This is a genomic window from Metabacillus sediminilitoris (assembly GCF_009720625.1).
GTDB lineage: Bacteria > Bacillota > Bacilli > Bacillales > Bacillaceae > Metabacillus > Metabacillus sediminilitoris.
Genome location: NZ_CP046266.1, coordinates 3,854,774 through 3,912,444, shown reverse-complemented (window position 1 = coordinate 3,912,444; position 57,671 = coordinate 3,854,774). Strand labels below are relative to the sequence as shown.

Below are 57,671 nucleotides of genomic sequence, written 5' to 3'. Positions count from 1 at the left end.
TTAGATCTCTATTAGCATTGAAGCTAGCGGTACCTGTTTCCGATAAATCTAATGCAGCTGGAATTAAGTCCCGATTTTTTCGGTTAAGGAATCGTAATAGCACAGCATGATATGGGGAAACAAGTCCAGTATCTTTCATAGATCCTGAGAAAATTTTAGCTTCAGCCTCAAGTTCCTCATCATAAGCATCTTCTACTCGTAGTCTGTATTCCCTTTGATTCGATACGTCTCTGCTCAGCGGTGTTGGTGCATTGGCAGCACGAGAGTACTTAACAAGAGCTTCAGCAGTTTTTTCATCAATTCCACTTTCGATTAATTGTTCAGACATGCTAATCATGTTTAAAATCCGCCCGATCATAATCGGACGTTGAACTGTAAGACGGTCTAATTCTTGAACAATTTTATCGGCAATCGCCTTAAAGGATAGCTCTTGACCAAGGTAACGGAACAAGCGTTGAGCCCGGTTTATATGTTCTTCAGATTGGATACGGCCTTCCTCGGTTTCTGGTGGAAACAGAAGATCGAGATTTAGGGCCAAGACCTCATTTAAAAATGCTTCTGCCTCTTTTTTACTCAAGCCTTTATGTTTGTAATCTCCTTTAGCAATCGCAAGCATTCGCATTTCACTTAATAATTCAATAATTGAGTTAACTCCTTTAAGTTTAAGCGAACCTCCGACAAGAGGCGGCTGCATTTTTGTAGGATCTTCCCACGGGCCGCCATTAAATACACCAGCATTATCAAAACGAGGGGCATTTTCATATATGATAGTCAAACCATCATCAGAACCTGCAAGCTCGATTGCCAGCTGGAAGATGTCTGTTTGGTACATGCTTTTAGCAAACGGTTTTGCTTGCTCAAGTCTTTCTAGTGCCATATTCAATCTATCTTTTAAAACTAATGTTTGATTACTCATCTTTCGCTTCTCTCCTTATAGGTAGAAATCATATTTTTCGTATTCTTTCATTAGGGATCTCATTTTTTCACTGTCTTCCCCAAAGAAGAAAATCGTCCCGTAATGATTTCCAAATCCTACACGTTCTGCCACTTTAGATGTAGTAGGGATAAACATATCATGTCTTTCAAAATAAGGATCATTTTTTAAATCTTCAGGTATATTTAGCTTTTCGATGATTTTAACGTTTGGATATACCATTAAGCTGCCAGCGTGTCCTTTAGCTGATACTACTTCTTCAGGGAAGAAAGCTTCTAGCTCTTCCTCAGTTGTATCCGGATCACTGCAAAGCACTTGAGCCTGAAAAGCGCTGAAGCCGTAAGCTTTTTCAATTAACTCGAAAATATGACCTCCAGGAACACGTGCAGCAACTTCACCAAAATTCAATGTTCCATCTGGAGCAATGAAATATTCAGGATGAATGACACCATATTTGATTTCAAAGGCATCCACAAGCTGTTCAATTGCAGCCCTGATTTGGGGACGCCACTCTTCAAGTGAAGGTGAAGCAGGCACGAAGTTAGAATGACCTAACTTAACGTATTCAGTAATATTTAGGAATCTAATTTTGCCATTATGTATAAAAGCCTCACAAGAGAATTCCTGACCATCCAAGTGACTTTCCATTAAAAGTGGAAATTCTGAATCAGAGATAAGTTCAATCTCGTGTGGATCACGAATCATTCTATGGCCGACTGTACCAGCCTTACTTAACGGCTTAACATGGATAGGATCATTAATATCGCCATCCAATTTAATCAAAGCCTCATTTACTCTTTTTAAAAAGCGATAGATATCCTCCTTGTTATGTGCTTCCTCAAAAACTCCTACTCGGATACCGGCCATTTGTGCTTTACGCTTCATCAAGCCTTTATCTCTCAATAGTAGGGATCGATTGAAAATTCTCGGGTTATCCCTAAGTTTTGCATTCAGACTGCCAGCCCATTCAACTGTTTCTTCATATATTGGAACAGTGATTTTTGTATTAAGATCCTTCAGTTTTTCATAAAGTTCATCTGACCGTTCATTTAATACGTCAAATTGCCATGGAATAAACTGAATACCATGCGTGTCAGCAAAACTTTGAAATTCTGGCGGACCAACAACCACATATGGACGATCCAATTTGTCTACAGCTTCGATTGCCGGCAGGCTCCAGCCTAGTAATGCAATTATTTCCCCATTTTTCTCTTTCATCTTCAAAACTCTCCCAACCTATTGTGATAAATAAAAGAATCATAACCTTCTTTATTTTAACAGGAAAATATTTTTCCAATAGTATAAATATTTCATATTATTTCGACAAAAACTGCTATTTCTATATTTTTAGTTGAAATTTTACTTTTACAAAAAATATAAAAACTTCGTACAATTTCGACAAAAAAACCCTGTTTGAAAGTATTGAATTTGGATATAGAATAGGTTGAGGGAAATTCTATCTCTTTTTTATAACTTTCAGACTATTTAGAAAGAAATAGCTTGAAAGTTTAGTACCAAAATATAGAATTAATGGTGTAATATACAAAATAGAACAAAGGGGAGCAAATTGATGAGCGACTGGTATACCAGATTGACTGATTATTTTCCAGAAAAAGAAATGAAATCGAAAAGGCATTTTGAATTACTTTTTCATGAAAAAGAAGGAATCTATCAATTAGAGGAAGGCCCAGATCACATAATTGTATATTTCGAAAAACCTCAATATATCTTTATTGACTATATTTTAGTAAAGGGAAACAGTCGCGGAAAAGGGACGGGCAGCATGGTCCTTGACAAGTTAAAAAGTAAGGGGAAAGCGATCATTTTGGAGGTTGAGCCAGTTAATCTTGTAGATCCAGACTCAGGCAAAAGAATACGATTTTATGAAAAGAATGATTTTTTGAAGATGGACGCCATTAGCTATGAACGAATCCATCAGGTGACAAAAGAATTAAATAAAATGGATGTTTTTTGTTGGTCACCAGTCCATAAAACGGAACAATGGGTGTTTGATCAAATGCAGGATATATATGAAGAGGTACATACATATAAAGTAAGAGAATTGTATGGGTGCGCTCCTCAGCCGGTATCAGAGGTTCTCTGGATGAAAACGGTAGCTTTAAGTAAACTTAGCTAGAATGGCTTTCTAAGGATTTATTATTTTGAATAGTCTTAAAGTCTAGGAGATATCCCATGAATTGTAAATACGGAAAGTTATGCGATTCCAATTGAAAAAAATATGTAGCGATGGATATGTAGTTATTAAATAACACATTTCAACGTGTGAAAAAACACCCTTTAACCATAAAGAAAAACGGGATCAAGTAGATCCCGTTTTTTCTTTATTGGATGAATGATTACTAGTCATTCCAATTTAGATAAAGTTCGTTGATAAGAGGTTAACGGTGCTGTTTATATTGATCAAGTTTCGCCAGGTGCTGGAGTTTGTCATATACTTGTTCAGTTAGAGGTTTCGCTAAACCAGCCGAAGTATTCTCGATTAATTGTTCGATTTTGCTTGCTCCAGGAATCACTGCAGCTACGACGTCCTGATGTAGACAATATTGCAATGCCAGTTCTGTCATAGTATGTGATGAATCTGCGTTTTCAAGTTCAGATAACAGTGCTTCAAGTTCATTTTCAGTATAAGATAAATAGCCTTTACTATGAAATTTATCTAGCTTTAATGAACGAGGTTTTTCTGTTAAAAGACCCTTAGCAAGAGGACCGCGGGCAATAACACTCACACCTTTTTCTCTTATAAGCGAAAATTGTTCTTCAGGTCGACGATCCAATAAGCTGTATTGCATCATAATCGAGACGATGTTTGATTTCTCTAGATATTCCTTGATGACATTTGGTCGTATCGAGGAAATTCCATAATGACGGATAATTCCTTCTTGTTTTAAATCTTCAAAAGCATCGATGGTTTCATCGATATGGTCTTCAATCGTCCCGCCATGTAGTTGGTAGAGGTCTATATAATCTGTTTGTAGTCGTTTTAAACTTTGTTTTACAGCTTCTTTTATATATGTCTTAGATGGATCCCACATCCAACCAGATTTGTCCTCTTTCCAACGATTTCCTACTTTGGTGGCTAAAATGATCTCATGTCGGCGATGTTTAATCGCTTTCCCAACAAGTGTTTCATTTTGACCAAAATCATATAAATCTGCAGTATCTAGGTAATTGATCCCCTGTTCAATTGCTTCATCAATCAGTGAAATAGCATGTTTCTCATCAGTACCAAGTGACATACAGCCTAGGCCTACCTCACTTATGTACAAATCTGATTGTCCAAGCTGTCTTTTTCGCATTATGATCACTCCTTAAAATCCATCTTAATGCCTTAGGTTAGTATAAGGAATGAGAAAAATCAACTCAAAACACTCAGTGTTTTTTAGGAGGAATCATCGGGTATTGCATTGTTTTTTCATCCTGCAGCCAATCCTTTACAGTACGAAATGATCGGTTATATTCTCTTAATTTCGCTCTTATTTCCCATGCTTTTCCGACAAGAACAATTCCTTTTTCAAGTCGATAGATTTTCAAGTTAGGAACCATTCCTTTCCAATAAGATATGATAGAATGTATGAGGATAGTAAAGCGAATAGAACAGGGGCTGATTGAATGGAACATTTAAAAGAGACAACCATTTCTTCTAAAGAAATCTTTAAAGGCAGAGTCATTGATCTTTTTGTAGAAGAGGTAAAACTTCCAAATGGGAAAACTAGTACACGGGAAATCGTGAAACATCCAGGTGCAGTAGCAGTTATAGCAATAACATCGGAAAATAAAATACTAATGGTAGAGCAATTTCGAAAACCCTTAGGAAGAACACTAGTTGAAATTCCTGCTGGAAAACTAGAAAAAGGTGAAGAGCCTGAGGCAACAGCAAAAAGAGAACTACAAGAAGAAACTGGTTATACATGTGGTGAGCTGCGTCCGCTTATCTCATTTTATACCTCACCTGGTTTTGCAGATGAGCTTGTTCATTTATTTATTGCAGAGAATTTGGAGAAGTTAACAGTAGCGGCGGAATTAGATGAAGATGAATTTTTAGATGTGATGGAGGTGACGTTAGACGAAGCGCTGGAAATGATTCAAAATAAGCGAATCTATGATGCAAAAACAGCTTATGCAGTGCAATATTTGCAACTGAAAAAAGCACTTCGTTAAAACATGAATCGTTATTTTGCTGATTTACATATACACATTGGCCAAACAACTTCAGGAAGGCCAGTAAAAATAACAGCTTCAAAATCGCTCACATTAGAAAATATTTTAGTTGAAGCAAGTGAACATAAGGGTATGGATATGATAGGTATCATTGATTGTCATGTACCTGAAATCTTACTTACACTAAAAAAACTGATTGAAAACGGTGTTTGTATGGAATTAAGTGATGGTGGTATTCGCTTCTATAACACAACCTTAATTCTTGGGAGTGAGTTGGAAATATATGATGATGCATGTAAAGGACCAATCCATGTATTGGCATTTTTGCCAACACTAGAAAAGATGCAGATGTTTTCAAACTGGCTTTCATCGCGATTAACAAATCTTACATTAAGTTCTCAAAGAATTTATGAAAATGGAAAAACACTTCAAAAAAAAGTAAAAGAACTAGGTGGTTTATTTATACCTGCTCATATTTTTACGCCGCATAAAAGTTTGTATGGCAGTGGTGTCATTTATTCCTTAGAAGAAGTATTTGATGGGAATTTAATTGATGCAGTGGAACTAGGATTAAGCTCTGATACAAAGATGGCCGATCAAATAGCAGAACTTCACCGTTACACATTTCTAACAAATTCAGATGCACATTCGCTACCGAAAATTGGTAGAGAGTATCAGCGGATCATCTTACAAGAACCTACTTTTTTAGAGCTTAAAATGGCTTTAGCTAGGGAAGATGGAAGAAGGATCGAAGCAAATTATGGATTAAATCCATATTTGGGAAAATATTATGAAACAACATGTGAAAAATGCGGAGTTAAACCATTATTGGATGAAAAGAAATGTAAAAATTGTGGGAGCACTCGCTTTACCAAAGGAGTATCAAACAGACTTAAAGAATTAGCGGGCGGAATTGAAAATAGCCATGAACGGCCGCCATATATACACCAAGTACCACTTCAATTTATCCCTGGTCTCGGTCCGAAAACATTGGAGAAATTGAAAAATATGTTTGGTACGGAAATGAATATCCTCCATGAAGTCCCAAGAGAGGCACTGGGAAAAGTCGTAAAAGAAAAAATTGTAGATTATATAGTAGCAGCTCGAGAGGGAAGTCTTAAAGTTAAAACTGGCGGCGGTGGAATATATGGAAAGATAACCGGGGTGTAATAAAATGAAATCAGGGGATGCACTTCATGTCCCCTTTTTTATTTATAAAAGGTAATCTATTAAAAGTAAAAGCACTCTTTTTTAAGTCATAGAATGGCAATCCTCTCATATACTCTAGTAAGTGAATGACGGGAGGAAATAATCATGCGAAGACAACTGCCAATCAATGCAATGATAAAGCAGCATCTTAAAGAGCATTCTTCAATATACTTGTTTGTCTGTGTATTATTCTTAATGGGTGTAATCTTTGGGGCAATTATCGTTAATAGTATGAATTTAAGCCAAAAAGAAGATTTATATTACTATTTAAATCGATTTTTTGGACAAGTGGCAGAAGGGAAAATAGCCAGTTCTACGGATATGTTCCAGCAAAGCTTTTTACATAATTTAAAATATTTAGGCTTAATGTGGATTTTAGGAGTTTCAATTATTGGACTTCCTGTTATATTAGTCATGCTGTTTATTAAGGGAATGGTCGTCGGTTTTACAGTTGGTTTCTTAGTTAATCAATTAGGGATTAAAGGGTTTTTGCTTTCATTTGTCACAGTGCTGCCGCAAAATATCTTGCTAATTCCTGCATTTATCATTATGTGTTCTGTTGCAATCGCATTTTCTCTAAAAATCATCCGACAGCTCTTCGTAAAGAAAACAAGCAATATGGATGCACCGTTCTCTTTATTTATGAGATATGTCACAGTTTTTCTATTTATTGGCGTACTTGCTATCGTTGCATCAGGTTTTGAGGCTTATGCGTCACCGCTATTAATGAAAAATGTTGTAGAATTGGTCAGTAAATAATAATTATTATTAAATAATATAAATTCTTTTTATTACTTTATAATCATTTTAGTTGGACACCTTCCTTACCTTGATATATAATAGTTTTGGGAACGCGGCGAGGGAGGAAGAATCGATATGGAAAACCGCATTGATCGGATCAAGAAGCAGCTGCATTCTGCTAGCTATAAACTAACACCCCAGCGTGAAGCAACTGTACGGGTATTACTAGAAAACGAAGAAGATCACTTAAGCGCAGAAGATGTGTACCTTCTAGTAAAAGAAAAAGCCCCAGAAATTGGCTTGGCAACTGTTTATCGAACATTAGAATTATTAACTGAATTAAAAGTTGTTGATAAGATTAACTTTGGTGATGGAGTATCTAGATATGATCTTCGAAAAGAAGGTGCGGCACATTTTCATCACCATTTAGTATGTATTGAATGTGGTTCTGTTGCTGAAATCCAAGATGATTTATTAGAAGATGTAGAAGAAATCGTTGAACGGGATTGGAAATTTAAAATTAAAGATCATCGCTTAACATTTCATGGGATTTGTGCAAAATGTCAAGAAAAAGAAGAAACTCAAAATAGTAAAGATTAACTAAGTCTAACTTATAATAGTTAGGCTTTTTTGTATGAAGAAAAGGGTATTGTAAAGATTAACTTGCAATAAAACTGGCTGCAAATCGACAGATGTAACGAGATTTTAAATAAGTAGAAAAGATTTCATACCGTTTCTAAATTTTATGTATAAAGTTTGTCCTCTTTGGCATATCTTCTAATATCACACAAAATATACCCTATTATGTTTGATCCTTCAAATGAAAAATTGTAAACAAATGATCTGCCTATAAAAGTAAGTAAAAGATATAATTCGGAGGTTTCTCATGATTCGATGGTTAAAAACAGTTGGAGATATGTTAAAAGTGTTTGTTTTATTTACTGGATTTACGATTTTATTCTATTATGCTATTATTTGGGTGAACTTAGAGTACCAAGATATGCATCGATATGATCAACCGGAAGGTGCAGCTTTGAAGGTAACAAACATGGTATCAAATGAAGAAGAAAGCTGGTTTAACAGATTAATTTTCTTTTATGATAATGGGGAGTAGAAAAATTTGAAGGATCAACTAAACGATTTTATCCATTTTTTACTAGTGGAGAGAGGCTTATCGAAAAACACACTTGTATCGTATGAAAGAGATCTAAAAAGTTACCATAAACATTTAGTGGAAAAACAACAAATCAACTCATATAACAATGTCACCCGTCTACATATCATCCAATTTTTGAAGTTTTTAAAGGAAGCAGGGAAATCCAGTAAAACGATTGCAAGACATACAGCTTCAATCCGCTCGTTTCATCAATTTTTATTAAGAGAAAAACAAGCTGACCAAGACCCGTCCGTTTTAATAGAGTCTCCACAATTAGAAAGAAGCCTGCCTAAAATCCTCTCATTGCAGGAGGTTGAAAAGCTGCTTGAAACACCAAAACTATCATCACCATTTGGCTATCGAGATAAAGCAATGCTTGAACTTTTATATGCAACAGGAATTCGTGTAAGTGAAATGATCAATTTAAATTTGACAGATGTCCATTTAACAATGGGTTTTATTCGTTGTTATGGTAAAGGAAATAAAGAACGCATTGTCCCAATTGGACGAACCGCAACAGAAGTTATCACAAATTACATCGAAAAAGGCAGACCAAAATTAATAAATGTAAAACAACCAACTGAAGCCCTGTTTGTCAACCATCATGGCAAGCGTATATCAAGGCAAGGCTTTTGGAAAAACCTAAAGAAAATTGCTATTGAAGCAAATGTAAATAAAGAATTAACTCCACATACATTAAGACATTCTTTTGCAACACATTTACTAGAAAATGGAGCAGATCTAAGAGCAGTTCAAGAAATGCTCGGGCACGCAGATATTTCAACAACACAAATTTATACACATGTAACAAAATCGAGATTAAAGGATGTTTACAACCAATTTCATCCGAGAGCCTAACAAGCATCACACAGTCGTGGGGTTGCTTGTTTCTTTTTATGTTCACACATCGACTCTGCTTTTACTTTTGCCTCTAGGATATAAGAAGAGATCACACTTTTTTTGCTTTTTGCCTTTAAAAAATTAGAATAGGGAATTAGCATAATATAAGTTGTCAATGGCGCTATAAGAGGATTATAATGAAGAGGACGCACGGTTGTCAGACTTCTGACAAGTTCATGTTTCGAATGGAAACTTGTGATACAAGGAACAGTAATATGTAAAAGGAGGATTTCCATGTCAAATTATACATATAAACGCATTTTTTTAATTGTGCTTGATTCTGTCGGAATTGGGGAAGCACCAGATGCAGCAAAGTTTAATGATTTAGGTTCTGATACACTGGGTCATATCGCTGAACATATGGGCGGACTTAAAATGCCGAACATGTCAAAACTAGGCCTGAGTAATATTCGAGAAATAAAAGGGATTCCTGTTCAAGCACAACCACATGCTTTTTTTACAAAAATGCAAGAGGCTTCAAATGGAAAAGATACAATGACAGGACACTGGGAGATAATGGGTTTAAACATCGAACAGCCATTTAAGGTATTTCCAGAAGGTTTCCCAGCTGAACTTCTTAATGCATTAGAAGAAAAAACAGGACGGAAAATAATCGGGAACAAACCTGCATCTGGAACGGAAATTTTAGATGAACTTGGCGAAGAACATATGAAAACAGGTGCATTGATTGTTTATACATCTGCGGATTCTGTCTTACAAATTGCCGCACATGAAGAAATTGTACCTTTAGATGAACTATATAAAATATGTGAATTAGCTCGTGAACTGACACTTGATGAAAAATATATGGTTGGTCGTGTCATCGCACGTCCATTTATAGGAAAACCAGGGGAATTCACGAGAACAGCAAATCGCCACGACTACGCATTAAAACCGTTTGATCGAACGGTGATGAATGAACTAAAAGATAGTGGACTAGATGTTATTGCTATTGGAAAGATTTCAGACATTTATGATGGGGAAGGAATCACAAAATCATTACGAACGAAATCGAATATGGATGGAATGGATAAGTTAAATGATACAATCGGGATGGATTTCACAGGTCTTAGCTTTGTGAATCTAGTAGATTTTGATGCCTTATTTGGTCACCGTCGTGATCCAGCTGGTTATGGAAAAGCGCTTGAGGAATTTGATGCTAGATTAACAGAAGTTCTTGAAAAATTAACAGAACAAGACTTATTGATAATCACAGCTGATCATGGAAATGACCCTGTTCACCACGGCACAGATCATACACGTGAATTCGTGCCGCTACTTGTATACAGTCCAAGAAATAAAATGGGTAAGGAAATGCCATTAAGAGATACATTTGCCGATGTTGGGGCTGCAATTGCCGATAATTTCAAGGTGAAAATGCCTGCGTATGGAAAAAGCTTTTTATCTAACCTGAACGGACAATAAATATCAACTTAACATTAACATAGACGAATTTAGTTAGTGGATGGCGCCCTATAAATTGTCTGATAAAGTTAACTAGCGATTATTCGCAAAAAAGCATATGATCAGAGTTAAAATAGGAGGAGACGGAATGAATTACGAAAATATAATGGAAGCAGCTAGTTATTTAAAAACGAAATTCACAGCAACCCCTAAAATTGGATTGATTTTAGGTTCCGGTTTAGGTGTATTAGCAGATGAAATTGAGAATCCAGTAAAAATACCTTACAATGAGATTCCAAATTTTCCTGTTTCAACAGTTGAAGGACATGCAGGACAGCTCGTTTTTGGTTTGCTTAAAGGAGCAAATGTAGTGGCGATGCAAGGCCGCTTTCACTTTTATGAAGGATACAGTCTAGACAAAGTTACAGCCCCTGTCCGAGTCATGAAAGAACTTGGAGTTGAAACATTAATTGTAACAAATGCCGCTGGTGGTATTAATGAGTCTTTTCAAGCTGGAGACTTAATGCTGCTTACAGACCATATTAATAATATGGGAACAAATCCATTAATTGGGCCAAATGATGATAAATTTGGTGTGCGTTTCCCTGATATGTCTGAAAGTTATGATATAAAGCTTAGAAATATGGCGAAAAAGTGTGCAAAAGAATTAAACATTAAACTTCAAGAAGGAGTTTATGTTGGGAATACTGGACCTTCATATGAAACGCCTGCCGAGGTACGTGCACTTCGTACATTAGGAGGAGATGCTGTTGGTATGTCAACCGTTCCTGAAGTAATCATAGCAAAACATGCCGGACTGAAAGTTTTAGGTATTTCCTGTATTTCTAATATGGCTGCAGGAATATTAGATCAGCCGTTATCACATGATGAAGTGATTGAAACAACAGATAGAGTACGTGCAAACTTTTTAAATCTTGTCAAAAATATCGTTGAAAATATCCAAAAATCAAACTAAAAATAAAGGTGAGATTATCTATGAGAATGGTTGATTTAATCGAAAAAAAGCGAGATGGTCAAGAATTAACAAAGGAAGAAATCCATTATATTATTGAGAATTATACAACTGGTGATATTCCTGACTACCAAATGAGTGCATTTACAATGGCTATTTATTTTCAAGGGATGACAGATAAGGAACGTGCTGAACTTACAATGGCAATGGTACATTCTGGTGATACGATTGATTTAAGCGAGATCGAAGGAATAAAAGTCGATAAACATAGTACAGGTGGAGTAGGTGATACGACGACACTTGTTTTAGGACCATTAGTAGCAGCTGTTGGTGTTCCTGTTGCAAAAATGTCCGGAAGAGGTTTAGGTCATACAGGTGGAACAATTGATAAACTAGAATCTGTTCCAGGTTTTCATGTCGAAATTGAAAATAAACAATTTATTGAACTCGTTAATAAAAATAAAATTGCTGTAATTGGACAGAGCGGAAATCTAACACCAGCTGACAAAAGTCTCTATGCATTACGTGATGTAACCGCAACTGTTAACAGTATCCCCCTTATCGCAAGTTCAATAATGAGTAAAAAAATTGCTGCAGGTGCTGATGCTATCGTACTAGATGTAAAAACGGGTGCAGGTGCGTTCATGAAAGATTTAAAGGAATCAAAAGAACTCGCAAAAGCAATGGTCGATATTGGGAATCTAGTTGGCCGCAGAACCATGGCTGTTATTTCAGACATGAGCCAGCCCCTAGGCTTCGCAATTGGAAATGCACTTGAAGTAAAAGAAGCAATTGATACTCTAAGTGGAAAAGGACCAAAAGACTTAGAAGAACTTTGTTTAACTTTAGGAAGTTACATGGTGCTTTTAGCTGGAAAAGCTGAGTCATTAGAAGAGGCTCGTACAATGCTTGTAGAAGTCATGAACAACGGGAAAGCGTTGCAAACATTAAAAATATTTCTAGAAGCTCAAGGTGGAGATGGATCAGTTGTCGATCAGCCAGAAACATTACCACAAGCTAAATATGTCATTGAGTTAGAAGCACAAGAAGATGGATATATTTCTGAAATTATCGCCGATGCAGTCGGTACAGCAGCCATGTTATTAGGGGCAGGCCGTGCAACAAAAGAATCACAAATTGATCTAGCTGTTGGACTTGTATTAAATAAAAAAATCGGTGACTCAGTTAAAAAGGGAGAGTCACTTGTTACGATTCATAGTAATTATGAAAATGTAGATGAAGTGAAACAGAAACTTTATAAAAGTATATCGATATCTGGCAGTGAGGTAAAAGCGCCAGAATTGATTTATGCTACGGTGGAATAAGGAATAAAGTTGAAAACCACAGTCGTAATGGCTGTGGTTTTCTTTTGAAAATGATGCCGGTTATATATCCCTCACGTTTCCCTAACAATCATCTCTCCAAAAAACTTTTCCCTGTTTACTTAGTATAATTTCCCTGCCATTGGAAAAAATGGAATGTATAAAGAATGGAGGGCTTATGAAATGAAACGGATACTCTCATGTTTTACGCTTATAGCAATGCTTATTTCTGTTACACCAGCGGCGTTTGCCGAAGAATCTACTACTAAAGTCGAACTTGCAGATAAAGCGAAGTCAGCTGTTTTAATCGAACGTGATACGGGAACGATCTTGTACGATAAAAATAGTGATGAAAAGCTGCCTCCAGCAAGTATGACAAAAATTATGACAATGCTTCTTATAATGGAAGCACTCGATAAAAATCAAATAAAAATGGATGAAATGGTTCGTACAAGCGAATATGCAGCATCAATGGGCGGATCACAGATTTTTTTAGAACCTGGTGAAGAAATGACAGTCGAGCAAATGTTAAAAGGTATTGCAATTGGGTCAGGTAATGATGCATCAGTTGCAATGGCAGAAAAAATTGCAGGTTCGACTGAAGAGTTTGTCAATATGATGAATAATAAAGTAAAAGAATTGGGCTTGAAAAATACTCATTTTAAAAATCCAACTGGCTTACCTGAGGATGGCCATTATAGCTCTGCTCATGACATGGCGTTAATGGCAAAAGAGTTATTGAAGTATGAAGGTATTACAAAGTTTACAGGTAAATATGAAGATTATTTACGAGAAGGTTCTGACAAAAAATTCTGGCTTGTCAATACAAATCGCCTTGTTAAATTTTATCCAGGTGTAGACGGTGTAAAGACTGGATTTACGAATGAAGCAAAATACTGTTTAACAGCCACTGCTAAAAAAGATAATATGCGCGTTATTGCCGTTGTTTTTGGAGCGGATACTCCGAAGGACCGTAATGCACAAGTTACAAAAATGCTTGATTATGCTTTTAGTCAGTATCAAACACATCCACTTTTTGAAAAAGATCATGTTTTAACAAAGATGAAAGTTAGTAAAGGCAGTGAAAATGAAGCTAACCTAATGACTTCTGAACCGATATCTGTTCTTACTAAAAAAGGTGAAAGTGTTGATAATGTAACACAGGAGATTGTGATGAAAAAAGATGTTCAAGCTCCAATTAAACAAGGTGAAGAGCTTGGTACACTTCAATTAAAAAAAGATGAAAAAATCATTGCGGAAAGTAGATTAGTTGCCGAGAAAGATATTAATGAAGCAAGTTGGTGGAAATTATTTAGACGTGTGATGGGTGATTTTACTAAGTCGGGCTAATAATGACGAATTATCACTAGTTTTGTCATGAAGCAGGAAAATAAAGTTCCAATCAAGAATGACTCTTTATCCAGAAATAAGGAGGGGTAATACCTTGAGTCTAGCGATTGAACTTGATGTGAAACAAACTGTTTTATGTATACGACTCTCAGGTGAGCTTGATCATCATACATCAGAAGAATTGCGTACAAAAGTAACTGAAACACTTGCAGCACACCCTATCAATCATATTTTATTAAATCTTGAAAATTTAGCATTTATGGACAGCTCTGGTTTGGGTGTGATTTTAGGAAGATATAAACAAATTAAAGCGATCGGTGGAGAAATGGTCGTTTGTGCGATTTCTCCAGCTGTAAAAAGATTATTTGATATGTCAGGTTTATTTAAAATTATTCGCTTAGAGGATGACGAGCAAAAAGCGCTGCAAACATTGGGGGTGGCATCATGAAAAATGAAATGAACCTTCAATTTTCAGCGTTAAGTCAAAATGAATCGTTTGCAAGGGTAACCGTTGCGGCATTTATTGCACAACTGGACCCAACGATGGATGAACTGACTGAAATAAAAACCGTAGTATCAGAAGCAGTAACAAATGCAATTATTCATGGGTATGAAAATGATCCTAACGGGATTGTTTACATATCAGTAACATTAGATGACGGCGTCGTTGAAATGACAATTCGTGACGAGGGTATTGGAATTGCTGATATTGATGAAGCTCGGCAACCACTTTATACAACAAAACCTGAACTTGAACGATCAGGAATGGGATTTACAATAATGGAAAATTTCATGGATGAAATAAATGTTGAGTCACTTGAAACAAAAGGGACAACAGTTAGGCTGAAAAAACATTTGGCGAAAAGTAAAGCTTTAAGCAATTAAAGGGAGACTTGCTATGGATGTGGAGGTCAAGAACGATAACTCAAAAGCGCAGTTAAAGGACCATGAAGTTAAGGAATTAATCCGTCGAAGCCAAGCAGGAGATCAAGATGCACGAGATTTGATTATCCAAAAAAATATGCGGCTTGTTTGGTCAGTTGTTCAACGGTTTTTGAATCGCGGGTATGAACCAGATGATTTATTTCAAATTGGAAGTATTGGCTTGTTGAAATCAGTTGATAAATTTGATTTATCATATGATGTAAGGTTTTCAACTTATGCTGTTCCGATGATCATTGGTGAAATTCAACGATTTATCCGAGATGATGGTACAGTTAAAGTTAGTCGATCACTTAAGGAATTAGGAAATAAAATTCGTCGAGCACGTGATGAACTTTCCAAAACAATGGGTAAGGTGCCCACTGTAGTAGAAATCGCAAACTACTTAGATATTTCTCCCGAAGATGTGGTTCTTGCTCAAGAGGCTGTTAGAGCACCTTCATCCATCCATGAAACCGTTTATGAAAATGATGGAGATCCAATTACATTACTAGATCAAATAGCAGATCATTCGGAAACGAAATGGTTTGATAAAATTATCTTAAAAGATGCAATTCGTGATCTTGATGAACGTGAAAGACTAATTGTTTACTTACGATATTATAAAGATCAAACCCAATCAGAAGTTGCTGATCGACTTGGAATTTCTCAAGTGCAGGTTTCAAGACTTGAGAAAAAGATATTACAACAAATGAAGGATAAAATGAATCAATAAGAAAAGCTGGCTCTTTTAAAGAGTCAGCTTTTTTTATTTTCCATGGTAATTAATGGTCATCATCTAAGCCTTGCATGATTAAAAATAAGCAAATGCATACTAAATATACAATATATAAATCATTAGGAAGTGAATTTTGATGGAAAAGACGGTGTATATAAGGCTTCGTCATCGAATTCAAGTCCAGCCTTACGACAATATTACAATCGATAAAATCGCACTTATCGTCGGCGATAAGGAATTATCAAGAAAGATAAGGCGTATTTTGATTCACAAAATTCAACCAAGTGATAAAAATATGGTGGTCATTGACGTCATGCACGTCATAAAAGAAATACATAAATTTGACGACCAAATTGATGTACAAACAATTGGGGCAGCACAAACAATTGTTGAGATTATGTATGAAAAGAAAAAGATTTCACCACTGTTATTTTGTACAGTATGGCTCCTGTTATTTATCGGTGCAGGTCTTGCGATCATGAACTTTCATGAAGATGTTAGCATGCAAGCTGTTCATCAAAAAATCTACAAAATGGTAACTGGAAAAACAAATGATTATCCACTATTGTTGCAAATTCCATATTCAATTGGTCTTGGGTTAGGGATGATTTTGTTTTTTAACCATTTATTTAAGAAAAAAATTAATGAAGAGCCAAGTCCCCTAGAAGTTGAAATATTTAATTATCAATTAGATTTAGATCAATATGTTGCAATGAATGAAAACAAGGAGAATTTGAATAACGTTGATGATCGTTAACGCTATCATCTTAATTATTATTGGCTTGTCAGGGGGACTTGTTGTAGGTTCAGGTTATGTAGCGTTCTTTGCGGTACTGGGAATTATTCCGAGATTAACACAATTATCGAAAACATATAAATACATCCATGTATACGAAATGGCAATCATATTAGGAAGTGTCATTTTCGGTTGGATGAGTTTGCGGGATACATTGCTGTTTCAATCAAAGTATTGGTTAATTCCAATCGGTCTTTTCAGCGGAATTTTTATAGGTATGCTTGCAGCAGCTTTAACTGAAGTATTGAACGTTTTTCCAATATTAGCAAAGCGAATTGGTTTCGGAGACAAAATTGTTATTTTATTAATGGCAATTGTGTTTGGAAAGATTTTAGGTTCACTTTACCATTGGATTTATTTTGTGCATTTGTAAGGGAGGAAGCAGTATGGATAAACCAAAAATAAAAGATGATTATAAAAATCAAATAAAAAGCTATCAGCCGAAACCACCTTATATCATAAATTGCCTTAAAGCCTTTGTAATAGGCGGTCTTATTTGTGTGCTTGGTCAAGCCTTACAAAATTTCTATATTCAAGTGTTTCATTTTACAGAAAAAGATGCCGCTAACCCAACAGCAGGAACATTAATTCTACTTTCAGCGATTTTTACTGGATTCGGTATTTATGATCGGCTTGGACAGTTTGCTGGTGCAGGTTCAGCTGTTCCAATCACAGGATTTGCTAATTCAATGACAAGTGCAGCCATCGAGCATCGCAGTGAAGGGATTGTGCTGGGAATAGCAACAAATATGTTTAAACTAGCAGGTAGTGTTATCGTGTTTGGTGTTGTTGCAGCCTATATTGTTGGAATGATTCGCTATTTCTATGGAATTGCATTTTAGTGAGGTGGCAGCTATGAAGTTAAGAGGAAAGCAAACATGGCAATTTGAAAGTCCGTTATTTGTTCACTCAAGTGGAACAGCTGTTGGGCCTATGGAAGCAGATGGACCACTCGGAAAATTATTTGATATCAAACATAAGGAATTACATTGTGGTGAGGACAATTGGGAACTTGCCGAAAGAAGATTAATGGAGCAAGCCATCGAAAAATGTTTAACAAAAGGAAATAAAACGATTGATGATATCGATCTTCTATTAGCTGGCGATTTATTAAATCAAAATGTAACAGCGAATTATGTAGCAAGACATATTAATATTCCATTTTTATGCATGTTTGGCGCTTGTTCAACATCAATGGAAACAGTTGCTGTAGGTTCAGCTTTAATAGACGGCGGTTTTGCTAACAATGTAATTGCTGCTACAAGCAGTCATAATGCAACAGCTGAAAGACAATTTAGATATCCAACTGAATACGGGGGGCAAAAACCTGACTCTGCAACTTTTACAATAACTGGAGCTGGAGCAGTATTAATTAATAAAGAAGTAAGTAATATTCAAATAACTGCAGCAACGATCGGTAAAGTTACAGATTTAGGGATTAAAGATCCTTTCGATATGGGCTCGGCAATGGCGCCTGCTGCAGCAGACACGATTGCTCAACATCTTAAAGATTTAAACCGCACACCAGAGGATTATGATTTATTTTTAACAGGAGATTTATCAGGTGTTGGGAGTCCGATTGCAAAGGAAATGGTAAAAGAAGAAGGATTCGATATTCATGACAAGCATAATGATTGCGGTTTAATGGTTTTTCGACCGGATCAACCAGTATTTGCTGGTGGAAGTGGATGTGGGTGTTCAGCAGTAGTAACATACGCTCATATTTTTAATGAATTACAACTTGGTAATTTAAATCGAGTTTTTGTTGTGGCTACGGGAGCATTACTAAGTCCTACTATGATTCAGCAAAAAGAATCAATTCCAACAATAGCACACGGGGTCGTTTTTGAAAGAACTGATTGGAGAGTGAATGGCTAATGGAGTACTTAATTGCTTTTGCAGTTGGAGGCGCCATATGTGTGATCGGCCAGATCCTATTAGATGTATTCAAATTTACTCCAGCACATGTCATGAGTATATTTGTTGTTTCTGGAGCAGTATTAGATGGATTTGGTTTATATGATAAGTTAATTGAGTTTGCTGGAGCAGGAGCAACGACACCAATTACAAGTTTTGGTCATTCTCTACTACATGGGGCGATGGAGAAAGCAAAAGAAGATGGATTTATCGGCATTGGAATGGGGATTTTTGAATTAACTTCAGCAGGTATTTCAGCAGCTATATTATTTGCTTTTCTGGCTGCACTTATTTTTAAACCGAAAGGATAGGGTGAAACATTGACAAAAAAGCGCAGGGTCATAATTGTTACTGATGGAGATGAGTATGCCGCACGAGCAATACAATTTGCAGCTGCTGAAATTGGAGGTAGAGCTATTTCCAAAACGCAAGGAAATCCAACTACTTTAAGTGGAGAAGAAATCGTTAAGCTCATTCTTACAGCTGAAAATGACCCTGTTTTTGTCATGTTTGATGATTGTGGTTTATTAGGGGAGGGAGCTGGTGAAACAGCATTAAAATATGTAGCTGGTCATCAGGATATTGAAGTACTTGGAATCATTGCCGTCGCATCAAAAACACATCAAACCGAGTGGACAAAGGTAGATGTAAGTATCGATCGATTTGGAGAGTTAACTGAATATGGAGTAGATAAGAGCGGTTTACAGGATTTAGAGATAGGCAGGATTAGTGGTGATACCGTTTATTGTCTAGATCAAATAAATGTTCCCATTATAGTTGGGATTGGGGATATTGGCAAAATGGCTCGTAAGGACAGTGTTGAGAATGGATGTCCAATTACGATGAAAGCTGTAAATCTTATTTTAGATAGGAGCGGATACCATGACGACAAAAACTGATAAAAAACCGATCTCAACAAACTTAGCTGAAAATGAAAGGTATTTTAAAGAAAATGTTGGCTTAAACACTAGTTTTGATTTAGGAATCAGAAAGTTACGTATTTTAGATTATCAAGTAAATTTGTATTTCATAAATGGTTTGTGTGATACAGCTTATATAACTGAAATATTAAAAAAAATTACATCAATAAGTGATAATGAAGTAGACCATACCAAATTTAAGGAGATTTTTGAAAATCGAATTGCTAATCAATCAGTAGTTAAAATTAAAACTTTAGATGAAGCAGTCGATCAAGTTCTTTCAGGATTAATCCTCTTTTTTATTGAAGGAATGGATTATGCTCTTGTTGTTGATGTGCGAAGCTATCCTGGTAGACAACCACAGGAAGCAGATACTGAAAAAATTGTTCGGGGAGCAAGGGATGGTTTTGTAGAAAATATCATTGTTAATACTGCTCTTATTCGTCGAAGAATTAGAGATGAACGATTGCGGTATGAAATGATGAAAGTAGGTGAACGTTCAAAAACGGATGTATGTATTGCATATGTAAAAGATGTTGCAGATCCTGGACTCATAAAAACAATAAAAAAAGAATTAGAAACAATCAAAATTGATGGCATTACAATGGCGGATAAAACAATAGAGGAATTTTTAGTAAAACAGGGTTTTAACCCTTATCCATTAGTACGATATACCGAAAGACCTGATGTTGCTGCAAATCACTTATTAGAAGGGCATGTTATTATTATTGTAGATACATCTCCTAGTGTAATCTTAACACCAACAACCTTTTTTCATCATGTGCAACATGCTGAAGAATATCGACAAGCACCAGCAGTTGGTACTTTTCTTCGATGGGTTCGATTTTTAGGAATTATGGCATCTATTTTCCTTTTACCGCTTTGGTTTTTATTCGTGTTAGAGCCTTCCTTATTACCGAAAGAAATTGCGTTTATTGGTCCTACAGAACAAAAGAACATTCCGATTGTTATTCAAATATTTCTTGCTGACTTTGGTCTTGAGTTTTTAAGAATGGCCGCCATTCATACACCGACATCGTTATCCACTGCAATGGGGTTAATAGCGGCAGCATTAATCGGTCAGATTGCTATCGATGTTGGATTGTTCGTTCCGGAAGTTATACTTTACGTAGCAGTAGCTGGTATCGGAACATTTGCTACTCCGAGTTATGAGCTCAGTGTTGCAAATAAAATGGCGCGGTTAGTTTTATTAGTTTTTGTAGCACTATTTAAGCTAGAGGGCTTTGTTGTAGGTTGTACTTTATTTGTTTTACTACTTGCTAATATTCGTTCCCTAAACACTCCATACTTATGGCCATTTTTGCCTTTTAATGCAAAAGCTCTATGTCAAATTATTATTCGTACATCTGTGCCGGGAGCAAAGCTTAGACCTAGTATCGTACATCCGCAAAATGTTAGAAAACAGCCAAATTAGGTTATTGAGTCATTGAAAGAACCCCTTATTTATGATATTGTATGTTTAATTTAGAGCAAAAGTTTAAAACAGACAGTTAATTACCAGCTGGTGTTAACTGTCTGTTTCGTTGTCAAGCTAAATTAACTGGCTTTTTAAAAATAGATGTTTTTCTTACAATAGATGACAAAATGGTCTATATTTTTTGTAGGACGAATTATTTGAATAGTTCGTAAACGAGTCTTAAAGGACATTGTTTCTTAAAATGCCTTGATATAGAAAGAGGGGATACAAATTGTTTCTACATGGTACAAGTAAAATTAATGAAAATGGACATTTAGAAATTGGTGGAGTCGATACAATAAAATTAGCAAAAGAATATGGAACACCTCTTTATATTTATGATGTTGCTTTAATTAGAGAACGTGCAAGAAGCTTTAAACAGGCATTTGAGAATATGGGCGTAAATGCACAAGTAGCTTATGCAAGTAAAGCCTTTTCGTCGATTGCTATGTTCCAATTGATTGCAGAAGAAGGATTATCATTAGATGTAGTATCTGGTGGAGAGCTTTTTACTGCCATTACTTCTGGTTTTCCTGCTGAAAAAATTCATTTGCATGGCAATAACAAAAGTCGTGCAGAGTTAAAAATGGCATTAGATCATGGAGTCGGATGTATTGTTGTTGATAATTTTTATGAAATTGAATTGCTTAAGGAATTATCAAAAAATGATAAAAAACAAGTACAAGTCCTTTTACGTGTAACACCAGGAGTTGAAGCACATACACATGATTATATTACAACAGGACAAGAAGATTCAAAGTTTGGTTTTGGTTTATTAAATGGTCAAATCGAAACAGCGATTGAAGCTGTACTTAAGTCTGAAAATATTCATTTATTAGGCATTCATTGTCATATAGGTTCACAAATTTTTGATACTGCTGGTTTTGTACTTGCTGCAGAGAGAGTATTTGAGAAAATAAAAGCTTGGATGGAGAAATTTTCGTTTACACCTGAAGTTGTTAATTTAGGAGGAGGCTTCGGAATTCGATATACAAAAGAGGACGAGCCGCTTCCACCGACTTACTATGTAGAGCAAATTGTAGAAGCAGTAAAAAAACAAGTTAATGAGATAGGAATAAAGATGCCGGAAATTTGGATTGAACCGGGCCGTTCACTTGTTGGTGATGCAGGAACGACACTTTATTCAATTGGCTCACGAAAAACAGTACCAAATATTCGCGAATATGTAGCAATTGATGGGGGGATGAGCGATAATATTCGTCCTGCACTTTATCAAGCAAAGTATGAAGCTGTTTTAGCAAACCGTGTGACGGAAAAACATGACAAGCCAGTATCAATCGCAGGAAAATGCTGTGAAAGCGGTGATATGTTAATTTGGGATTTACCATTACCAGAGGTTAATCCAGATGATATTTTAGCTGTTTTCTGTACAGGAGCATATGGTTATTCAATGGCGAATAATTACAATCGAATTCCTCGTCCAGCTGTAGTATTTGTTGAAAATGGAGAAGTGCAACTAGTTGTAAAAAGAGAAAGCTTTGAAGATTTAATTGCTAATGATTTACCGCTTAAATCGAAAGTTATTCAAAATTAAACAATAAAGTATAAATATGCAATAAATGGATAAATTTACAAATGTAAAAACCCGCTAGTTACTAGGGGGTTTTTATTGAATTGTTTAATTGTCTTCAGTGAGGTTAGCTTCTTTACTATCATTTTTTTCCAATTTGTCCATTTTCTTCAGCAAGTTGACCGCCATTGTTTACGTTTTTCCCACCGTTAGTTGCTGAAACGGTAACTCCAGCTTTTCCACCTTCATTAGGCTGTTATCGTTGTTGTTTTAAATATTAATATAAAGATTAAAGACAATTCAGTCCATCTCTTTAAAAGTGTAAGGTTAAGTTCGGGAAATAGTATTTTAATGTGATAGGAAGATGAAAGAGAATAGGTAGCAGGTATTGTTTAATAGAAAAAAGATCTTCAATTGAAGATCCTTAAAAAAGATAACACTATTTTCACCGATAACTTTCTCCAAGTCTTTTGAAAACAGGCTTCTCATATGTACGTGTTTTTTTTGATTGAAATGACTTAGGTGGGCGTTTATCTTCTTGCATTCCCACATACTGCTGTAAGAGGATTTTCGCCTTAGATAATGACATATGTGTTTTGGGATTACGATATGTTTGATTCAAGGATCCTAAATGTGGAAGTTGATCGAAGTCATCTTTTGTAGGAGGCATATGAAAGTAATACTCTCCAGCTGAAACAAGGACATCAGATTGCTGTTTGCTATATTTTGGATTATTTGAAAAATGAAGTCCTTCTTTTTTCGCCTTACCTTCATGGACAAGCTTTAGTAATGCTTTCTTTTTTAATGCATAAAGAAATTTTGGATTTGGTGCGGTTTTTGCATGTCGATTCACAATATAAATAGCACGTGCGAGGTTTTCTGTTGTTGGTTGTTTTGTTGGATCGAGTCGATTATGATCGTCCATTGTTTCTCTCCTTTACATAAGCACTTTCAGTTTGCTCATTTCTTATATAAATTATACTTTGAGAATAGTAAATTGCAATAACAAAAAGGTAATTAATTGAAAAATACTATGAAATCACCTTTAGATTAAGTGAATATTTTTAAAAAGTAAAAAACCTGATAACTTATCGTTATCAGGCTTATAGCGAGTTTATCTTAGGATCTGTTTTAGTTGCTCTACGATTATTGTAAATACGTTTCTCCTTTTCTTCAAAGGCTTGGCTTAATTTCGGCAATGTTAAAGCATAAAATAGCGATACAATTAAAATAATAAGCGCCATACCATAATATAAATAATCAATTTTTTCAATTATTTTTGGAAAAAGCAATGCAATAAGACCTAATGTTACAGACTGTGCAAACATCATTAATGGATCAATCCAGCCGCTTACTCTTCCCATTAGTTTTGGATGAACGATTTTTGGCATCCATCCCCCAATGGCTATATTTATTGGCCCTAAGCATGTCCCAATAATGAATACAATCACCAAAAAGATTGAAACTTTGTTTGTATATCCTAACAAAAAAATAAGCAGACTTGTTATAAAAATAGGATATACCATCAATTGATAAGGTTTAAATTTTGATGCAATAAGAGTACCAATCCCACTGCCGGTTAAAAGCCCGAATCCTAATGAGATAGCAAAAAAGGATGCATACCATTCATAATTATCTGGTGAAAGTTCATATTTCATCGTAAACATTGGCAAAATAGAAAAAGCGCCATTTACAATACCAAATATGAAGAATCCAAAAACTAAAACAGCTAATAGACGGTTCTTGATGATATATAAAATACCGGCTTTAAAATCATGAAATGTGGATTTTATGTTAAAATCCTTCCATTTGAATGTCCCATTAGGGAGTCTTGCTGACTGCGGGATTTTACAGGAACGAATTAATAATGCTGAAATAATAAAGCTTACAAAATCTACAAGAACGGCACCGTGGATTCCAATAGTTTTGTAAATAGCTGCACCGATTCCAACTCCGAATACCATAAATATACTAAAGAGCATTTGATTTAAACCAGCTGCCTGTGCATATTGTTCTTTATTTAATATTCCTTGAACAAGGCTGTTCTCTGCTGGAAAGAAGAATTTTGTTACAGAACTTCGAATAAATAGGACAAGGAATACAAGTGGAATCGAGTTTAGATATAGAGCACCAAACAAAAGAACAGTTAATCCAGCTCTAATCCAATCACAATTTTCAGCTACCTTTTTACGATCAAAACGATCTGCAACAACCCCTACAATAAAAAACACCAAAACAGTTGGTAAAGAATACATAAGCTCAGCGATTGTTGCGTAAGCAGGCTGGTGGCTAAAATGATCTAACAAGTAGAATGCAAAAGCCATATTTCCAATGGTGGTACCCATTTGTGAAAATAAAGCTGCAAAAAATAATTTTACAAAATTTCGATTGCGAAAAATTTTCATTTATTTGCTCCTTCAATAGCACAGGTACAAGATTATATTCGTCATTATAAGGGATTTTTGTTTTTTTGAATACGAATATTCACAATCTTAATAAAATCTTAAGGTCTTATCAAAACCTTTGTTCCATTAGGTACGAGCGAAGCGAGTTCTAAAACATCCTGATTATACATTCTAATACAACCTAGAGAGACAGCTTTTCCGATTGAAGAAGGGTCGTTCGTACCATGAATTCCATAATGTATTTTAGATAAACTTAACCACAAAACACCAAAAGGACCGCCAGGATTAGGTTCTCGATTAACGATAACAAAATCCCCAACCGGAGTAGTCGTGACGATTTTGCCAACAGCAATAGGATATTCTTTTACAACTTGTCCGTTTCTGTATAATATTAAACGTTTTCGAGAAATGGAAATTTGAATTGAATAGGGGATTGTCTCGGGATTTGGCAAGTTTGGAATCGTAATTTTCTGACCAATATAAAGGATATTAGGATTACTAATATTATTGGCTGCAAGTAGTTGATTGAGAGTTCTTCGATAATTCAAGGCTATGATTGAAAGTGTTTCACCTGGTTTAACAATATGGATCATTGAATCACGTCCTTATAAAATGTAGTTAACTAAATCAGATGAATAAGAAAACACATTATACCTTATGTATAGTTATGTTATAATGTACCTTATTTCTACAGATAGGGTGTTGATAGTGAATAAAGAAACATATGCAATTATTGATATCGGTTCGAACACGATGAGACTTGTTATTTATTTGCGGGACAAAAGTGGTAGATTAAAAGAAATTGAAAATGTAAAAGCGGTTGCACGTCTTCGTAATTTTTTATCAGAAGAAAATATTTTAGAGGAAAAAGGGATCGAAATCCTCATCAATACACTGCTAAGTTTTCAAGAAGTGACGAGACATCACAAATTAAATGAAGTTAAATGTGTGGCAACTGCAACAATTCGCCAAGCTAAAAATCAACAATCCATCTTACAAAGAGTTAAGGATGAAACAGATTTTTCTATGAGGGTTTTATCTGAATATAAAGAAGCCTATTTCGGTTATTTGGCAGTGGTAAATTCAACTCCATTCACAAGCGGGGTTACAATTGACATTGGTGGTGGCAGCACTGAACTTACTTATTTTGAAGACCGAAAATTAATTAGCTACTATAGCTTCCCTTTTGGTGCCCTGTCATTAAAAAAACAATTTATTAAACAAAATATCCCTACAGAAGTAGAGTTACATACACTCCGTACGTTTTTAGCAGAGCAGTTTTCATCATTAGAATGGCTGGTAAATAAGAAATTGCCGATTATTGGGATTGGTGGCAGCGCAAGAAACATGGTGCAAATTCATCAAGAGATGATAAGCTATCCACTTGCTGGTGTACATCAATATAAAATGAATGATCAAGAAGTTAAGAATGTAAATGATTATTTACATTCTCTAACCTTCTCCGAACTGCAGCGTGTAGAAGGATTGTCTAAGGATCGTGCAGATATTATCATCCCGGCAGTAGAAGTATTTAAACTATTGATGGATGTTGTTAAGACAGATCAGTTTGCTTTAAGCAGAAAGGGATTGAGGGATGGCGTTTTTTATGAAGAATTAACAAAAGATTTTGGAATCACTGTTTTTCCAAATGTAATTGAAGAAAGTTTTTATGAGTTAGCAACAGATTATGATATTGATGTGAACCATGTTTTAAATGTCACAAATATCGGAATCATAATTGCACAGTTATTAAATAAAGTTGGACTTGCATCTATTAACAAATATGATATGACATTAATAAAACGCGGTGCTTTTACATTTAACTTGGGGAAATACATAGATTCCGAATCAAGCAGTCAACATACGTATTATTTATTAGCAAATCGAACGATCGATGGCTTGCTTCATAGAGAACGTATAATCATTGCTTTAATTGCATCTTTTACAAGTAAAGCTGCATTTAAACGGTATGTAGCACCTTATATTAACTGGTTTTCTAAAGAAGAACTTATAAAATATCGACTATTAGGTGCAATCATTAAATTTGCATATAGTTTAAATGCCACCAAAAGAAATATTATTGAACAGATTGAATCGGAAGAAATTGGTGAAGAGCTTCATTTCTATTTTACTTGTAATAAGGATTGGAAACCGGAACAGTACCAAGTAGAAAAGCAAAAAAAACATTTAGAGAAACAATTGAAAAAATCAGTAATTTTACATTTTGGCTAATAATATATTGATTAATAGAGTGACCATTTGATCGTAATTTTAATAATTAGATGAAATAGTCGCTTTTTTTATAGTTTTATTTTGGCTCTTTTCTAAGAGATTGTTGCTTTTAAAACGATCACTAATTTAGGTTTATGGAGCAGATGCTAGACTCCTGCTTAGAGCAGCGGGACAAGTGAGACTCATACAGGCGTTTACGCCGAGGAGGCTCACCGCCCGTCTCGCTAAAAAGCGAGCATCTCTCGCTGCAATCAACCATACCGCATTACTTGGTAAAAGGCAAAAAAGTTTGCGGAAAAAGCCTTTATTTTACATCATAATTTAACATAATTTACAATATATTTACAATATGTTTACAATATATTTACTTTTGGTCGAAAAGTTAATGATATCATAATAATGTAGCAAATTGTCGAATAAAAGGGTGGCGTAATATATGAATACTATAAATAAAAACGCTATAGAACTTCAAAGTCCAATGTATTATAACAATCGAGAACTAAGCTGGCTTGCTTTTAATGAACGTGTTTTAGAAGAAGCACTTGATGAGCGAAACCCTTTATTAGAGCGGTTGAAATTTTTAGCAATTTTTAGTTCAAACCTTGACGAGTTTTTTATGGTGCGTGTTGCGGGACTAAAAGATCAAGTAAAAGCAGATTTTAATAAACCAGAAAACAAAGCAGGAATGACTCCAAAACAGCAATTACATGAAATTGGGATAAAAACTCATGATTTAGTAAAATTACAATATAAAGCATATAATGAAGTTCTAATGCCGAAATTTTATGAAGAAGATGTAGAATTTCTTAAGATAGAAGACTTAACCAAAGAACAAATGAATAAAATTGAGGATTATTTTGATGAACATATTTTTCCTGTATTAACTCCAATGGCTGTTGATGCTTATCGACCTTTTCCAATGCTGTTGAATAAAAGTATCAACTTAGCGATCGTCATTGAAGATGTGGATGATATAGAAGAGAATCGTTATAAGACAGCAATTGTACAAGTACCTTCTGTCATAAAACGATTTTTACAAATAGATACGACTAATGGGAAATTGCATTATGTCTTTTTAGAAGATATTATTAGTTATTTTATTTATAAGTTATTTAAAGGATATAAAGTTGTATCTGTCTCAGTTTTCCGGATAACAAGAAATGCGGACATGACAATTCATGAAGAAGGTGCACGTGATTTATTAAAAGAGATTGAAAAAGAGTTAAAAAAACGAAAGTGGGGAGCTGCAGTACGCCTTGAAATCCAACATAAAGGGTTTGATCAAAACATCTTACGTTATCTAACGGAAGAACTTGAAATTCATGAAAAAGATGTTTATGAAATCGATGGTCCATTAGATTTAACATTACTATTTGGCTTTTATAAAGCAATATCAGGTATAAGAGAGCATTTGGTTTACGAAACATTAATTCCACAACCCCCACGTGATCTTGGTTCAGATGAGGATCTTTTTGATAAGGTTTCAGAGCAGGATGTATTTTTACATCATCCATATGAATCATTTGAACCTGTTGTTGAATTTATTGCTGATGCAGCATCTGATCCAGACGTACTAGCTATCAAACAAACACTTTACAGAGTAAGCGGAGATTCACCAATCATTGAGGCTTTAAAACGCGCAGCTGAAAATGGTAAACAAGTAACGGTTTTAGTTGAGTTAAAGGCACGTTTTGATGAAGAAAATAATGTTCAATGGGCAAAAGAACTAGAGAAAGCAGGCTGCCATGTTATATATGGTATGACTCATTTAAAAACACATAGCAAGATAACACTTGTTGTTAGAAGAAAGAACAACCGAATTGAACGATTTGTTCACTTAGGTACTGGTAACTATAATGATCAAACAGCAAAAATTTATACGGATATGGGCTTGTTAACATCAAAACGGAAGTTTGGAATTGATGCAACCAATTTCTTTAACTATTTAAGTGGTTATACTGAAAAGCCAGAGTTTCACCACTTATCTGTTGCACCTTTTGATATAAGAAAAGATTTTATTCAATTAATTGATCACGAAATTAATTTTCAAAAACGATTCGGGAATGGAAGAATTATTGCGAAAATGAATTCTTTAACAGATAAAGTTCTCATTACAAAGTTTTATGAAGCCTCAAATGCCGGGGTTAAAATTGATTTAATAGTTCGCGGAATATGCTGCCTACGACCATGTATTAAAGGTGTAAGCGAAAATATCAGAGTTCGAAGCATTGTAGGAAGATTTTTAGAGCATAGCCGAATTTACTTTTTCCATCATAATGGTGAGGAAAAAACCTTCCTATCATCAGCCGACATGATGACTAGAAATATGGAAAAACGTGTAGAGATTCTATTTCCTATCTTTGATGGTGATAATAAAAAACGTGTTAAAAATATCTTAGTTACTGAACTTGAAGATAATGCAAAAGCTCGTGAACAAGATGAGCATGGTGTTTATCATTATGTAAAAAGGGAAAATGATGAACCTGTTATCGATAGCCAATTAGTTCTATTCGCTAAAGTACATCGTGTCATGGAAGATGAAGAATAGTGTAGCTAAAATAACAACAGACTCCTTCAGCAAGATTAAGGGGTCTGTTTTTTTGCCAAGTAGGACAAGGTTATTTATTTAGCAAACCTGTCCCACCAGATGAAATAACAACAAAAAAAGTCTGATTACACTTAATTATCAAAAGGTGAATACAAGCTCTTTAGAAAAATAAAAAGAAATCCTCCCCATCTCATTCTATTTCTCCAATCTGTCTGACCATCTTTTAGAGTTAGAATTCACGTACTCACTAAAATAAGGGTACTTTCAAAACTACCTAAGATTTCCCCCACGTAAAGTCACTTGATGTTTCTGCTGAAAAGGGTGAATTGAGTAATTTCTGGAACCGATAAAAATCTAAATGGAAGCCTTGTCGTTCCAAGACCACGATTTACATAAAGCTTCATATTTTCCACATCATAGGATCCTTCTGAATACACAGAAGAATATGGTGGTGTAATGAGTGGTCCGTAAAATGGAACCTGAATTTGTCCGCCATGACTATGTCCTGAAAGTTGGAGGTCAACATGAAACTGCTTAGCTTCAAGTGCAGCATCAGGTTCATGTGCCAATAATATGTTAAATAAATCCTTGTTTAAATTGCCTAAAGTCCCCTCGTAGCTTGGTTTTCCTAACATTAAGTCATCAATGCCCGCAATCGAAATTTTACTGCCATCAAGCATAGAAATATTCGCAACTTCGTTTTGTAAAAGGGTGAAACCAGACATTGTCATTACATTTTTATAAATATCTGTTCCATAGCCGCCATGATCATGATTCCCATAAACAGCATATTTTCCAAACGGAGCATTCAATTTTTCTAAAACCGGAATAATTTTATTGATGTGCTTATATTGATTGGGCTCATCCATTAGATCACCTGTAAATATTAAGAGGTCTGGTGAAAGTTGATTGATCTTCGAAACAATCGTTTCTAATCTGTTTAATGTGAAGTAATCACTCAAATGTGTATCACTAAATTGGACAATTTTGAAATTATCAAATGCTTTTGGAATTTTGGGGTTTGTAATCGATTGTTTTACAATATCTAATAACTTAGGTTCGATATATCTTGCATACGTATAACCCCCGACAACAGTTAAAATGCTGGCGAAGGAAAAGGAAAAAAGACCCTTTAGAAAAGATCTTCTTGAATATAGATTTGTCATGTTTACCAACCAATCTCCATTGAATTTATCTGAAATTGGAGATGAATCTCCATGTTCAACTTTTCACTTATATGTGGTTGCCTCCTGAATATCCTGATAGCTTAACCATTCATATATTTCAAGTATACACCGTTTAAAATGGCATGTCTTTTGAAAAACTGAGATGTCATCTAATTTTAAAATGTTAGTAAAAAGTGAGATAATATGGTACCATAAAAATGAATGGTCATTCATTTTTGTTGGGGGGAATTCGATGAAAGACAAAGTTATCATTGTTACGGGCGGTTCGAATGGGATGGGAAAAGGGATGGCAAAAAGATTTGCAACAGGTGGTGCAAAAGTTGTAATTATCGGAAGAACACTTGAAAAACTTGAGGAAGCGAAAAAAGAAATCGAAACATACCCAGGACAAGTAGAAACAATCCAATTAGACATTCGTCATGCAGAAAAAGTCTCAGAAATGATTATGTATGTAGATGAAAAATTTGGTAGAATCGATGCTTTAGTCAATAATGCAGCAGGAAATTTTATTTGTCCTGCTGAAAACTTATCAATAAATGGCTGGAAATCAGTGATTGATATTGTGTTAAATGGTACTTTTTACTGCAGTTCTGCAATAGGAAAGTATTGGATTGATAGACAGACAAAGGGCGTAATCCTGAATATGGTTGCTACATATGCATGGAATGCAGGTGCAGGAGTGATCCATTCTGCTGCTGCAAAAGCAGGAGTATTGTCCATGACTAGAACATTGGCAGTTGAATGGGGAAAAAAATATGGGATTAGAGTAAATGCCATTGCACCTGGTCCAATCGAACGAACAGGTGGAGCAGATAAATTATGGGAATCAGAAGAAGCGGCAAAAAGAACATTAAATAGCGTACCGCTAGGACGACTTGGCACTCCTGAAGAAATTGCAGCACTTGCGACATTCTTACTCTCAGATGAATCTGCCTATATTAATGGAGAATGCATCACAATTGATGGTGGACAATGGTTAAATCAATTTCCGTTTTAACAGGTGTAGATCGGAATCGTATTAGGTTAGTTTTTATTTCAAGTACTTATATTTATAAATACGGGTGATGAAAAATAGGTTTGATTTTGACATTTATTGGTGCTTTGGAAGGGGATCCCCTTTTCACAGCACCTTTATTCTTTATCCATTATACCCTTGTGTTATAGTATAATTATATGAACGACAGATACATATAGGTGAGGGGATTTCAATGGATCCATTAGATATTATGACGAATCTAGAGAAGGTTCTTCCTAATTACCAAGCAATTTTTAGTGCAGATGAACAACGTGTTATTGGATATGAAGTTTTAGGTAGAATCAAGCTTAAAGATGAAATACAAAGTCTTGGGCCATTTTTTCAAGATGAAAATGTACCAGATGAATATCGAATTGAGGTTGATGATTTTATACTAAAACAGGCAATTGATGAATTTTTGCAATTGAAGGATCCAGAACTTCTGTTATTTATTAATCGAGATGCAAATTTACTGATGCTTGATCATGGTGAGAGTTTTCTTGAAATTTTATTTAATAAGCAAGATTCTGGATTGAAACTTGATCAAATTGTATTGGAGATAACCGAACATAATTTTAAAGGTGATGCAGAACAGCTTTACCACCTCTTAACATATTACAGGACATATGGGATAAAAATTGCCATTGATAACATTGGAAAGGCTAGTAGTAATTTAGATCGAATTGGCATGTTAACCCCGGATATTTTAAAAATAGACTTACAACCTTTAAGATCTACCTCAACCCTCCAATCTTATTATGATGTATTGTATTCTATTTCCTTATTAGCAAGAAAAGTTGGTGCCACTCTTTTATATGAGGATGTTGAAGTAGATTTTCAGTTGCAATATGCATGGAAAAATGGTGGAAGATACTATCAAGGGTATTATCTCGATAAGCCAAAGCGGGAATTTATTGATCGAGATAATTGTAAAGAAAGGTTGAAACAAGAATTTCAGCGATTTATATCATCTGAGAAGAAAAAGCTTGAACGACTTTACAATTTTACTGAAAATTTTCATCAGCGAATTCATCAGTTGCTTGCAAAAATCGAAAAGCAATATGATGACTATAATCAATTATTAGAGGAACTTTCTAATCAATTAGATGATTGCAGTTTTAGAATCTATATTTGTGATGAGGATGGTTTTCAGCAATCAGTAAACATTTATAAAAATAAGCATTGGGAAATCCAGCCACAGTATTATTTGAAAAATTGGAGCTGGCGTCCATATTTTCTTGAAAATATTATGAGAATGCGAATTGATAAAAAAGGTTTTCTAAGTGATGTTTATAGTGATATTGAAAAAGGTGATTTAATCCGAACCTTCTCGTTCCCGTTAAACAATGACCACTATCTTTTTATCGATTTATCATATGAATTTTTATATGAAGAAGAAGGACTATTATAAAGTCAGTACATTATTCCTAGCTCCAAAGGTAGCGAGACTTATTACGTACACCCTTTGTCTTAATCCGAAATTGCGATCCTTCGACTGATTTTTATACAAATGATATAAAGAGAATATTTGTCATTCATTTGTGTCATCATAAGCTTAGAAGGGGTGACACGAAGATGAGCAATTTAACGATGGGTCTTGGTGTATTAGCGATACTAATATTAATCACTAGCTTATTTTATACAATAAGGGTTGGGAAAGTTGCCAGTGATCGAAAATCTAAGATGGATTCACAATTAAGTGAAAAAGTCCAAGCACATCCATATATACGTAATCCTGTCTTTTTAGCATATTTAATCGCAGGGTTAGCTGCACTTGCATATATTTTTTATTTGGCTTATACAATCTCTTGGTAACAGCGGACTTGTCCGCTGTTTTTCTGTTTTCTTAGTCGAAAGATAATCCATCAATTATTTAGGAAATTACTAAATGCTTGTTTTTTTTACATATCAAGAGGGTATTTGATAATAGATACTGAAAAATCTTGTCACTTTTTACGCTTATTTTACGAACGGTTGTACAGCATATTTTATAAAAGTGTTGTTACAATGAGGTCAGATACAAGTAATAGTTGCCGATCAAGTTATAATATGAGAAAGGATGAGTTCTTTGAGACAAAACTGTTTACTCTTTTGCCTATTGTTTGTAATTGTCACTTTTTCATTTGCACAACAAGCATTTGCTGAAGAACTTGAAGGAACTTCCCGGGAAGAGGTATTAACTCATATTCAAGAAGCATTTAATGCCCAAGTATCACTAACTGAAAAAACAAGATCACTCGAAGAAATAAAACAACTATTATCTCTTTATTTCGATGATAAACTGATTGATATGTATATCGATGAAAACGTCCAAAAGGAAGATGGGAAATATATCGTATATGGAACCGATTTTCCCATGCATACCATTCCGTTCTTTTCTTATAACGAAAATACAAAAGTCCATGAGCAAGCAAACGAGAGAATCATCTATGAATTCTTCCCAGCCTCAACAGATGGACCAGTTCAATACGAAGACCATTATGAAGTTATAAAATTGCGCAAGGAAAGAGATGGTTGGAAAGTATATGCTATCAATACGAACGCAAAGAAACCAGAAATAGATGGGAAACAATTTGGGTTCATATCAAATGAAAAAGAGAAAAAACAATCCGAAGAAATCAAGAATACAACGACATTGGGATTAACTCAACATAATAGTCCTGATAGTTTAAATATGAATTCTGACTATCTAAAACAACCAATAAAGGAAATGAAAGAAGTATTATTTTTCAACTTATTTTATTTACAATTAAGAAACATGTTAAATGAATTCGGTATATCTTGACAGTTCTTTCATTAAGAATATAGGTGGGTAGTATTCACTGTTTTCTTTTTTTAAAAAAGGCTCTTTTCTAAGAGATTGTTGCTTTTAAAACAAAAACTATTTAAGGTTGATTGGAGCAGATTGCCGAGACTCCTGCGGGAGCAGCGGGACAGGTGAGACTTATGCAGGCGAGGCGTTACGCCGAGGATGCTCACCGCCCGCCTCGCTAAAAAGCGAGCATCTCTCGCTGCAATCAACCACACCACATTACTTGGTAAATAGCAACAAAGTTTGCGAAAACGGCCAACTAAAAAAATAAATAGAAAACAGTTGACATTGAAAGTGATAATCATTATCATTATAGATGAGAAGAATAATCAATTAGGTCAATATTTGATTAGTCATTAAACTCTCGATTTTCCCCAAACCCCTTTTAATAGAATGGAAAAAAGCTTGGCTGGTCACCAAGCTTTTTTCTTTTGCGGTAATTTGAAAAATACATCAATATCCTCTTAGTTTTTTAATCCTAATAGAACCTCAAGTTTTTCTAAATCGAAACCAGTCACAATCTGATCGTCCACTGTAATCGTCGGTGTTGAGGTTGATTCAAGTTCATACACTAACTTATCGCGGGCTTTCACATCAACACTTATGTCTTTTTCAAAATATGAAAGATTATGATGATCAAGGAATGCTTTTACAACTTGACAAGGAGGACAACTAGGTTGTGTATATACAGTTATTACTTTATTCATTTTTCCGATCTCTCCAAACATTTATTTAAATAATCGACAAGCCCCATTGCACAAATAGATAAATCAGCCGATAGAATTTTATAGATCTTACTATCATTAGGTATTGTTTGCTTTTTTAATTCACTGAAAACAAGCTTTTTTAATTCAACTTCAACAGCCTTACAAATTTGGTGGAAACCTTTTTCTTGGTGAACTTTTAATGTATTACAAGCTATGTCTAAAAATTGTGGAAGCCATTTTCTTAGCTCATTAATTGCGAGCTGAGGGTAATGACATACACCAAAATGACTAAAATAAATCTTATTAACATTTAATGCTTCAATCATGTTTGCAGATTGAAGCATTGATTCTGGATTAAATTGGGTTGGAGAAGTCGATGGTAGATAAAATTCTTGATCTTGATGAAGAAATTCCCCGTAAAAAATTCCTAGTGTATCACCTGTAAAGATCCCATTGCTTACCGAATCATGGATGCTAAAATGATGATTTGCATGGCCGGGAGAGTCGTAAAAGGTTAAATATGACTGTTTCCCAATTTTAAGAATTTCGCCATGACCTTTAATTAAAATGCGATCTTCAGGTATTGGAATAATTGGATCAAATAACAGATTAAATTCATCACCGTATACTGATTTAGCACCAGCGATTAGTTTTGTGGGATCTGCCATATGTTTAGCCCCTCGAGGATGAACAATTAATTTTGCATTTCGACATTTTTCTAAAAGTAATCCTGCTCCACCGGCATGATCTAAATGGATATGTGTTACAATAATAAAAGCTATTTTTTCTAAAGGTATTTTGAGTTCTTCTAAGCCTTCTAAAATATGTGGTATTGAAGGACTTGCAGAGGGTTCAAAAAGGACAATCTTTTCATCCTGAAGAACATAGCAGCTTGTTCGTCCTTGCATTCCTAAGTCTAAACTGTCAATAATTGTAATTCTTTTGTCAACCGACTTTATGTATGCCAATCATAACACCCCTTTACACATTATGATTTGATTCAATTAATAAGCGTAGCAAGATTTTCGCAGGTGAATTCAGGATTTCTTTGGTAATCCATTCATACTTAGTGTAAAATTGATAAGGCACAAAGTAAAGATACATATTATTGAATCGTTGTTTAGTGGATAGAATGTATGGTAAAGTAAGAAAATATTAAATAAGAGGAATCAGTTATTGTTAACTCTTCCGGAAGGGGGATATTCTAGTGTCACAACTATTAGGTATCATTACAAGACTACAAAGTCTACAAGAAAATGCAGGTTCTGGTGAACCTTTACAACGTTTTTTTGAAGTTGAAGGAGAAAAACGCTGCAGTGTTAAATACTTTGATAAAAATAACACATTTGAATTAGAAGTTTTTCAAAAAGGTGAAAAACCTCAGTCCTATCAATTTGATAACATTGATATGATCGCAATGGAAATTTTTGATCTTCTCCAATAAGTTGGGTAACAAATTGTTGGTCGTTCAAAAAGAGTGTGTCTAGGTTTCGAGTTCTTAAATGAAGGAGGCAAAATGAGAAGAGACCCTAAGGTTATTTGTCCGTTTTGTCATCAACAGCAGCCACTTGCAAAAACATTGACAGCACAATCTAATCAAAATGTTATCTTTACGTGCTTACATTGTCATGAATCAATTCGTAACATTGTGACAAGTAAGGGAGAATAGCCATGCCATTTAGGTATGGCTATTTTTTATTTAGGCTGTTTTCGCAAACTTTGTTGATATTTACCAAGTAATGTGTTGTGGTTGATTGCAGCGAGAGATGCTCGCTTTTTAGCGAGGCGGGCGGTGAGCCTCCTCGGCGTTAACGCCTGCATAAGTCTCACCTGTCCCGCTGCTCTAAGCAGGAGTCTCACAATCTGCTCCAATCACCCTTAAATAGTTTTTGTTTTAAAAGCAACAATCTCTTAGAAATGAGCCTTTATTTATTTGGCTCTGTTAAATTAATATTGTTAATCGTGAGAATGGCTACGCTTGCCAAGCAATCAGCGAGCTCCTCGTCGCTTTGGTCCTGCGTGATCACCTTGCCTGCTTTTCCGCAGGATTCTCTGCCAATTGATAACATCATGATTTTGCGGATATTCACAATTATTGCCAATATTTGTGCTGGCTTAGGTAGTCAAAAATCTTCCAATTGATTTTGCTATTTAAGGAAAAAAGCAAAATACTCATATTTGAGATGTGTAAGTTTTATACAATACGGGAATTGAAAAAATGAAAGTGTTCATATTTCACATAACATCATACATATATTATATTAGGATGCTTTTAATCTGATGAAGGTTAAGCAAAAAGTAGATTAAGATAAAATGAAAGATGACAAGGAGATGTGACATGAACGAATCTTTCACCTTTTATAATGTCTCAGAAAAACAAATGACTTTTCCAGTTGTAATTGAGCGTATAAAAGGCTTTATCCAAAAAGATCCACGTTCAGAATATGTGCTGTCAATTGGCTCAGATTCACATGTTCATCAAACAGAGACAAAGTTTATTACAGCCATTCATCTTCATCGAAAGGGTAAAGGTGCTTGGGGTTGTTTGAAGAATTATTGTGTAAAACGTCCCGTTTTTAGTGTCCGGGAAAAAATCTCAATTGAAACGACACTTAGTCAAGAAGTGGCATATTTATTTACTTCAAAATATTTAGTCGATTTATCAGACTTATTAATTCCATTTACAGATGAAGGTGCCGATTTACTATTTGAAATCCATTTAGATATTGGAAGAAAGGGTATGACAAAGGAATTAATTCAGGAAATGACAGGAAGAATTGAAGCGATGGGTATTGAAGCTAAGATAAAGCCTGATTCGTATGCAGCTTTCAGTTATGCAAATCGGTATACAAGGTAATTTATATGAAAAAAGACTAATTTCATCATTGGAATTGGAGGCAATTAAGTGAAAGTAGATATAACAATGGATTTACTATCAACAGATGATCTAAAATTATTAGTTGAAATTTTGTTTAGACAACAATATGCAATTGAAATTATTTGCAGTGAACTGAACGATATTGAAGCAGGCTTAAAAAGCATGGATGATGAATCTTATAAACGACTTGTTTCATTATATGATCGGTTAAGGGTAAGATAATTTAAACACTTATCCAACTTGATAAGGCACGATCTTTTAATTAAAAGATACTCATATGGGTATCATTTTTTTACTTTGAAATATTACCCACAAAGGTTTTTATTAAAAAATCTTTGGGATTTTACTATTTGAATATAGAGATTAATTACGTTTTTTTTAATAATTCTATATAATATAAAGCGTTTTCATGTAAAAACGATAGAATATTATGATATGATAGAGTAGGAATTTCCATGACCTCTTTATTAGCTTAGACTAACTTAGATATTGATTTTTAGAGAGGAAGAATAAGATGATTAGTAAAGATATCGGTGATATTATGGATGCAACAATTAAAGATTTAATGATTCCTGGAGATAAAGTCGCACACGTACAAATAGGAAATAATTTAGAACACGCTTTACTTGTACTTACAAAGACAGGCTATACGGCGATTCCGGTATTAGACCCAACCTTCAAACTACATGGATTAATTGGTATGAATTTAATCATGGATAATCTTTTTGGGTTAGAGAGAATTGAATTCGAAAAGTTGGAAAATATGAAGGTCGAAGAAGTAATGAATACAGAAATACCAAGACTTTTTCTAAATGATTCTTTAGAAAAGGGTCTTGATCTTGTAGTGAATCATAATTTTGTCTGTGTTCAAAATGATGAGAATGTTTTTGAAGGGATTTTTACAAGAAGAGCAATTTTAAAACAATTGAAAAACCATAATGAAAAGTTAAAAAACAGTGACAATGTATAAATGTTAGAAACGGTGTTAATGATGAAGGCCTCATTGCATCGTTTTCTTTTTGAGAAAGTTCTTGAAACGTATTTTAACCAAAGGCGGTATTATTGTGGGTCAAGCAAAAATACATATCAAACCAAATCATAATAACATAGAGACAAAACGTCCTTATGTATTAGCAACGGTTATGCTAGCAATGTTTATGGCAGCAATAGAGGCCACAATTGTAGCGACAGCTATGCCTGCTATTGTATCTGAATTAGGTGATTTTTCACTTTATAGCTGGGTATTTTCTTCTTACCTATTAATGAATGCAGTAACCGTTTTAATATATGGGAAATTATCTGATTTATTTGGCAGGAAGCCTGTTTTAACAGTCGGTATCATTATTTTTTTAATTGGTTCATTACTATGTGGACTTGCTACTACTATGGAATGGCTTATTATTGCCCGATTTGTTCAAGGATTTGGTGCCGGCGCTGTCTTGCCAATTGCTTCAACAATAGTTGGTGACATATACACAAAGGAAGAACGTGCAAAAATTCAGGGTTTTTTATCGAGTGTTTGGGGAATCTCAGCAATTATGGGGCCTGCACTTGGAGGTTTACTAGTTGAGTATGTTAGTTGGAGGTTTGTCTTTTGGCTAAACATTCCATTAGGAATTCTCACAATTATTGGTTTATATCTCTTTCTACATGAAAATATTGAAAAAAGGAAGCCGCAAATTGATTATGTTGGTGCAGTTCTTCTTACCATGTCTATTACTACGTTTATGTTTATTCTTGTCGAGGGGGGCATACGCTTTGAGTGGCTTTCTATGCCAATCTTATTATTAGGGGCGTTTACTATCCTCTGCTTAATAGCGTTTGTCTTATATGAGAGAAAACTAGAAGAACCGATGATGCCTTTTGAGCTTTGGAGCGAACGGTCGATCTTAATTGCTAATCTTACTTCTCATACAACCGGCATTATTTTAATTGGACTATCGACCTTTTTGCCAACCTTTGTTCAAGGTGTTATGGAAGAAAAGCCGATTGTTGCTGGCTTAACACTAACGACAATGTCTATCGGCTGGCCAATTGCGGCTATGATTTCAGGTCGGACAATATTAACAATCGGCTTCCGAACAACATCGATCTTGGGTGGCATTTCACTTCTATGTGGAAGTGTCATCTTTATCTTATTATCAGGTACTAATAGTCCGCTTTTCGCTGCAACAGGTTCATTTTTAATTGGAGTTGGAATGGGCTTAACAACTACTGCATTTATTGTTTCTATTCAAAGTACGGTTGAATGGAGAAAAAGAGGTGTTGCAACTGCAACAAATATGTTTATGCGAAATGTTGGTAGTACGATTGGTGCTGCATTGTTAGGCGGTATATTAAACAGCAGGCTTTTAAATTATTTATCAAGTAAGGGGGCCTCTGAAGATCTAAATCTTGAATCTACAACAACATTGCTTGATGTCTCACAGCGTGGCAACCTAACGGAGGAAGCGAGAACATTACTACAAAATGGTCTTGAATTTGCTTTACACGATGTATTTTGGATTGTATTTGGATTTGCTCTTTTAAGTTTCATTTTGATTCTATTTTTACCAAAGAAAGATAAAGCTTTAGGCTGATTAATAATCAGTCTTTTTCCTATATAAATATGTCACTATCGATACAGGATTTTCTTTACATCAAATAAGAAGTAGTGAATACTTAATTAAAACTATAAGGAAAAAAGCAGGTGTATTATTTTGCAAACTTCAGAACTTCGGATGCTTGTCGTATTATCAGAGGAAATGAATATGAGAAAAGCTTCTGAACGATTATTTGTCTCACAGCCAGCGCTGTCACAACGATTACAATCGATTGAGAAGTCATGGGGATTTCAACTATTTATTCGTTCTCAAAAGGGACTTACTTTAACCCCTGCAGGAGAAAAAGTCATCTCTTTTGCACGAGAAGTTGTTTTTAATGAAGATAAGGTGAAAGAAGAAATCTTAGAATTAGAGGGAGAAGTACATGGAACATTAAAGCTTGCGGTAGCTTCCATTATTGGTCAAAACTGGCTTCCGAAAGTATTAAAGACGTATGTTAGAAAATACCCACATGCTAAAATTTCTCTCATAACTGGTTGGAGTAGTGAAATATTAAGAAGTATGTACGAGGATCATGTTCACATTGGTATTATTAGAGGTAATCCAGAATGGAAGGGAATGAAGGAACATCTTTTAACCGACACACTCTATTTAGTTGATACCGAAATAAGTCAAATTGAAGATGTACTTCATACAGAAAGACCATTTATTCAATTTAAGAGTGATTCTACTTATTTTCAGGATATTCAAGATTGGTGGCACCGAAAGTTTCAAACATCACCAAAACGAACAATTGTTGTTGATCAAATCGAAACATGCAAACAAATGGCTTTAAATGGGATAGGCTATGCTATATTACCATCTGTTACTTTAAAAGAGGATGAAAGGGAAATATTTAAAGTTCCATTATTAGATGAAGAAGGAAAACCGCTTAAACGAGATACCTGGTTAATTGGGTTTGAGACTTCATTTAAATTAAAACAAGTTCAAGCATTTATTGATATCGTAAAGGAACATAAACAACTAGAAAATACTTTTTAAAAATTCAAATAAACATAGCTTGTCAATCGTATGTTCGTCTGATACAGTAATGAAAGACTGAAATTAAGTTTAAGGAGGAAACATACATATGAAAATGATGGATGCAAATGAGATTATCTCATTCATAGGAAATAGTAAAAAATCAACACCTGTAAAGGTTTATGTTAAAGGAAATCTTGAAGGAGTAAATTTCGGTGAGTCAGCACAAACCTTTATTACAGGGAACACAGGAGTAGTCTTTGGCGAGTGGTCCGATATCCAAGAAGCAATAGAAACAAATAAAGGGAATATTGAAGATTATGTGATTGAAAATGATCGCCGTAATTCAGCGATTCCTTTACTTGATTTGAAAGGAATTAAAGCACGAATTGAGCCAGGTGCGATCATTCGTGATCAAGTTGAAATTGGGGATAATGCTGTTATTATGATGGGTGCTTCAATCAATATCGGCAGTGTTATTGGTGAAGGAACAATGATTGATATGAATGCTGTACTTGGCGGTCGTGCAACAGTAGGTAAAAACTGTCATATCGGTGCAGGGACAGTTTTAGCAGGTGTTATCGAGCCCCCATCCGCAAAACCAGTCGTTATTGAAGACGATGTTGTTATCGGAGCAAATGTAGTTGTTTTAGAAGGTGTTACGGTTGGAAAAGGAGCAGTTGTTGGTGCAGGAGCTATTGTTACAAAGGATGTAGAACCTTATACAGTTGTAACAGGTGCACCTGCACGTAAACTAAAAGATATTGACTCAAAAACAAAATCTAAAACAGAAATCATGCAAGAATTAAGACAATTATAAGTAAAGAGAAAGCGACTAAATTGCTTTAAGTAAATTTGGTGCTGATACATTAACAAAAAGGCGTGGATGCTAATCCACGCCTTAACTATAGGTGGGGTTTCAGATGTACAAAGAAAATCTAATTCAAATTCGCCGTGATCTTCATCGAATTCCTGAAATTGGCTTTCAAGAATATAAAACACAAGCATATTTATTAAGTATAATAAAACAATTTCCTGCAGAACGTATCGACATTCAGACTTGGAAAACAGGGATTTTCGTTTTAGTTAAAGGAACGAATCCTCGAAAAACAATCGGTTATCGTGCTGATATAGATGGATTACCGATCAATGAAGAAACAGAATATGAATTTCAATCAGAGCATCCTGGTTTTATGCATGCATGTGGTCATGATCTTCATATGACAATTGCGTTAGGGATTCTTTCGCATTTTGTAGAAAATCCAATCACAGACAATGTACTATTTTTATTTCAACCAGCAGAAGAAGGCCCTGGTGGAGCGGAACCAATGCTAAATAGTGAGATTGCAAAAACATGGAGACCTGATATTATTACCGCATTGCACATTTCACCTGAGCTTCCTGTGGGTACAATTTCAACAAAACCAGGCTTACTTTTTGCCAATACATCGGAATTATTTATTGATTTAAAAGGGAAAGGCGGACATGCAGCATTTCCACATACGACAAATGATATGGTTGTTGCGGCGTGTTCTCTTGTAAATCAGCTCCAAACGATTGTCGCACGAAATGTTGATCCACTAGATAGTGCAGTCATAACAGTTGGAAAAATAACTGGTGGGACGGTTCAAAATATTATTGCTGAAAATGCAAGACTAGAAGGAACGATACGGACGCTTTCAATACAGTCAATGGAAAGAGTAAAAGAAAGAATCGAAGCACTCGTTAAAGGAGTGGAGATAGGATACTCTTGTAAAGCAACGATTGATTACGGAGCGATGTACCATCAAGTATTTAATGAAGAAACATTAACAACTGAATTTATGGAATTTACAGCAGGAAACACAGATTATAATGTTCAATTGGCAAAAGAAGCCATGACAGGAGAAGATTTCGGTTATATGGTTGATCAAATTCCGGGGTTTATGTTTTGGTTAGGTGTTGACTCTTCCTTCGGTTTACATCATGCGAAGCTAATGCCTGCTGAGGAAGCAATCTTTGTTGCAGTAGACGTTATGACTAAGTATATTTCTTATAAGGCAAATCAACAGATTTAAAGTATATTTTATCCATCCATGTACACAATACATGTAGGAGGTGGATAAACAATGCCAAAAATCGGTGTGGAACATTCATTAACAGACGTAACTGCTGCTTTACAACAAAAAGGCTATGATGTTGTCCAATTAAACAACGAAAGTGATGCACAAGGATGTGACTGCTGTGTGATCACTGGACAGGATGCCAATGTTATGGGAATTTCAAATGCGGTGACACCTGGTTCTGTCATTCAAGCAAGTGGTTTAACTGCTGATCAAATTTGCCAACAAGTTGAAAGTAAAATGAATCGTTAAGATGAAAAAAGGCTGTCCTAAAAGACAGCTTTTTTCATTTGGATAAAATTTAACGGAGCGTTTTATAAGCATATTAGGTGAATTTTACAATCGAGATAGGGAATAATGAATTTTGTTATAGTCATTATTAAAAATCTATATCTAAAGTAATTATTATCTAAAATTGACTAAAAAGGAAGCTTGTCCTATAATTAACGATGTATTAAGGACGACGTGTATAGAGAATGACTTATTTCATTCTCAATTAGAAATGCCAAATAATTTGGCTGAAAACTATTAGGAGGGATACATAATGGCAGAACGTATGGTAGGAAAACAAGCCCCACGCTTTGAAATGGATGCAGTATTTACGAATAAAGAATTTGGAAAAGTAAGTTTAGAAGAAAACATGAAAAACGATAAATGGACAGTACTTTTCTTCTATCCGATGGATTTCACTTTCGTTTGTCCAACAGAAATTACTGCAATGAGCGATCGTTATGATGAATTCGAAGATTTAGATGCAGAAGTAATCGGTGTATCTACTGATACAATTCACACTCATTTAGCATGGATTAAAACAGATCGTAAAGACAACGGCTTAGGAGATTTAAAATATCCTTTAGCAGCTGATACAAACCATGTTGTATCACGTGAATATGGTGTGTTAATTGAAGAAGAGGGTGTTGCTCTTCGTGGATTATTCATCATTAACCCAGAAGGTGAACTACAATATGCTGTTGTTAACCACAACAATATTGGACGTAGTGTCGATGAAACATTACGTGTCCTTCAAGCACTTCAAACTGGCGGACTTTGCCCTGCAAACTGGAAGCCAGGTCAAGCTACACTTTAATTAATTGAAGACAGGATTTAATAAAAGCGGCTGACAAAGGAAAAATGTCAGCCTTTTTTAACATATGTAAAAATTCTTTTTTGGATTTATTTATGCATATATGCAGCAATTCCTATGACGTTAAAAAATGACCAAGACAGGGTAATGGGAAGTGTTCTCCCACTAAGTTTGATATACCGAGAAGTGTTAAGGGAGTTTGACCTCAAATGCCTTGATGAGGATAAAAAGATTCCAGTCACGAGAAAGCCATTATTATTCTCATTTATTATATGGAGGTAAGATGATGAAATTAAGAGAACCTATGCCTGAACTTACTGGTGCAACTGAATGGTTAAACGGAGAAGTTACAAGGGAGGAGCTAATTGGTGAGAAGCCGACTCTCATTCATTTCTGGTCAATTAGTTGTCACTTATGTAAAGAGGCAATGCCTCAAGTAAATGAATTCCGTGATAAATATAAAGATAAATTAAATGTTATCGCTGTACATATGCCTCGTTCAGAAGATGATTTAAACATTGATGACATTAAAAAAATTGCGGCAGAACACGATATTACGCAGCCGATCTTTGTAGATAGTGAGCATAAATTTACGGATACGTTAGAAAATCAATATGTACCTGCTTACTATGTATTTGATAAAGAAGGAAAATTACGTCATTTCCAAGCGGGTGGAAGCGGCATGAAGATGCTAGAAAAACGTGTGAATCGTGTGTTAGCTGAACTTGAAAATGCTGAATAATCGATTCTTTAATAAAGTCGGTTGCCGTATGTGGCAACTGGCTTTTTTAAAAATTTAAGGGCTTTTTTGTTAAAATCTCCTTGGCGTTTTTTAAGTAAAATGGTATAACTTTTACAAGTATTACGTGTAGAATGAATGTGAGAGGGGAAAATCATTTTGCATAACATAGTGGGAGTATTATTAGCAGGCGGAGAATCAAGGCGATTCGGACAACCTAAAGCTTTTGCAAAATTTAAAGAACTCACGTTTTGGGAGCACTCGTATGATGCCATGAAAAATATAACGGATCGACAATTAATCATTAGTCATCCAGCTTTAGTTGAACGATTTAGAGATGATTCACTATGCCAGGTATTCACTGATAATGAAGAAGTAAAAGGCAAGGGACCATTAGCGGGAATTTATACGGCAATGGAAATTGAAAATGCCGAATGGTTTGTTGTTTTATCCTGTGATATTCCATATATTAATGAAAAAACGATTCAGACCTTACTGGATTTAAGACATCAAAATGTAAAAGCAGTAATCCCAAATATAAAAGGGAAACTTCATCCGCTAATCGGAGTTTATCATAAGTCAATTCTTTCGATTATTTCGAAACAACTTGAAAATCATGAGCATAAAATGATTTCGCTACTTGAAAAAATCGCAGTGTTATATGTCTCTGAAAATGATATCGATGTCGATCTAAAAAGCTTTTCTAATATTAATTCACAAAAGGATTACTTACAATTAGGAATAGATGAAAATAAAACAGATTATTAAATGAATACACATTACAAGAATCATGAAGATTGGGTGGTTTTATGGTGGAGAAGAGGAAACCAATTGCGGTAAAGGATGCAATTGAAAAGGTATTGGGTTTTTCAAGGGTTGGACAAATTGAACATGTTGCTTTACAAGAAAGTTACGGAAGATTCTTAGCGGTAGATTTAGTTGCAGATCATGCTGTACCTCCATTTGACCGCTCTCCATATGATGGATTTGCTATTCGTTCAATTGATACAATCTCTGCAAGTGCTGATCTTCCAGTTGAATTTGAAGTCATTGACGAAATCGGGGCAGGTTATGTAAGTGATCATTTATTAGGAGAAAGGCAAGCGATTAGAATTATGACTGGTGCGCAAATACCTAATGGCTGTGATGCTGTTGTGATGTTAGAATTGACAAAAGTGTCCAAGAGAAATGATAAGGTGTTCATGTCTATCAAAAGACCATTTAAAAAAGGGGATAATATTTCTTTTGCTGGTGAAGATACACTAAAAGGCAGTACGTTGGTGAAAAAAGGTGCTTATATTACCCCGGGAATCGTCGCGTTACTTGCAACCTTTGGTTATGATACAGTACCTGTTGTTTATAAACCTCGTATTGGAATTATTGCGACAGGCAGTGAGCTTTTAGATGTAAGGGAAACGTTAGTGCCTGGAAAAATTAGAAATAGTAATTCATTTATGATTGAGGCACAATGTCGTAGAGGCGGAGCGAAACCAATCTATTTTGGAAAGTTAATGGACAACCTTGATGAATGTTTTCTTGCAGTACAGAATGCACTTCGAAGCGTTGATTTTCTAATCACAACTGGTGGCGTATCAGTTGGGGATTATGATTATTTACCGGAAATTTACAAACGATTGGGTGCGAATGTTTTATTTAATAAAGTGGCGATGCGACCAGGAAGTGTTACAACAGTTGCAGAGGTAAACGGAAAATTATTATTTGGTCTTTCTGGGAATCCATCTGCGTGTTATGTTGGTTTTGAATTATTTGTCAGACCAATCGTGCGCACATTTTTACATAATGAGCGCCCGCATTTACAGAAAATAAAAGCTGTTTTAGGAAAAGACTTTTTAAAACCAAATCCGTTTACTAGATTTGTTAGAGGGCAGCTTACATTTTCTGATGGGAAAATCTCAGTTTCGCCTGTTGGATTAGATAAATCAAATGTTGTTACATCACTTGCAGATGCAAATGTATTTATCGTTTTGCCTGGTGGATCTAGAGGCTATCAAATGGGGGATATGGTTGATGTGTTGCTAATCGAGGATCAAACAGGAAGTGAGACATCATGGGCAGAGTCTTTCAAGTAGTTGGTTATCAAAATAGCGGAAAAACGAGCTTTGTGGTCGATTATATCAAGGCGGCTGTTAAGCAAAATTTAAAAGTTGGAACAATTAAACATCATGGTCATGCCCAAGCGCTTGAGTTTAAAGATCAGGATAAGGATACAGGAAAGCATCGTCAGGCAGGTGCATATGTTTCACTTGTAGAAGGAAATGGGTCATTTGTGCTTACCTCTGAAAAATTATCCTTATCCTTACAACAGTTGATATCATTTTATAATCTGATAGATTTAGACATCATAATTATCGAAGGGTTTAAGTCTGCCCTCTATCCAAAAGTTGTCCTTATTAGGTCGATTGAAGATTTACCGATATTAAATAATGTTCATAACATTTACTGTATCGTTACTAATATAAATCTTCCTTTAGAGCTGACGAAACGATACAAAGTCTTTAATGATTCAAAGGAAAGTATTGATTGTTTATTACTAAATAAAGTAGGTGATGTAATTGGATAAGTCGTTGTTTGAGATTGTAAATAAACCAATATCAATAGAAGCTATAACAAAAAAAGTCATCCGAAATGAAGCTGGAGCAGTTACTACTTTTGTTGGAACTGTTCGAGAATTTACGTATGGTAAGAGAACATTATCGCTAGAATACCAAGCGTATGAAAAGATGGCTGTAAAAATGCTGGAACAGATTGGTAAAGAAATAAACGAAAAATGGAAGGATGCGAAGGTAGCGATAACACACCGAGTCGGCAAATTAGCAATCTCTGAAATTGCTGTTGTTATTGCGGTTTCCACTCCTCATCGTAAAGATGCTTATGAGGCGAATGAATATGCAATCGAACGGATCAAACAAATTGTTCCAATCTGGAAAAAAGAGATCTGGGAAGACGGTGAATCATGGATCGGTGATCAATTAGAAAAAATACCATATCCAGAAGGAAAACCATTGAAAGGAATGTGAACTATGATAAAAGTTTTATTGTTTGCGCATTTACAAGAAAAAGCCGGCCAAGAAAGCTTAGAAATTGATCGTTCTCCAATGACGGTAGAGGAGTTAAAAGATTTAGTCGGTACAAAATATGAGTTAGGAACATTAAACCATGTGATGGTAGCAGTGAATGAAGAATATGCATTAGATGATGATATCATTCATTCAGGTGATGTTGTTGCCTTGATACCACCAGTAAGTGGAGGGTAATGAAAAAGTAAACTCTCATCTTTCCGTTTTTACAATAAATGCGTTTACATTTGACAATTGTTAATTAGTAGTTTAAAATGATAAAAGTGCTTATTAATAGTAGTTCACTATTTAGTGCTCTGTGAATGATATATTATCTTGATGGGACTTAAATGTCATGTTTCATAGTTAATAGTTAGATACGTATGATCAATTCACGCTGGCACGGACTAGGAGCCGTAAGGACGAAAGAGAGGTAGGGCTTTCGTTGTTTTGAGGTTTTGCAATTTCAATAATAGAATATATAAAAAATAAATAGATTACATGTTTATTTTGTATAAACAAATATGGAGCTATATAATTCACATATTATAAAGATTATCTACTCTATACTTGATATTCTCTATAATATGTGAATTCTTATTTACCGTGTAAATAGTAGTAACATATTAAAAAATCTTTGGAGGTTTCTCTCATGAAAACGACTGGTACTGTTAAATGGTTTAATTCAGAAAAAGGTTTCGGATTTATCGAAGTTGCAGAAGGAAACGATGTATTCGTTCACTTTAGCGCTATTACTGGTGAAGGATTTAAAACGTTAGAAGAAGGTCAAAAAGTTGAATTCAACATCGTTGAAGGAAACCGTGGCCCTCAAGCTGAAGACGTTGTAAAATTATAATAAGCATAGACTGACTATCAAAAGAATGATAGTCAGTCTTTTTTAATTGTTTAGGAAGCTATTAAAATGTAATGTGTTACATGAGAGAGTGAGAAAGCGAGACTCTAGCTGTCTATTCTCGTGTGCTATTTCACTTACTGCTCTGTTAAGCTTGCAATTGGTACACTTTTCTCTTCTTGAGGATTAGTAAGTGGGTAAATTCGTGCTGTTCCTTCATCTTCATTTACATGTTGGATATAGATAGCCTCACCTTGATATTGCACATTAACCATCTCGGCTAATTGTGAAATTTCCTTCGCTCTTGTAATGTTCAAGTCATTTCCTCCTTTGTTAATGTTCATTCCTATGGTATCAATATTACATTATCCAAATGAAGGATAAACATACGTTGTATATGCTGTGAGAATGAATTTTTTTTTAGGAAAAAAATAATTATTTGCTCTGTTGGCTGCTTATGTTATCTTGTAAAAAGAGAATTAATCAAGGAGGATTAGCAATTGATCAGTTCGATCATTTTATTATCGTTTTTTATCTTTTGTCTCTGCATTTTTTTTCGTTATGATCAAAAGTCGATTATTGGAGCATCCTTCGACGCTGCTTTTGTTGAATCCTTTCTCCGTAAATTTGGTGGAAGTACTTTATCACACCTGCTATTTCTAAAGGATAAACAAGTATTCATTGCCCAAGATGATTCTGTCCTTATTTCTTATAGGCAAAAGGGAAATAAATATATTGTCCTTGGCGATCCGATTGGGGAGGAAGTGCTCTTTGAATCTGGATTAGATGAATTTATTGCTGCGGTTAATGAGCGACGAGGTAGGGTTATATTTTATCAAACTAGTGATAGATTTATGACTTACTTCCACGATCGGGGCTACAGGTTTTTTAAAATTGGTGAAGAAGCAAAAGTCTGCTTGAAAAGTTTTACAATAGAAGGAAAGAAAGCTGCAAAGTTACGTTCAACAAAGAATAAATTTACTAGAGAAGGGTATGTCTTTTCGGTCGTATATCCACCCTTTAGTTCAGATTTATTGGAAGAATTGAAATCTGTCTCAGACGAATGGTTAGCGGAACGCCATGAAAAAAGTTTCTCGGTTAGTTCGTTTCAAGAGGACTATGTTAATCGTTTTATGGTTTCGTTGTTACGAAATCCTGAAGGGAAAATTGTCGCGTTTGCTAGCCTGCCAACTGATAAGAAGCCATATGAAACAATCAGTATTGACTTAATGCGGTATACAAATGATTGTCCTGCTGGTGCTATGGATATGGTTTTTACCTCAACGATCCTGTGGGCAAAGCAAAAGGGGTTTATTTCATGTAGTTTAGGGATGTCGCCATTATCAAATGTCGGAACAAATAAGGATGCACATTTTAAAGAAAGATTAGCGAGGTATGCCTTTTTAAACGGGTGTAAATTTTACAATTTTAAAGGCTTGCGCAGCTATAAAGCGAAATTTGCTAGTGATTGGAGCCCGCGATATCTTGTTTATAAGAAATCATTGTTAATCATATTAGTGTTACAGCTTCTTTTGATTGTACGAAAAGAACCTAAACCTGCACAGTTGATTTTTGTGAAAAAGGTTTTTAGGGACAAAAAGGCAATATAAATAATGAAAAAAGGACTATCTTCATTTATATAAAAATGAAGAGACCCCCGAAAGTTAGAGTTTTATATTAAGCAACTAATTGGCTGGTATGGATACGGTATTGAACCGGACTCATGCCTCCCAATTTTTGTTTTATACGCTTATTATTATAATAATTGATATATCTCTCAATTTTCTGTTTTAATTCCTCAAATGTGCATAGTGCTTCTCCATAATACATTTCTTGTTTCATTAATCCAAAAAAGTTCTCCATCGGTGAATTATCTAAACAATTTCCTTTTCGTGACATACTCTGGAAAACTTTATTTTCCTTGAGTTTTTTCACCCATTTTTTATGTTGATAATGCCAGCCTTGATCAGAATGCATAGTAGTTCTGTATTTTGAATTTTTCACAATTTCTAGTGTTTCTTCTAGAGGTTCTAGGACTAAATCTAGTGTTGGGTGACTACTTATCCCATAAGATAGAATTTCGCTATTGAACATATCCATGAATGGATTAAAAAAAAGTTTTCCATCAGAACACTTAAATTCTGTGATATCTGTTGTTATTTTTTGATGGCATACATTTGTGCGAAAACGGCGATTAATAAGGTTCTTGGCGACAGTTCCAATATTCCCTTTGTAAGAACTATACTTGCGTGATTTTCGTGTAAACTTATTTCCTTTGAGTCCGAGTTTCTTCATAATTCGTTGAACCTTTTTGTGATTTACTTTTAATTGACGGTTTTTCAATTCTAAATGAATACGTCGGTAACCGTAATTGCCGTCATGGTCCTCGAATATGGATTGAATACATTCTTCAAGATTTTGATCGGGATTCTCTTCCTTCATTCGCTTTATATGATAGTGATACGAAGATTCAGGAATATCAACTATCTGTAGAACATCTTTTAATCGGAATTTTTCTTTGAGTTCGAATGATAACGCTGCTTGTGCTTTTCTAGATAGCTTTCCGGATCCATCTGAAAAGCTTGTAACTTTTTTAAGTATTCTACCTCTAAGCGAAGAAGTTCATTTTCTTTCTCCAATTTTTGTTCGTACGTCATTTCTTTTTCTTCTGCAGGAATTTTACTTTTTTGGTTCTTGGATTTATCAGACATGGGCGGTCTCCCTTTCGCTCTATCCAGGGCTTCAGTGCCACCTTCCAAAAAAGCTTTCTTCCATGAAGCTATTATTGGAGGATTTGTTAACCCAAATTGAAGGGCAGTTTCCGTCTCTGAAGAACCTGTACTATTCATAAAGCTTAATACATCCAGCTTGAATTGAACAGGATATGTTTCCTTATACTTCTTCCTCATCAACCCATCTATCCCAAATTTCTCGTATACTTTTACCCACCGCTTAATTGGAGAACTGCTTTTTATATTATGTTTCTTTGCCAAAAGGTCATATCCTAATTTCCCTTCTAGATACTCTTTTACGAGCATTAACTTAAATTGCTCACTATATTTAGTCATAAAAATACACCCCAAATGTTAGATTTCACTCTAACTTTTGGGGTGCATTACAAAATGGAGTTAGTCCTTTTTGTTTATTTTTCTACAATTGTTCAATAAGCTGTTGGCAATAATCTTTAATTTCTTCTTCTTCCTCTTCTTCTAATGCAAAGTCGAAAATGCGTCCTGTTGTATTTTCGATAAAATCATATTGAGCAATTTTTGTTTTATCATCTTCCACTACATATATTAGCTTTAGTTTAATACCGTGCTCACTATAAAGCTCATCTTCCTCATCAATCACTAATGAAAGGAAGATTTCGTAACGATCTCCGGAAAGGATGCCGAAAGGATCATCTAATTTTTCGATTGTTGATTCAACTATATTCATCATTTATTACCTCGTTTCTTTACATCCATAAAAAAATGAAATGAAAAATTCGTTGTTCATATTGCGTAAGTTGTTATTCATCCCATTTCTTTTCATAGTTATTATATCCTTTTTGCATATAACAAGCCAACAATGAGGAGTGAAAGGAAAGATTGTGAATGAAAGCTTAACTCACTATTGTTAATGTATGTTATATTTTCTAACATAAAATTATCAGAAACTTATAAAAATAGGTTGACACTTTAAAAATATCGTATAGAATAGTAAATAAGAACGAGATGTTATATTATCTAACATCTTAAGTCATGAAATTGAACAGGGGAGGAAACGGGATGGACGCGACTTTTTTAATGAATAGCCTTTGGGTTATGCTAAGTGCAGTTTTAGTTATTTTTATGTTAGGTGGATTTATCTTACTAGAGGCTGGTTCTACTCGAATGAAAAACGCTGGACATATTGCAGGTAAAACGATTTTTACTTTTGGTCTTGCCTCACTTGTTTTCTGGGCAATAGGATATGCTTTTATATTTGGAGGTAACGGAAACTTTTTTGTAGGATTAACTGATTTCTTTTATTCAGGAGAGCAAGCGGAAGGTGCGGCGTTATCTACACCAGTATTCTTTTTATTCCAATTAGCATTTGCGGGAATTTCGATAACAATCGCTTTAGGTGGGTTTGCAGAAAGAGCGAAGTTATCTGTATATTTATTCTTCACGATATTATTCTCAGCTCTTGTATATCCTGTTATCGCACATTGGATCTGGGGCGGAGGATGGTTAGCTGAACATGGAAAACAAGATTTTGCTGGCTCGACAGTTGTTCATTTAACTGGTGCGATGGCAGCTTTTGCGGCAACCATCCTACTAAAACCACGTATTGGAAAATATAATAAAGATGGTTCAGCAAATAATATTCAAGGACATAACCAAGTCTACACTGCTTTAGGGGTATTGATTTTATGGATCGGTTGGTTTGGATTTAATGCAGGAAGTACTGTTTCCGTTGATAATGGTTTCTTCGGCTTTGTTGCTCTAAATACAAATTTAGCAGCAGGAGCTGGAGCGGTTGCAGCACTTATTATTTCTTGGATGGTATTAGGTAAGTCAGATGTTCCGACGATGTTAAATGGAGCTTTAGCAGGTCTAGTTGCCATTACTGCTTCATGTGCATTTGTTGATACATGGGCAGCAGTTGTCATTGGTTTTATAGCGGGTATTTTAGTATTCTATAGTGCAAGATTCTTTGAAAAGAGAAAAATTGATGATCCAATCTTTGCATTATCAGTCCATGGTGTTGCTGGTGTTTGGGGAACATTATCAACTGGTTTCTTTGCAACACCTGAGCTTGCGACAGTTGGTTTACCAGGATTATTCTACGGTGGCGGATTCACACAACTTGGCGTACAATTAATGGGAGTAGTATCATCTGGAGCATATGCATTTGTTGTATCATTTGTGCTTTTAGCTATTGCGAAAAAACTTTTAAGTGGATTACGTGTTACTGAAGAAGAAGAAGTGATGGGTTTAGATATAAGTGAACATGGAAGCTATGGATACCCTGAGGTGTTTGCTTCAAAAGAACAAAATGTTGGCTCATAAGCACGAATCTTATCCAGAATTACTCATTATGACTAAGGGTGAGGAAGTGTCTCACATGCATGGTGAATTTGAATCATATGATTCAATAAAAAAGTGGAAAGATGAACATATCCTCAAATTTGCACTAGATACAAAAGGGTTGAACGACTTTCATGATGAAATGATGAGGAGTGCTAGTAAACTAGCACTCTTTCAGCTTGAACAGGAATTTGGTAAACCGCCATGTAAGTACACATGGTTTGTTATGGGCAGCGGGGGAAGGATTGAACAGGGAATTATCAGCGATCAAGATCATGGGTTAATATATGAGGATCATACTGAGGAAGCGAGCAACTATTTTAAAAAGCTGGGAGAAGAGCTTTCAAGAGGGCTCTATCATATTGGATATCCTTATTGTGAAGGAAAGATTATGAGTTCAAATTCAATGTGGTGTAAATCAATTGTAGATTGGAAGAATCAGCTTTTAAAGTGGATGGAAGATATGAGTTGGGAATCCATCCGCTATTTACAAATTTTTTACGATTCCAGGACACTCGTAGGTGAAAAAGATTTTGTGGATGAATTGAAATATAGAATTTTTCAATATCAAAAGCAACATCCTATGCTTTTACAGCGTTTTATGGACAATATCCAGCATATTAAACATTCTGTTGGTCCTCTTGGACAGCTATATGTTGAGCCAAGTGGTAAGTATGAGGGATGTATCGATTTGAAAAAGGCTGCATTTTTACCATATGTTAATGCCATCAGGCTATTGGCAATAAAAGAAGGTATTGAAGAGACGTCTACACTTGAGCGATTTGATTGTTTATGTGAAGGCGAAGCCTATCGTGAAGAGTTACTTTATTATAAACAAAATTTTGAAAAGCTACTTGAATATAGATGCATTTTGTTCAAAAATGCAGATTCATATGATGATGTACATTACCTAAATATTAAAAACTTGTCTAAATTCGAAAAAAGAGAAATAAAAAACATATTGCGGGATGGGAAGAAACTGCATCAATATGTTCAAGGGATAATAGATAAAGGGTGTTATAATAAATGACATTTGACCCGTTTTTTTTTATGAAAGGTATTCAAGGAAAGTTTGGTACATCACCGGTTGGCCAAAGTCAGCAGCATGTCGCATATTTGAGGCAAATTCAACGTGAAATGCGAGTGGAAGAAACGCTGCACATTCCATTAACTGAATTAAAAGTGGTTGTATTTGATTTAGAGACAACTGGCTTTTATCCAGACCAAGGCGATCAGATAATTTCAATTGGAGCAATAAAGGTAAAAGGTGATGAAATCAAAGAAGAAGAGACATTTTATTCACTAATTCGCGCAGAGAAATTGTTATCCAAAGAGATTGTCCAACTAACTGGAATATCTGATCAGCAATTAAGAAGTGCTCCACCATTATCTGAAGTGCTATTTCAATTTTTTCAGTTTGTGCAAGACTATACGTTGGTAGCTCATCATGCAAATCATGAAAAATCATTTCTTCAATATGCGTCCTGGAAACTTTATCGTGCACCATTTAAACATCGCTTAGTTGATATGTCTTTTTTATACCGAATTGCAGAGCCGGCTGAGAAGATCATCACTTTAGAGGAGTGCTGCGAACATAACGGTATTCCTATCATCGGAAGGCACCATGCGCTTAATGATGCAAAAATGACTGCAGAACTTTGGTGTTTGTATGTAAATAAGCTGAAGCAAATTGGGTGTGAATCGCTGAAGGACCTTTATGAACGGTATGCAAAAGTATGATATATGCAAGATAATGAAATAGGATAACGAAATGAGGCAGTGTAAAAAGGCCTTTTTTCGCTATCCTTTTTCGTTTAAGTAATACATATAAAACTGAATTTTATGAATATAAAATAAGTTATTTTCATCGTGATGCAAACATAGTAAGATTATACTAATATATGAATCATTTGAAAAATCTAAATATGAAAAAAGTTTGATTAATCATATAGTGGGACCTCTATAAACAGGAGAATGAGTCGATACGATGATCAGATTATTTTCACAGAAAAGGGGATTACATCTTGAAATACATGAAAAAATTGCATAATAGCTTAACGATTAGAATGAAGTTGATTATCGCTATTGTGCTGCTCTTATTAGTGCCAAGTGTGTCAATCGGACTTATTTCCTATCATTCGGCAAAAACGGAAATGGAAAACAGTATGTTTCAAACAGCACATGAGAGTGTACAATTGATCAATACTTCACTAATAAATCAATTAGATCCAATTAAAGGAGATGTTGATTATTTTGCTAAAACGGCCAAAACAGCTTATGCATCAATTAATTCAGAAGATATAGAAACGATTAAACAGAGATTTAATCAATACATTAAAACAAAGCAAGAAGCACAAGCAATTTACATAGGGTTCGAGACAGGCGATTTAATCATTTCACCTCCTGCCGAGCTACCAGAGGATTTTGATCCAAGAGAGCGGCCTTGGTATAAGTTGGCGATGGAAAATAAAGGTGAAGTTGTTATAACAGATCCATATATCGATGTAAATACAAACGAGGCATCTGTTACCTTTGCTAAAGTATTAGATGACGGTTCTGGTGTTGTCGGAATCGATATTAATATAACTGCTTTGGGTGAGTTAACAAGTCAAGTTAAGATTGGTGAGAATGGGTATATAACCATAATTGATAATACGAAATCATATATAGTCCATCCTACAGATCAGGGTGAAGAGGCAACTGGCGATTGGGTGAAAACACTATTTGAAAGTGAGAATGATCGTTTTTCATATACATTCAACGGTTCAAGTAAAGTAATGGATTTTATGACAAATGAATTAACTGGATGGAAGATTGCTGGAACGATGTATTCAAGTGAGATTGATCATGCAGCACAGGAGATCTTTAACAAAACAATCATTGTGATAGTTGTCTCACTACTATTAGGCGGCTTTGTTATTTTTTGTATTATTAAGTTTATCCTTA

Annotated in this window: 65 protein-coding genes (2 of these 65 running past the window's edge); 51 read left to right on the top strand and 14 right to left on the bottom strand. The window is 35.0% G+C overall.

The window, feature by feature from the left end:
* A protein-coding gene (locus GMB29_RS18765) for a hypothetical protein (RefSeq protein WP_136352884.1) crosses the window boundary here: on the bottom strand, positions 1-916 show its 5' portion. Its footprint begins 1,046 nt before the window's first position; only the first 916 of its 1,962 coding nucleotides appear in the window; its start codon is at positions 914-916; its stop codon lies beyond the left edge, outside the window.
* Positions 917-931: 15 nt separating this feature from the next.
* A complete protein-coding gene (locus GMB29_RS18760; protein ID WP_136352882.1) occupies positions 932-2,152 on the bottom strand; it encodes an ATP-grasp domain-containing protein in 1,221 nt (406 codons plus the stop codon).
* Between the two features lie 352 nt (positions 2,153-2,504).
* On the opposite strand from GMB29_RS18760, the gene GMB29_RS18755 reads away from it, so the two are divergent.
* Positions 2,505-3,071 (top strand): GNAT family N-acetyltransferase, encoded by a 567-nt coding sequence (locus tag GMB29_RS18755; RefSeq protein WP_136352880.1) that lies wholly within the window; start codon positions 2,505-2,507, stop codon positions 3,069-3,071.
* A 262-nt stretch (positions 3,072-3,333) separates the two neighbouring features.
* On the opposite strand, the gene GMB29_RS18750 is transcribed toward GMB29_RS18755, so the two are convergent.
* Positions 3,334-4,251: an aldo/keto reductase gene (locus tag GMB29_RS18750; RefSeq protein WP_136352878.1), complete on the bottom strand. Its 918-nt coding sequence runs from the start codon at positions 4,249-4,251 to the stop codon at positions 3,334-3,336.
* Between the two features lie 73 nt (positions 4,252-4,324).
* Positions 4,325-4,486 (bottom strand): Z-ring formation inhibitor MciZ, encoded by a 162-nt coding sequence (gene mciZ, locus GMB29_RS18745; protein ID WP_136352876.1) that lies wholly within the window; start codon positions 4,484-4,486, stop codon positions 4,325-4,327.
* 78 nt (positions 4,487-4,564) lie between these two features.
* Between mciZ and GMB29_RS18740 the strand changes: the two genes are divergently transcribed.
* From GMB29_RS18740 to lysA, 21 genes are all read left to right on the top strand, one after another.
* The gene (locus GMB29_RS18740; protein ID WP_136352874.1) at positions 4,565-5,113 is read left to right on the top strand and encodes an NUDIX hydrolase; all 549 of its coding nucleotides are present in this window, start codon (positions 4,565-4,567) and stop codon (positions 5,111-5,113) included.
* 3 nt (positions 5,114-5,116) lie between these two features.
* Positions 5,117-6,283, top strand: coding sequence for an endonuclease Q family protein (locus GMB29_RS18735; protein ID WP_136352872.1), 1,167 nt, complete (start codon positions 5,117-5,119; stop codon positions 6,281-6,283).
* Positions 6,284-6,427: 144 nt separating this feature from the next.
* Positions 6,428-7,081 carry a stage II sporulation protein M gene (gene spoIIM / locus GMB29_RS18730; protein ID WP_136352870.1) on the top strand — a complete coding sequence of 218 codons (654 nt, stop codon included), beginning with the start codon at positions 6,428-6,430 and terminating at the stop codon, positions 7,079-7,081.
* Between the two features lie 117 nt (positions 7,082-7,198).
* Positions 7,199-7,663 (top strand): ferric iron uptake transcriptional regulator, encoded by a 465-nt coding sequence (fur, locus tag GMB29_RS18725; RefSeq protein WP_136352868.1) that lies wholly within the window; start codon positions 7,199-7,201, stop codon positions 7,661-7,663.
* Between the two features lie 286 nt (positions 7,664-7,949).
* Positions 7,950-8,177, top strand: a complete 228-nt coding sequence (locus tag GMB29_RS18720) for a YqzK family protein (RefSeq protein ID WP_136352866.1) — start codon at positions 7,950-7,952, stop codon at positions 8,175-8,177.
* A 6-nt stretch (positions 8,178-8,183) separates the two neighbouring features.
* Positions 8,184-9,077, top strand: coding sequence for a site-specific tyrosine recombinase XerD (xerD, locus tag GMB29_RS18715; RefSeq protein ID WP_136352864.1), 894 nt, complete (start codon positions 8,184-8,186; stop codon positions 9,075-9,077).
* A 276-nt stretch (positions 9,078-9,353) separates the two neighbouring features.
* Positions 9,354-10,544, top strand: a complete 1,191-nt coding sequence (gene deoB / locus GMB29_RS18710) for a phosphopentomutase (protein WP_136352862.1) — start codon at positions 9,354-9,356, stop codon at positions 10,542-10,544.
* Positions 10,545-10,671: 127 nt separating this feature from the next.
* Positions 10,672-11,499: a purine-nucleoside phosphorylase gene (locus tag GMB29_RS18705; RefSeq protein WP_136352860.1), complete on the top strand. Its 828-nt coding sequence runs from the start codon at positions 10,672-10,674 to the stop codon at positions 11,497-11,499.
* A 20-nt stretch (positions 11,500-11,519) separates the two neighbouring features.
* A complete protein-coding gene (locus GMB29_RS18700) occupies positions 11,520-12,821 on the top strand; it encodes a pyrimidine-nucleoside phosphorylase (protein WP_155443919.1) in 1,302 nt (433 codons plus the stop codon).
* A gap of 180 nt (positions 12,822-13,001) precedes the next feature.
* Positions 13,002-14,168, top strand: a complete 1,167-nt coding sequence (locus GMB29_RS18695) for a D-alanyl-D-alanine carboxypeptidase family protein (RefSeq protein WP_136352858.1) — start codon at positions 13,002-13,004, stop codon at positions 14,166-14,168.
* Between the two features lie 94 nt (positions 14,169-14,262).
* Complete coding sequence (gene spoIIAA, locus GMB29_RS18690; RefSeq protein ID WP_136352856.1) at positions 14,263-14,616, top strand: anti-sigma F factor antagonist; 354 nt, start codon at positions 14,263-14,265, stop codon at positions 14,614-14,616.
* Positions 14,613-15,053, top strand: coding sequence for an anti-sigma F factor (spoIIAB, locus tag GMB29_RS18685; RefSeq protein WP_136352854.1), 441 nt, complete (start codon positions 14,613-14,615; stop codon positions 15,051-15,053). The genes spoIIAA and spoIIAB overlap by 4 nt, the downstream gene beginning before the upstream one ends.
* Positions 15,054-15,066: 13 nt before the next feature.
* Positions 15,067-15,825: an RNA polymerase sporulation sigma factor SigF gene (gene sigF, locus GMB29_RS18680; protein WP_136352852.1), complete on the top strand. Its 759-nt coding sequence runs from the start codon at positions 15,067-15,069 to the stop codon at positions 15,823-15,825.
* 139 nt (positions 15,826-15,964) lie between these two features.
* On the top strand, positions 15,965-16,585 hold the full coding sequence (locus GMB29_RS18675) for a stage V sporulation protein AA (protein WP_227551388.1): 621 nt from the start codon (positions 15,965-15,967) through the stop codon (positions 16,583-16,585).
* Entirely contained in the window at positions 16,575-16,997 is a 423-nt protein-coding gene (locus GMB29_RS18670) for a stage V sporulation protein AB (protein ID WP_136353358.1), read from the top strand. The genes GMB29_RS18675 and GMB29_RS18670 overlap by 11 nt, the downstream gene beginning before the upstream one ends.
* A gap of 13 nt (positions 16,998-17,010) precedes the next feature.
* Entirely contained in the window at positions 17,011-17,466 is a 456-nt protein-coding gene (gene spoVAC, locus GMB29_RS18665; RefSeq protein ID WP_136352849.1) for a stage V sporulation protein AC, read from the top strand.
* Positions 17,467-17,479: 13 nt separating this feature from the next.
* Positions 17,480-18,502: a stage V sporulation protein AD gene (spoVAD, locus tag GMB29_RS18660; RefSeq protein WP_136353357.1), complete on the top strand. Its 1,023-nt coding sequence runs from the start codon at positions 17,480-17,482 to the stop codon at positions 18,500-18,502.
* Positions 18,502-18,852 (top strand): stage V sporulation protein AE, encoded by a 351-nt coding sequence (gene spoVAE, locus GMB29_RS18655; protein ID WP_136352847.1) that lies wholly within the window; start codon positions 18,502-18,504, stop codon positions 18,850-18,852. The genes spoVAD and spoVAE overlap by 1 nt, the downstream gene beginning before the upstream one ends.
* Positions 18,853-18,861: 9 nt before the next feature.
* Positions 18,862-19,440 carry a stage V sporulation protein SpoVABEA gene (locus GMB29_RS18650; RefSeq protein ID WP_136352845.1) on the top strand — a complete coding sequence of 193 codons (579 nt, stop codon included), beginning with the start codon at positions 18,862-18,864 and terminating at the stop codon, positions 19,438-19,440.
* The gene (locus GMB29_RS18645; protein ID WP_136352842.1) at positions 19,424-20,896 is read left to right on the top strand and encodes a spore germination protein; all 1,473 of its coding nucleotides are present in this window, start codon (positions 19,424-19,426) and stop codon (positions 20,894-20,896) included. The genes GMB29_RS18650 and GMB29_RS18645 overlap by 17 nt, the downstream gene beginning before the upstream one ends.
* 274 nt (positions 20,897-21,170) lie before the next feature.
* A complete protein-coding gene (gene lysA / locus GMB29_RS18640) occupies positions 21,171-22,493 on the top strand; it encodes a diaminopimelate decarboxylase (RefSeq protein WP_136352840.1) in 1,323 nt (440 codons plus the stop codon).
* A gap of 421 nt (positions 22,494-22,914) precedes the next feature.
* Here lysA and GMB29_RS18635 read toward each other — a convergent pair whose 3' ends face one another.
* From GMB29_RS18635 to GMB29_RS18625, 3 genes are all read right to left on the bottom strand, one after another.
* Positions 22,915-23,394, bottom strand: a complete 480-nt coding sequence (locus GMB29_RS18635; protein WP_136352838.1) for a YkyB family protein — start codon at positions 23,392-23,394, stop codon at positions 22,915-22,917.
* Between the two features lie 178 nt (positions 23,395-23,572).
* Positions 23,573-24,874 carry an MFS transporter gene (locus GMB29_RS18630; RefSeq protein WP_136352836.1) on the bottom strand — a complete coding sequence of 434 codons (1,302 nt, stop codon included), beginning with the start codon at positions 24,872-24,874 and terminating at the stop codon, positions 23,573-23,575.
* A gap of 98 nt (positions 24,875-24,972) precedes the next feature.
* Positions 24,973-25,467: a L,D-transpeptidase family protein gene (locus GMB29_RS18625; RefSeq protein ID WP_136352834.1), complete on the bottom strand. Its 495-nt coding sequence runs from the start codon at positions 25,465-25,467 to the stop codon at positions 24,973-24,975.
* 115 nt (positions 25,468-25,582) lie between these two features.
* Between GMB29_RS18625 and ppx the strand changes: the two genes are divergently transcribed.
* Both ppx and GMB29_RS18615 read left to right on the top strand, forming a co-directional pair.
* Complete coding sequence (gene ppx, locus GMB29_RS18620) at positions 25,583-27,106, top strand: exopolyphosphatase (protein WP_227551387.1); 1,524 nt, start codon at positions 25,583-25,585, stop codon at positions 27,104-27,106.
* A 436-nt stretch (positions 27,107-27,542) separates the two neighbouring features.
* Complete coding sequence (locus GMB29_RS18615; protein ID WP_136352830.1) at positions 27,543-29,654, top strand: RNA degradosome polyphosphate kinase; 2,112 nt, start codon at positions 27,543-27,545, stop codon at positions 29,652-29,654.
* Positions 29,655-29,950: 296 nt separating this feature from the next.
* Here GMB29_RS18615 and GMB29_RS18610 read toward each other — a convergent pair whose 3' ends face one another.
* Positions 29,951-30,820: a metallophosphoesterase gene (locus tag GMB29_RS18610; RefSeq protein ID WP_136352828.1), complete on the bottom strand. Its 870-nt coding sequence runs from the start codon at positions 30,818-30,820 to the stop codon at positions 29,951-29,953.
* A gap of 253 nt (positions 30,821-31,073) precedes the next feature.
* On the opposite strand from GMB29_RS18610, the gene fadH reads away from it, so the two are divergent.
* The 4 genes from fadH to GMB29_RS18590 all read left to right on the top strand — a co-directional run bounded on the left by fadH (position 31,074) and on the right by GMB29_RS18590 (position 34,641).
* Positions 31,074-31,838, top strand: coding sequence for a 2,4-dienoyl-CoA reductase (gene fadH / locus GMB29_RS18605; protein ID WP_136352826.1), 765 nt, complete (start codon positions 31,074-31,076; stop codon positions 31,836-31,838).
* 211 nt (positions 31,839-32,049) lie between these two features.
* A complete protein-coding gene (locus tag GMB29_RS18600; protein ID WP_136352824.1) occupies positions 32,050-33,267 on the top strand; it encodes an EAL-associated domain-containing protein in 1,218 nt (405 codons plus the stop codon).
* 164 nt (positions 33,268-33,431) lie between these two features.
* Positions 33,432-33,671 carry a hypothetical protein gene (locus tag GMB29_RS18595; RefSeq protein ID WP_136352822.1) on the top strand — a complete coding sequence of 80 codons (240 nt, stop codon included), beginning with the start codon at positions 33,432-33,434 and terminating at the stop codon, positions 33,669-33,671.
* Positions 33,672-33,924: 253 nt separating this feature from the next.
* Positions 33,925-34,641 carry a DUF3993 domain-containing protein gene (locus GMB29_RS18590; RefSeq protein ID WP_168733817.1) on the top strand — a complete coding sequence of 239 codons (717 nt, stop codon included), beginning with the start codon at positions 33,925-33,927 and terminating at the stop codon, positions 34,639-34,641.
* A gap of 491 nt (positions 34,642-35,132) precedes the next feature.
* On the opposite strand, the gene GMB29_RS18585 is transcribed toward GMB29_RS18590, so the two are convergent.
* Both GMB29_RS18585 and GMB29_RS18580 read right to left on the bottom strand, forming a co-directional pair.
* Positions 35,133-35,375: a glutaredoxin family protein gene (locus GMB29_RS18585; RefSeq protein ID WP_136352818.1), complete on the bottom strand. Its 243-nt coding sequence runs from the start codon at positions 35,373-35,375 to the stop codon at positions 35,133-35,135.
* A complete protein-coding gene (locus GMB29_RS18580) occupies positions 35,372-36,343 on the bottom strand; it encodes an MBL fold metallo-hydrolase (protein ID WP_227551386.1) in 972 nt (323 codons plus the stop codon). The genes GMB29_RS18585 and GMB29_RS18580 overlap by 4 nt, the downstream gene beginning before the upstream one ends.
* Positions 36,344-36,582: 239 nt before the next feature.
* On the opposite strand from GMB29_RS18580, the gene GMB29_RS18575 reads away from it, so the two are divergent.
* The 18 genes from GMB29_RS18575 to GMB29_RS18495 all read left to right on the top strand — a co-directional run bounded on the left by GMB29_RS18575 (position 36,583) and on the right by GMB29_RS18495 (position 49,674).
* On the top strand, positions 36,583-36,819 hold the full coding sequence (locus GMB29_RS18575) for a YkuJ family protein (RefSeq protein WP_136352816.1): 237 nt from the start codon (positions 36,583-36,585) through the stop codon (positions 36,817-36,819).
* A 72-nt stretch (positions 36,820-36,891) separates the two neighbouring features.
* Entirely contained in the window at positions 36,892-37,044 is a 153-nt protein-coding gene (locus tag GMB29_RS27100; RefSeq protein ID WP_168733816.1) for a hypothetical protein, read from the top strand.
* A 669-nt stretch (positions 37,045-37,713) separates the two neighbouring features.
* Positions 37,714-38,232, top strand: coding sequence for a ribonuclease H-like YkuK family protein (locus GMB29_RS18570; protein WP_136352814.1), 519 nt, complete (start codon positions 37,714-37,716; stop codon positions 38,230-38,232).
* 48 nt (positions 38,233-38,280) lie between these two features.
* Positions 38,281-38,475, top strand: a complete 195-nt coding sequence (abbA, locus tag GMB29_RS18565) for an antirepressor AbbA (protein ID WP_406600279.1) — start codon at positions 38,281-38,283, stop codon at positions 38,473-38,475.
* Between the two features lie 292 nt (positions 38,476-38,767).
* Entirely contained in the window at positions 38,768-39,223 is a 456-nt protein-coding gene (gene cbpB, locus GMB29_RS18560; RefSeq protein WP_136352812.1) for a cyclic-di-AMP-binding protein CbpB, read from the top strand.
* A gap of 172 nt (positions 39,224-39,395) precedes the next feature.
* Positions 39,396-40,832 carry an MDR family MFS transporter gene (locus tag GMB29_RS18555; RefSeq protein WP_136353354.1) on the top strand — a complete coding sequence of 479 codons (1,437 nt, stop codon included), beginning with the start codon at positions 39,396-39,398 and terminating at the stop codon, positions 40,830-40,832.
* Positions 40,833-40,952: 120 nt separating this feature from the next.
* Positions 40,953-41,837: a transcriptional regulator CcpC gene (locus GMB29_RS18550; protein ID WP_136352810.1), complete on the top strand. Its 885-nt coding sequence runs from the start codon at positions 40,953-40,955 to the stop codon at positions 41,835-41,837.
* An 88-nt stretch (positions 41,838-41,925) separates the two neighbouring features.
* Positions 41,926-42,636: a 2,3,4,5-tetrahydropyridine-2,6-dicarboxylate N-acetyltransferase gene (gene dapD / locus GMB29_RS18545; RefSeq protein WP_136352808.1), complete on the top strand. Its 711-nt coding sequence runs from the start codon at positions 41,926-41,928 to the stop codon at positions 42,634-42,636.
* A gap of 103 nt (positions 42,637-42,739) precedes the next feature.
* Complete coding sequence (locus GMB29_RS18540) at positions 42,740-43,873, top strand: N-acetyldiaminopimelate deacetylase (protein ID WP_136352806.1); 1,134 nt, start codon at positions 42,740-42,742, stop codon at positions 43,871-43,873.
* A 51-nt stretch (positions 43,874-43,924) separates the two neighbouring features.
* On the top strand, positions 43,925-44,170 hold the full coding sequence (locus GMB29_RS18535; RefSeq protein WP_136352804.1) for a YkuS family protein: 246 nt from the start codon (positions 43,925-43,927) through the stop codon (positions 44,168-44,170).
* Positions 44,171-44,462: 292 nt separating this feature from the next.
* Complete coding sequence (locus GMB29_RS18530) at positions 44,463-45,005, top strand: peroxiredoxin (protein ID WP_136352802.1); 543 nt, start codon at positions 44,463-44,465, stop codon at positions 45,003-45,005.
* Positions 45,006-45,288: 283 nt separating this feature from the next.
* On the top strand, positions 45,289-45,744 hold the full coding sequence (locus GMB29_RS18525) for a TlpA family protein disulfide reductase (protein WP_136352800.1): 456 nt from the start codon (positions 45,289-45,291) through the stop codon (positions 45,742-45,744).
* Between the two features lie 156 nt (positions 45,745-45,900).
* Positions 45,901-46,509 (top strand): molybdenum cofactor guanylyltransferase, encoded by a 609-nt coding sequence (locus GMB29_RS18520; RefSeq protein ID WP_168733814.1) that lies wholly within the window; start codon positions 45,901-45,903, stop codon positions 46,507-46,509.
* A 41-nt stretch (positions 46,510-46,550) separates the two neighbouring features.
* Positions 46,551-47,831, top strand: a complete 1,281-nt coding sequence (locus tag GMB29_RS18515) for a molybdopterin molybdotransferase MoeA (RefSeq protein ID WP_136352796.1) — start codon at positions 46,551-46,553, stop codon at positions 47,829-47,831.
* Positions 47,810-48,322 (top strand): molybdopterin-guanine dinucleotide biosynthesis protein B, encoded by a 513-nt coding sequence (mobB, locus tag GMB29_RS18510; protein WP_136352794.1) that lies wholly within the window; start codon positions 47,810-47,812, stop codon positions 48,320-48,322. The genes GMB29_RS18515 and mobB overlap by 22 nt, the downstream gene beginning before the upstream one ends.
* On the top strand, positions 48,315-48,779 hold the full coding sequence (locus tag GMB29_RS18505) for a molybdenum cofactor biosynthesis protein MoaE (protein WP_136352792.1): 465 nt from the start codon (positions 48,315-48,317) through the stop codon (positions 48,777-48,779). The genes mobB and GMB29_RS18505 overlap by 8 nt, the downstream gene beginning before the upstream one ends.
* A gap of 3 nt (positions 48,780-48,782) precedes the next feature.
* Positions 48,783-49,016 carry a molybdopterin converting factor subunit 1 gene (gene moaD, locus GMB29_RS18500; protein ID WP_136352790.1) on the top strand — a complete coding sequence of 78 codons (234 nt, stop codon included), beginning with the start codon at positions 48,783-48,785 and terminating at the stop codon, positions 49,014-49,016.
* A 454-nt stretch (positions 49,017-49,470) separates the two neighbouring features.
* Entirely contained in the window at positions 49,471-49,674 is a 204-nt protein-coding gene (locus GMB29_RS18495; RefSeq protein WP_066330721.1) for a cold-shock protein, read from the top strand.
* Between the two features lie 134 nt (positions 49,675-49,808).
* Here the strand turns inward: GMB29_RS18495 and GMB29_RS18490 are convergent, their stop codons facing one another.
* Positions 49,809-49,988, bottom strand: a complete 180-nt coding sequence (locus GMB29_RS18490) for an H-type small acid-soluble spore protein (protein WP_136352788.1) — start codon at positions 49,986-49,988, stop codon at positions 49,809-49,811.
* A 183-nt stretch (positions 49,989-50,171) separates the two neighbouring features.
* Here GMB29_RS18490 and GMB29_RS18485 point away from each other — a divergent pair, with 183 nt between their 5' ends.
* Positions 50,172-51,281, top strand: coding sequence for a phosphatidylglycerol lysyltransferase domain-containing protein (locus GMB29_RS18485; protein ID WP_136352786.1), 1,110 nt, complete (start codon positions 50,172-50,174; stop codon positions 51,279-51,281).
* Between the two features lie 67 nt (positions 51,282-51,348).
* Here the strand turns inward: GMB29_RS18485 and GMB29_RS18480 are convergent, their stop codons facing one another.
* From GMB29_RS18480 to GMB29_RS18470, 3 genes are all read right to left on the bottom strand, one after another.
* Positions 51,349-52,272 (bottom strand): IS3 family transposase, encoded by a 924-nt coding sequence (locus GMB29_RS18480; protein ID WP_155443918.1) that lies wholly within the window; start codon positions 52,270-52,272, stop codon positions 51,349-51,351.
* Entirely contained in the window at positions 52,173-52,739 is a 567-nt protein-coding gene (locus tag GMB29_RS18475) for a helix-turn-helix domain-containing protein (RefSeq protein WP_136359324.1), read from the bottom strand. The genes GMB29_RS18480 and GMB29_RS18475 overlap by 100 nt, the downstream gene beginning before the upstream one ends.
* Positions 52,740-52,821: 82 nt before the next feature.
* Positions 52,822-53,109: a DUF6509 family protein gene (locus GMB29_RS18470; RefSeq protein WP_227551385.1), complete on the bottom strand. Its 288-nt coding sequence runs from the start codon at positions 53,107-53,109 to the stop codon at positions 52,822-52,824.
* A 332-nt stretch (positions 53,110-53,441) separates the two neighbouring features.
* Between GMB29_RS18470 and GMB29_RS18465 the strand changes: the two genes are divergently transcribed.
* From GMB29_RS18465 to GMB29_RS18450, 4 genes are all read left to right on the top strand, one after another.
* Positions 53,442-54,707: an ammonium transporter gene (locus GMB29_RS18465; RefSeq protein ID WP_136351450.1), complete on the top strand. Its 1,266-nt coding sequence runs from the start codon at positions 53,442-53,444 to the stop codon at positions 54,705-54,707.
* A 55-nt stretch (positions 54,708-54,762) separates the two neighbouring features.
* The gene (locus tag GMB29_RS18460) at positions 54,763-55,755 is read left to right on the top strand and encodes a DUF294 nucleotidyltransferase-like domain-containing protein (protein ID WP_136351497.1); all 993 of its coding nucleotides are present in this window, start codon (positions 54,763-54,765) and stop codon (positions 55,753-55,755) included.
* The gene (locus GMB29_RS18455; RefSeq protein ID WP_136351448.1) at positions 55,752-56,465 is read left to right on the top strand and encodes an exonuclease domain-containing protein; all 714 of its coding nucleotides are present in this window, start codon (positions 55,752-55,754) and stop codon (positions 56,463-56,465) included. The genes GMB29_RS18460 and GMB29_RS18455 overlap by 4 nt, the downstream gene beginning before the upstream one ends.
* Before the next feature lie 293 nt (positions 56,466-56,758).
* On the top strand, positions 56,759-57,671 hold the 5' end (the start) of the coding sequence (locus GMB29_RS18450; RefSeq protein ID WP_227551761.1) for a methyl-accepting chemotaxis protein. Its footprint extends 1,064 nt past the window's final position; only the first 913 of its 1,977 coding nucleotides appear in the window; the start codon lies at positions 56,759-56,761; its stop codon lies off the right edge, out of view.

Bases quoted from the DNA above. Each gene is read 5' to 3' on its own strand.
- GMB29_RS18555 (WP_136353354.1), top strand. From the start codon at position 39,396: ATGCTAGCAATGTTTATGGCAGCAATAGAGGCCACAATTGTAGCGACA.
- fur (WP_136352868.1), top strand. From the start codon at position 7,199: ATGGAAAACCGCATTGATCGGATCAAGAAGCAGCTGCATTCTGCTAGC.
- GMB29_RS18570 (WP_136352814.1), top strand. From the start codon at position 37,714: ATGAACGAATCTTTCACCTTTTATAATGTCTCAGAAAAACAAATGACT.
- GMB29_RS18535 (WP_136352804.1), top strand. From the start codon at position 43,925: ATGCCAAAAATCGGTGTGGAACATTCATTAACAGACGTAACTGCTGCT.
- GMB29_RS27100 (WP_168733816.1), top strand. From the start codon at position 36,892: ATGAGAAGAGACCCTAAGGTTATTTGTCCGTTTTGTCATCAACAGCAG.
- spoVAC (WP_136352849.1), top strand. From the start codon at position 17,011: ATGGATAAACCAAAAATAAAAGATGATTATAAAAATCAAATAAAAAGC.
- GMB29_RS18700 (WP_155443919.1), top strand. From the start codon at position 11,520: ATGAGAATGGTTGATTTAATCGAAAAAAAGCGAGATGGTCAAGAATTA.
- GMB29_RS18720 (WP_136352866.1), top strand. From the start codon at position 7,950: ATGATTCGATGGTTAAAAACAGTTGGAGATATGTTAAAAGTGTTTGTT.
- cbpB (WP_136352812.1), top strand. From the start codon at position 38,768: ATGATTAGTAAAGATATCGGTGATATTATGGATGCAACAATTAAAGAT.
- spoIIAB (WP_136352854.1), top strand. From the start codon at position 14,613: ATGAAAAATGAAATGAACCTTCAATTTTCAGCGTTAAGTCAAAATGAA.
- GMB29_RS18530 (WP_136352802.1), top strand. From the start codon at position 44,463: ATGGCAGAACGTATGGTAGGAAAACAAGCCCCACGCTTTGAAATGGAT.
- GMB29_RS18645 (WP_136352842.1), top strand. From the start codon at position 19,424: ATGACGACAAAAACTGATAAAAAACCGATCTCAACAAACTTAGCTGAA.
- spoIIM (WP_136352870.1), top strand. From the start codon at position 6,428: ATGCGAAGACAACTGCCAATCAATGCAATGATAAAGCAGCATCTTAAA.
- GMB29_RS18465 (WP_136351450.1), top strand. From the start codon at position 53,442: ATGGACGCGACTTTTTTAATGAATAGCCTTTGGGTTATGCTAAGTGCA.
- GMB29_RS18630 (WP_136352836.1), bottom strand. From the start codon at position 24,874: ATGAAAATTTTTCGCAATCGAAATTTTGTAAAATTATTTTTTGCAGCT.
- dapD (WP_136352808.1), top strand. From the start codon at position 41,926: ATGAAAATGATGGATGCAAATGAGATTATCTCATTCATAGGAAATAGT.
- GMB29_RS18675 (WP_227551388.1), top strand. From the start codon at position 15,965: ATGGAAAAGACGGTGTATATAAGGCTTCGTCATCGAATTCAAGTCCAG.
- GMB29_RS18615 (WP_136352830.1), top strand. From the start codon at position 27,543: ATGAATACTATAAATAAAAACGCTATAGAACTTCAAAGTCCAATGTAT.
- GMB29_RS18635 (WP_136352838.1), bottom strand. From the start codon at position 23,394: ATGGACGATCATAATCGACTCGATCCAACAAAACAACCAACAACAGAA.
- GMB29_RS18670 (WP_136353358.1), top strand. From the start codon at position 16,575: ATGATCGTTAACGCTATCATCTTAATTATTATTGGCTTGTCAGGGGGA.
- GMB29_RS18475 (WP_136359324.1), bottom strand. From the start codon at position 52,739: ATGACTAAATATAGTGAGCAATTTAAGTTAATGCTCGTAAAAGAGTAT.
- GMB29_RS18455 (WP_136351448.1), top strand. From the start codon at position 55,752: ATGACATTTGACCCGTTTTTTTTTATGAAAGGTATTCAAGGAAAGTTT.
- GMB29_RS18515 (WP_136352796.1), top strand. From the start codon at position 46,551: ATGGTGGAGAAGAGGAAACCAATTGCGGTAAAGGATGCAATTGAAAAG.
- GMB29_RS18595 (WP_136352822.1), top strand. From the start codon at position 33,432: ATGAGCAATTTAACGATGGGTCTTGGTGTATTAGCGATACTAATATTA.
- moaD (WP_136352790.1), top strand. From the start codon at position 48,783: ATGATAAAAGTTTTATTGTTTGCGCATTTACAAGAAAAAGCCGGCCAA.
- GMB29_RS18750 (WP_136352878.1), bottom strand. From the start codon at position 4,251: ATGCGAAAAAGACAGCTTGGACAATCAGATTTGTACATAAGTGAGGTA.
- sigF (WP_136352852.1), top strand. From the start codon at position 15,067: ATGGATGTGGAGGTCAAGAACGATAACTCAAAAGCGCAGTTAAAGGAC.
- GMB29_RS18495 (WP_066330721.1), top strand. From the start codon at position 49,471: ATGAAAACGACTGGTACTGTTAAATGGTTTAATTCAGAAAAAGGTTTC.
- GMB29_RS18755 (WP_136352880.1), top strand. From the start codon at position 2,505: ATGAGCGACTGGTATACCAGATTGACTGATTATTTTCCAGAAAAAGAA.
- GMB29_RS18760 (WP_136352882.1), bottom strand. From the start codon at position 2,152: ATGAAAGAGAAAAATGGGGAAATAATTGCATTACTAGGCTGGAGCCTG.
- mobB (WP_136352794.1), top strand. From the start codon at position 47,810: ATGGGCAGAGTCTTTCAAGTAGTTGGTTATCAAAATAGCGGAAAAACG.
- GMB29_RS18695 (WP_136352858.1), top strand. From the start codon at position 13,002: ATGAAACGGATACTCTCATGTTTTACGCTTATAGCAATGCTTATTTCT.
- GMB29_RS18470 (WP_227551385.1), bottom strand. From the start codon at position 53,109: ATGAATATAGTTGAATCAACAATCGAAAAATTAGATGATCCTTTCGGC.
- GMB29_RS18460 (WP_136351497.1), top strand. From the start codon at position 54,763: ATGCATGGTGAATTTGAATCATATGATTCAATAAAAAAGTGGAAAGAT.
- GMB29_RS18525 (WP_136352800.1), top strand. From the start codon at position 45,289: ATGAAATTAAGAGAACCTATGCCTGAACTTACTGGTGCAACTGAATGG.
- GMB29_RS18610 (WP_136352828.1), bottom strand. From the start codon at position 30,820: ATGACAAATCTATATTCAAGAAGATCTTTTCTAAAGGGTCTTTTTTCC.
- fadH (WP_136352826.1), top strand. From the start codon at position 31,074: ATGAAAGACAAAGTTATCATTGTTACGGGCGGTTCGAATGGGATGGGA.
- GMB29_RS18585 (WP_136352818.1), bottom strand. From the start codon at position 35,375: ATGAATAAAGTAATAACTGTATATACACAACCTAGTTGTCCTCCTTGT.
- GMB29_RS18705 (WP_136352860.1), top strand. From the start codon at position 10,672: ATGAATTACGAAAATATAATGGAAGCAGCTAGTTATTTAAAAACGAAA.
- GMB29_RS18740 (WP_136352874.1), top strand. From the start codon at position 4,565: ATGGAACATTTAAAAGAGACAACCATTTCTTCTAAAGAAATCTTTAAA.
- GMB29_RS18540 (WP_136352806.1), top strand. From the start codon at position 42,740: ATGTACAAAGAAAATCTAATTCAAATTCGCCGTGATCTTCATCGAATT.
- GMB29_RS18600 (WP_136352824.1), top strand. From the start codon at position 32,050: ATGGATCCATTAGATATTATGACGAATCTAGAGAAGGTTCTTCCTAAT.
- spoVAD (WP_136353357.1), top strand. From the start codon at position 17,480: ATGAAGTTAAGAGGAAAGCAAACATGGCAATTTGAAAGTCCGTTATTT.
- spoVAE (WP_136352847.1), top strand. From the start codon at position 18,502: ATGGAGTACTTAATTGCTTTTGCAGTTGGAGGCGCCATATGTGTGATC.
- GMB29_RS18625 (WP_136352834.1), bottom strand. From the start codon at position 25,467: ATGATCCATATTGTTAAACCAGGTGAAACACTTTCAATCATAGCCTTG.
- GMB29_RS18735 (WP_136352872.1), top strand. From the start codon at position 5,117: ATGAATCGTTATTTTGCTGATTTACATATACACATTGGCCAAACAACT.
- deoB (WP_136352862.1), top strand. From the start codon at position 9,354: ATGTCAAATTATACATATAAACGCATTTTTTTAATTGTGCTTGATTCT.